The 56,585-nt window shown below is 72.8% G+C and carries 49 protein-coding genes and 2 pseudogenes (2 of these 51 cut by a window edge); 27 read left to right on the top strand and 24 right to left on the bottom strand.

All coding sequences use genetic code 11. The features are described 5' to 3' along the window. The 6 genes from ACFV88_RS22625 to ACFV88_RS22600 all read left to right on the top strand — a co-directional run. Positions 1–744 carry the final stretch of a protein kinase gene (locus ACFV88_RS22625; protein ID WP_385493557.1) on the top strand. The gene continues 1,764 nt to the left of window position 1, outside the view, so the window shows 744 of its 2,508 coding nt (coding positions 1,765–2,508); the start codon falls outside the window, past its left edge; it ends in the stop codon at positions 742–744. A gap of 234 nt (positions 745–978) precedes the next feature. Continuing rightward, entirely contained in the window at positions 979–3,759 is a 2,781-nt protein-coding gene (locus ACFV88_RS22620) for a protein kinase (protein ID WP_385493556.1), read from the top strand. Between the two features lie 5 nt (positions 3,760–3,764). Continuing rightward, positions 3,765–5,084, top strand: coding sequence for an amidase family protein (locus ACFV88_RS22615; protein WP_385493555.1), 1,320 nt, complete (start codon positions 3,765–3,767; stop codon positions 5,082–5,084). Positions 5,085–5,141: 57 nt separating this feature from the next. Continuing rightward, on the top strand, positions 5,142–7,037 hold the full coding sequence (locus ACFV88_RS22610) for a protein kinase (protein ID WP_385493661.1): 1,896 nt from the start codon (positions 5,142–5,144) through the stop codon (positions 7,035–7,037). 35 nt (positions 7,038–7,072) lie between these two features. Next, positions 7,073–9,088, top strand: a complete 2,016-nt coding sequence (locus ACFV88_RS22605; RefSeq protein ID WP_385493554.1) for a protein kinase — start codon at positions 7,073–7,075, stop codon at positions 9,086–9,088. 162 nt (positions 9,089–9,250) lie between these two features. Then, on the top strand, positions 9,251–10,873 hold the full coding sequence (locus ACFV88_RS22600) for a succinic semialdehyde dehydrogenase (RefSeq protein ID WP_385493553.1): 1,623 nt from the start codon (positions 9,251–9,253) through the stop codon (positions 10,871–10,873). Positions 10,874–11,003: 130 nt separating this feature from the next. Here ACFV88_RS22600 and ACFV88_RS22595 read toward each other — a convergent pair whose 3' ends face one another. After that, positions 11,004–12,224, bottom strand: coding sequence for an LAETG motif-containing sortase-dependent surface protein (locus ACFV88_RS22595; protein WP_385493552.1), 1,221 nt, complete (start codon positions 12,222–12,224; stop codon positions 11,004–11,006). A gap of 615 nt (positions 12,225–12,839) precedes the next feature. Next, positions 12,840–13,154, bottom strand: coding sequence for a chorismate mutase (locus ACFV88_RS22590; RefSeq protein ID WP_385493550.1), 315 nt, complete (start codon positions 13,152–13,154; stop codon positions 12,840–12,842). Positions 13,155–13,565: 411 nt separating this feature from the next. Between ACFV88_RS22590 and guaA the strand changes: the two genes are divergently transcribed. Then, positions 13,566–15,152, top strand: coding sequence for a glutamine-hydrolyzing GMP synthase (gene guaA / locus ACFV88_RS22585; RefSeq protein WP_385493549.1), 1,587 nt, complete (start codon positions 13,566–13,568; stop codon positions 15,150–15,152). A gap of 130 nt (positions 15,153–15,282) precedes the next feature. Here guaA and ACFV88_RS22580 read toward each other — a convergent pair whose 3' ends face one another. From ACFV88_RS22580 to ACFV88_RS22555, 6 genes and pseudogenes are all read right to left on the bottom strand, one after another. Further along, complete coding sequence (locus tag ACFV88_RS22580; protein ID WP_385493548.1) at positions 15,283–16,146, bottom strand: DUF3592 domain-containing protein; 864 nt, start codon at positions 16,144–16,146, stop codon at positions 15,283–15,285. 25 nt (positions 16,147–16,171) lie between these two features. Next, the gene (locus tag ACFV88_RS22575) at positions 16,172–17,290 is read right to left on the bottom strand and encodes a hypothetical protein (RefSeq protein ID WP_385493547.1); all 1,119 of its coding nucleotides are present in this window, start codon (positions 17,288–17,290) and stop codon (positions 16,172–16,174) included. Positions 17,291–17,376: 86 nt separating this feature from the next. Further along, positions 17,377–18,654 carry a glutaminase gene (locus ACFV88_RS22570; protein ID WP_385493546.1) on the bottom strand — a complete coding sequence of 426 codons (1,278 nt, stop codon included), beginning with the start codon at positions 18,652–18,654 and terminating at the stop codon, positions 17,377–17,379. A 157-nt stretch (positions 18,655–18,811) separates the two neighbouring features. Further along, on the bottom strand, positions 18,812–19,432 hold the full coding sequence (locus ACFV88_RS22565; protein ID WP_385493544.1) for a LysE family translocator: 621 nt from the start codon (positions 19,430–19,432) through the stop codon (positions 18,812–18,814). A gap of 68 nt (positions 19,433–19,500) precedes the next feature. Next, a pseudogene (locus tag ACFV88_RS22560) lies at positions 19,501–19,764 on the bottom strand (DoxX family protein); the annotation flags it as partial. 108 nt (positions 19,765–19,872) lie between these two features. Then, positions 19,873–20,610, bottom strand: coding sequence for a helix-turn-helix domain-containing protein (locus tag ACFV88_RS22555; RefSeq protein WP_385493543.1), 738 nt, complete (start codon positions 20,608–20,610; stop codon positions 19,873–19,875). 224 nt (positions 20,611–20,834) lie between these two features. On the opposite strand from ACFV88_RS22555, the gene ACFV88_RS22550 reads away from it, so the two are divergent. Continuing rightward, on the top strand, positions 20,835–21,506 hold the full coding sequence (locus ACFV88_RS22550; RefSeq protein WP_385493542.1) for a DUF4097 family beta strand repeat-containing protein: 672 nt from the start codon (positions 20,835–20,837) through the stop codon (positions 21,504–21,506). Between the two features lie 87 nt (positions 21,507–21,593). Beyond that, the gene (locus ACFV88_RS22545; RefSeq protein WP_385493540.1) at positions 21,594–22,709 is read left to right on the top strand and encodes a serine hydrolase domain-containing protein; all 1,116 of its coding nucleotides are present in this window, start codon (positions 21,594–21,596) and stop codon (positions 22,707–22,709) included. A 67-nt stretch (positions 22,710–22,776) separates the two neighbouring features. On the opposite strand, the gene ACFV88_RS22540 is transcribed toward ACFV88_RS22545, so the two are convergent. The 4 genes from ACFV88_RS22540 to ACFV88_RS22525 form a co-directional block, all read right to left on the bottom strand. Further along, positions 22,777–22,959: a DUF397 domain-containing protein gene (locus ACFV88_RS22540; RefSeq protein ID WP_385493539.1), complete on the bottom strand. Its 183-nt coding sequence runs from the start codon at positions 22,957–22,959 to the stop codon at positions 22,777–22,779. Positions 22,960–23,143: 184 nt separating this feature from the next. Continuing rightward, complete coding sequence (locus ACFV88_RS22535) at positions 23,144–23,329, bottom strand: DUF397 domain-containing protein (RefSeq protein WP_385493538.1); 186 nt, start codon at positions 23,327–23,329, stop codon at positions 23,144–23,146. Positions 23,330–23,516: 187 nt separating this feature from the next. Then, positions 23,517–23,714 carry a DUF397 domain-containing protein gene (locus tag ACFV88_RS22530; RefSeq protein WP_385493536.1) on the bottom strand — a complete coding sequence of 66 codons (198 nt, stop codon included), beginning with the start codon at positions 23,712–23,714 and terminating at the stop codon, positions 23,517–23,519. Then, a complete protein-coding gene (locus ACFV88_RS22525) occupies positions 23,711–24,571 on the bottom strand; it encodes a helix-turn-helix domain-containing protein (protein WP_385493660.1) in 861 nt (286 codons plus the stop codon). Before ACFV88_RS22525 ends, ACFV88_RS22530 begins: the two co-directional genes overlap by 4 nt. 196 nt (positions 24,572–24,767) lie before the next feature. On the opposite strand from ACFV88_RS22525, the gene ACFV88_RS22520 reads away from it, so the two are divergent. The 4 genes from ACFV88_RS22520 to tgmC all read left to right on the top strand — a co-directional run bounded on the left by ACFV88_RS22520 (position 24,768) and on the right by tgmC (position 26,755). Then, entirely contained in the window at positions 24,768–25,064 is a 297-nt protein-coding gene (locus ACFV88_RS22520; RefSeq protein ID WP_385493535.1) for a hypothetical protein, read from the top strand. Beyond that, entirely contained in the window at positions 25,061–25,192 is a 132-nt protein-coding gene (locus tag ACFV88_RS22515) for a hypothetical protein (RefSeq protein ID WP_385493534.1), read from the top strand. Before ACFV88_RS22520 ends, ACFV88_RS22515 begins: the two co-directional genes overlap by 4 nt. Beyond that, positions 25,189–25,425, top strand: a complete 237-nt coding sequence (locus tag ACFV88_RS22510) for a hypothetical protein (protein ID WP_385493533.1) — start codon at positions 25,189–25,191, stop codon at positions 25,423–25,425. The genes ACFV88_RS22515 and ACFV88_RS22510 overlap by 4 nt, the downstream gene beginning before the upstream one ends. A gap of 184 nt (positions 25,426–25,609) precedes the next feature. After that, positions 25,610–26,755 (top strand): ATP-grasp peptide maturase system methyltransferase, encoded by a 1,146-nt coding sequence (gene tgmC / locus ACFV88_RS22505; protein WP_385493532.1) that lies wholly within the window; start codon positions 25,610–25,612, stop codon positions 26,753–26,755. 56 nt (positions 26,756–26,811) lie between these two features. On the opposite strand, the gene thrS is transcribed toward tgmC, so the two are convergent. Together thrS and ACFV88_RS22495 are read right to left on the bottom strand one after the other, a co-directional pair. After that, positions 26,812–28,047, bottom strand: a complete 1,236-nt coding sequence (thrS, locus tag ACFV88_RS22500; RefSeq protein WP_385493531.1) for a threonine--tRNA ligase — start codon at positions 28,045–28,047, stop codon at positions 26,812–26,814. Positions 28,048–28,264: 217 nt separating this feature from the next. Then, positions 28,265–28,756, bottom strand: coding sequence for a pyridoxamine 5'-phosphate oxidase family protein (locus ACFV88_RS22495; RefSeq protein ID WP_385493530.1), 492 nt, complete (start codon positions 28,754–28,756; stop codon positions 28,265–28,267). Between the two features lie 468 nt (positions 28,757–29,224). Here ACFV88_RS22495 and ACFV88_RS22490 point away from each other — a divergent pair, with 468 nt between their 5' ends. The 5 genes and pseudogenes from ACFV88_RS22490 to ACFV88_RS22470 form a co-directional block, all read left to right on the top strand. Next, the gene (locus tag ACFV88_RS22490) at positions 29,225–30,493 is read left to right on the top strand and encodes a hypothetical protein (RefSeq protein ID WP_385493528.1); all 1,269 of its coding nucleotides are present in this window, start codon (positions 29,225–29,227) and stop codon (positions 30,491–30,493) included. Between the two features lie 273 nt (positions 30,494–30,766). After that, positions 30,767–31,624: a calcium-binding protein gene (locus ACFV88_RS22485; protein ID WP_385493527.1), complete on the top strand. Its 858-nt coding sequence runs from the start codon at positions 30,767–30,769 to the stop codon at positions 31,622–31,624. 255 nt (positions 31,625–31,879) lie between these two features. After that, positions 31,880–32,731: a calcium-binding protein gene (locus ACFV88_RS22480; protein WP_385493526.1), complete on the top strand. Its 852-nt coding sequence runs from the start codon at positions 31,880–31,882 to the stop codon at positions 32,729–32,731. A gap of 191 nt (positions 32,732–32,922) precedes the next feature. Next, on the top strand, positions 32,923–33,747 hold the full coding sequence (locus ACFV88_RS22475) for a calcium-binding protein (protein WP_385493525.1): 825 nt from the start codon (positions 32,923–32,925) through the stop codon (positions 33,745–33,747). A 336-nt stretch (positions 33,748–34,083) separates the two neighbouring features. Next, a pseudogene (locus ACFV88_RS22470) lies at positions 34,084–34,491 on the top strand (putative RNA methyltransferase); the annotation flags it as partial. Positions 34,492–34,571: 80 nt separating this feature from the next. On the opposite strand, the gene ACFV88_RS22465 reads toward ACFV88_RS22470, so the two are convergent. Both ACFV88_RS22465 and ACFV88_RS22460 read right to left on the bottom strand, forming a co-directional pair. Further along, positions 34,572–35,285, bottom strand: coding sequence for a hypothetical protein (locus ACFV88_RS22465; protein ID WP_385493524.1), 714 nt, complete (start codon positions 35,283–35,285; stop codon positions 34,572–34,574). A gap of 28 nt (positions 35,286–35,313) precedes the next feature. Then, positions 35,314–35,742 carry a MarR family winged helix-turn-helix transcriptional regulator gene (locus ACFV88_RS22460; RefSeq protein ID WP_385493523.1) on the bottom strand — a complete coding sequence of 143 codons (429 nt, stop codon included), beginning with the start codon at positions 35,740–35,742 and terminating at the stop codon, positions 35,314–35,316. A 134-nt stretch (positions 35,743–35,876) separates the two neighbouring features. Here ACFV88_RS22460 and ACFV88_RS22455 point away from each other — a divergent pair, with 134 nt between their 5' ends. The 4 genes from ACFV88_RS22455 (at position 35,877) to ACFV88_RS22440 (ending at position 39,997) form a co-directional block, all read left to right on the top strand. Next, complete coding sequence (locus ACFV88_RS22455; RefSeq protein ID WP_385493522.1) at positions 35,877–36,755, top strand: MBL fold metallo-hydrolase; 879 nt, start codon at positions 35,877–35,879, stop codon at positions 36,753–36,755. Between the two features lie 89 nt (positions 36,756–36,844). After that, the gene (locus ACFV88_RS22450; RefSeq protein WP_385493520.1) at positions 36,845–38,029 is read left to right on the top strand and encodes a helix-turn-helix domain-containing protein; all 1,185 of its coding nucleotides are present in this window, start codon (positions 36,845–36,847) and stop codon (positions 38,027–38,029) included. A gap of 192 nt (positions 38,030–38,221) precedes the next feature. Next, positions 38,222–39,448, top strand: a complete 1,227-nt coding sequence (locus ACFV88_RS22445) for a helix-turn-helix domain-containing protein (protein WP_385493519.1) — start codon at positions 38,222–38,224, stop codon at positions 39,446–39,448. A 105-nt stretch (positions 39,449–39,553) separates the two neighbouring features. Continuing rightward, positions 39,554–39,997: a hypothetical protein gene (locus tag ACFV88_RS22440; protein WP_385493518.1), complete on the top strand. Its 444-nt coding sequence runs from the start codon at positions 39,554–39,556 to the stop codon at positions 39,995–39,997. Between the two features lie 550 nt (positions 39,998–40,547). Here the strand turns inward: ACFV88_RS22440 and ACFV88_RS22435 are convergent. The 3 genes from ACFV88_RS22435 to ACFV88_RS22425 form a co-directional block, all read right to left on the bottom strand. Beyond that, the gene (locus ACFV88_RS22435; RefSeq protein WP_385493517.1) at positions 40,548–41,072 is read right to left on the bottom strand and encodes a DoxX family protein; all 525 of its coding nucleotides are present in this window, start codon (positions 41,070–41,072) and stop codon (positions 40,548–40,550) included. A gap of 136 nt (positions 41,073–41,208) precedes the next feature. Then, positions 41,209–41,433, bottom strand: coding sequence for a hypothetical protein (locus ACFV88_RS22430; protein WP_385493515.1), 225 nt, complete (start codon positions 41,431–41,433; stop codon positions 41,209–41,211). Next, positions 41,423–42,736 carry a PspC domain-containing protein gene (locus ACFV88_RS22425; RefSeq protein ID WP_385493514.1) on the bottom strand — a complete coding sequence of 438 codons (1,314 nt, stop codon included), beginning with the start codon at positions 42,734–42,736 and terminating at the stop codon, positions 41,423–41,425. The genes ACFV88_RS22430 and ACFV88_RS22425 overlap by 11 nt, the downstream gene beginning before the upstream one ends. A gap of 200 nt (positions 42,737–42,936) precedes the next feature. On the opposite strand from ACFV88_RS22425, the gene ACFV88_RS22420 reads away from it, so the two are divergent. Both ACFV88_RS22420 and ACFV88_RS22415 read left to right on the top strand, forming a co-directional pair. Continuing rightward, the gene (locus ACFV88_RS22420; protein ID WP_385493513.1) at positions 42,937–44,232 is read left to right on the top strand and encodes a PspC domain-containing protein; all 1,296 of its coding nucleotides are present in this window, start codon (positions 42,937–42,939) and stop codon (positions 44,230–44,232) included. Further along, entirely contained in the window at positions 44,229–44,933 is a 705-nt protein-coding gene (locus ACFV88_RS22415; RefSeq protein ID WP_385493512.1) for a LuxR C-terminal-related transcriptional regulator, read from the top strand. The genes ACFV88_RS22420 and ACFV88_RS22415 overlap by 4 nt, the downstream gene beginning before the upstream one ends. Before the next feature lie 22 nt (positions 44,934–44,955). Here the strand turns inward: ACFV88_RS22415 and ACFV88_RS22410 are convergent, their stop codons facing one another. Then, positions 44,956–45,993, bottom strand: coding sequence for an NlpC/P60 family protein (locus tag ACFV88_RS22410; RefSeq protein WP_385493511.1), 1,038 nt, complete (start codon positions 45,991–45,993; stop codon positions 44,956–44,958). 335 nt (positions 45,994–46,328) lie between these two features. Between ACFV88_RS22410 and ACFV88_RS22405 the strand changes: the two genes are divergently transcribed. Together ACFV88_RS22405 and pcrA are read left to right on the top strand one after the other, a co-directional pair. Further along, the gene (locus ACFV88_RS22405) at positions 46,329–46,682 is read left to right on the top strand and encodes a hypothetical protein (protein ID WP_385493510.1); all 354 of its coding nucleotides are present in this window, start codon (positions 46,329–46,331) and stop codon (positions 46,680–46,682) included. 972 nt (positions 46,683–47,654) lie between these two features. Then, positions 47,655–50,192, top strand: coding sequence for a DNA helicase PcrA (pcrA, locus tag ACFV88_RS22400; RefSeq protein WP_385493509.1), 2,538 nt, complete (start codon positions 47,655–47,657; stop codon positions 50,190–50,192). Positions 50,193–50,274: 82 nt separating this feature from the next. Here the strand turns inward: pcrA and ACFV88_RS22395 are convergent, their stop codons facing one another. Next, positions 50,275–51,831, bottom strand: a complete 1,557-nt coding sequence (locus ACFV88_RS22395) for a M23 family metallopeptidase (RefSeq protein ID WP_385493508.1) — start codon at positions 51,829–51,831, stop codon at positions 50,275–50,277. A 394-nt stretch (positions 51,832–52,225) separates the two neighbouring features. After that, positions 52,226–53,398 carry an esterase/lipase family protein gene (locus ACFV88_RS22390; protein WP_385493507.1) on the bottom strand — a complete coding sequence of 391 codons (1,173 nt, stop codon included), beginning with the start codon at positions 53,396–53,398 and terminating at the stop codon, positions 52,226–52,228. A 457-nt stretch (positions 53,399–53,855) separates the two neighbouring features. Here ACFV88_RS22390 and ACFV88_RS22385 point away from each other — a divergent pair, with 457 nt between their 5' ends. Continuing rightward, on the top strand, positions 53,856–54,272 hold the full coding sequence (locus tag ACFV88_RS22385) for a cobalamin B12-binding domain-containing protein (RefSeq protein ID WP_385493506.1): 417 nt from the start codon (positions 53,856–53,858) through the stop codon (positions 54,270–54,272). A gap of 327 nt (positions 54,273–54,599) precedes the next feature. Here the strand turns inward: ACFV88_RS22385 and ACFV88_RS22380 are convergent, their stop codons facing one another. After that, a complete protein-coding gene (locus ACFV88_RS22380; RefSeq protein ID WP_385493505.1) occupies positions 54,600–56,186 on the bottom strand; it encodes a DUF5691 domain-containing protein in 1,587 nt (528 codons plus the stop codon). A gap of 324 nt (positions 56,187–56,510) precedes the next feature. Then, positions 56,511–56,585, bottom strand: partial view of a hypothetical protein gene (locus ACFV88_RS22375; RefSeq protein WP_385493503.1) — the 3' portion only. 972 nt of this gene lie beyond the right edge of the window; 75 of the gene's 1,047 nt are visible here — the last part of the coding sequence; its start codon lies beyond the right edge, outside the window; its stop codon occupies positions 56,511–56,513.

Below are 56,585 nucleotides of genomic sequence, written 5' to 3'. Positions count from 1 at the left end.
CTCGCGATGCGCGAGGACGACACCGCCGGCGACGAGAGCAAGGGCAGCGACAAGGTCGCCTCCAGCGGCGCCAGCGGCGGTGACGGCTCCGCCGGTCAGGGCACCGAGGGCGACGCCAAGGACACCGGCGAGGACACCGGTACGGGCGCCGACGACCCCGCCGACAAGAAGGCCGGGGACGACGCCACGGACCCTGACCAGGACACCGGGGACAGCGGGGCCACGGGCGACACCGGGAAGGACACCCCGGACGACGCTGCGGACAAGAAGCCCGACTCCGACTCCGGCAAGGAACCCGGCAAGGAGTCCGGCACCGCCGCCTCCACGCACCGGCACGACCAGGGGTTCTCCATCGGGCTGCCCAAGGGCTGGAAGCTCCGCTCCACCGACCTCGCCGGCGCCCGCTACACCGGACCGAACGGTCAGCGCCTGCTCGTCGGCTGGACGACCACCCCCAAGGACGACGCGGTCGCCGACTGGAAGAACCAGGAACGGTCCATGCGGCGCGCGCAGTACGAGCGCGTGCACATCAAGGGCGTCGACTACCGGGGGTGGGAGGCCGCGGACTGGGAGTTCACCTACGCCGAGGACGGCACCACGTACCGGGTGACCAACCGCGGGTTCGTGGTCAACTCCCGTCAGGGGTACGCCCTCATGTACACCGCCCGGGCCGCCGACTGGAGCGGCGCCGACCGCAAGCAGACCTGGCGGACCTTCACCGAGACCTTCCAGCCCAAGTCCTGACGCACCGCCCGGAGTCGGGCGCGTCGCACCCGGCCCCCGCCACCGGGGGGTGGTCCGGAATCCGCGGCTCCGCCGGGTCACGGGCACCGAACGTCCCACGAGATCCGGCATCCGCGCTCGACGCCCCGCTCAGGACACGTATCGTGAAGGCTCGCGGACCGTGTGCAGCGGGACGCGGACGCGCAACCGACGGAACCGACCGACCGTACCGGACCACCGGACAGGGGGAGCGCCGTGGACGACTACGCGGGGCGCGTGCTCGCCGACCGCTATCGCCTGCCCCTCGCGCCGTCCGACGAGGACGCGGCGTACCTGCGGGCGTTCGACACCTACAGCGGACAGGAAGTCCTGGTCCGACAGGTGCCGTTGCCGGAGATCGTCGAAGCCGAGGTGCTCGACGCGGACGGGTTGCCCGAGGGCTTCGCGCTCAGCGAGTCGGGCCGGGCGGCCGTCGCCCGCGCCACCGACCCCGCCGTGCGCCGCGCCATCGAGGCCGCCCAGGCCGCCGCCCAAATACCCGATCACCCCCGCCTCGACCAGGTCTTCGACGTCTTCGCCGACGGCGGCTCGCTGTGGATCGTCAGCGAACTCGTCGCCGCCCGACCGCTGTCCGCGTACCTCGACGAGGAACTGCTGTCGCCCTACCGGGCGGCCGAGGTCGCCGCGGACGTCCTGACCGGGCTGCGCGCCCTGCACGCCCACGGCTGGGTGCACCGCAACATCACCGCCCGCACGGTGATGATCCTCGACGACGGCCGGGTCATGCTGACCGGGCTCGCCGCGGGGGCCGCCGAGGAGGCCCTGTGCGGGTACGACCCGCGCCCCGACCCCGCCGCCGGCGCGCCCTCCGGCACGCCCCGGGGACACGTGGGCGACGGCAGCGGCTTCGGTAGCTCCCCCGGCAGCGGGCGCGCCACCGTCGCCGGCCCCTGGAACGGCGCATCCCCGGACGCTCCCCCCGCCCCGGACACTCCCTCCGCCCCGGACGGCCTCCTGCCTCCGGACGGTTGGTCCCCCGCGGGTCGGTCCTTTGAGGGTCGGTCCCCGGACGGCCGCCCCACCACCGGCCGCACCTGGGCCGAGGCGACCGGCGCCGGCCGGCCCCCCGCACACCCCGACGCCCCCCGGCCCGAGGCCACGGCAGCGCCCGCGCACCCCGCCGCGCCCGCTGCCGCTCCGGGAACCCCGGGAACTACAGCGCTCCCCGCGCTGCCCGGTGCACCGGGCGCCGTCGCGGGCGGCCCCCGGCTGCCCGCCGAGGGCACCGACGCCCGGGCCGCCCGGGCCGGAGCGATAGCCGCCTACCGGGCCGGCGCCAAGGCCGCCGCCCGGGTCAGCGAGGAGCAGCGGGCCGCGGGCCTGCCCGAGGCGCTCGGCCCGGCCGGGACCCCCGCCCCGCACCCCGACGGCACCGGCACTGCGCACGAGGCGCCGCCCGGCCGGGACACCCCGCACGGTCGGATCACCGACCCGTACGGGGTCCGTCGCCCGTCCGCGTCGCCCGACCGTCCCGCGCTCCCCGGCGCCCCGGCCCCGTCCGGCAGCTGGCACGGCGCCCAGCCCCGGGCCGGTGCCGCGCCCGCCCCGGACCCGTCCCGGGTCCCCGCACAGCACTCGCCCGTCCCGACGGCGCCCCCTGCCCCGACGGCGCCCCCCGCACCGGGCGCGTCGTCCGAAGGCGGCTGGGGCAATGCGCCCAGCGCCCCCCGCCGCGGCCCGGCCACCGCGATCGCCGCCGAACGCGCGCGGCAGGCCCGGATGGCCGTCGTCGGGCCCGCCACCGAACGCTGGGCCCCCGAACAGGCCGGTCCGGTCCACGAGAACTGGCAACTCGCCGCGCCGATCGGGCCGTCCACCGACCTGTGGGCGCTGGGCGCCCTGCTCTTCCGGGCGGTCCAGGGGCACGCCCCGTACCCCGAGGACAGCACCGCGGAACTCGTGCAGCTGGTGTGCGCGGAGCCGCCGGCATTCGCCGAGGAGTGCGGTCCGCTGCGCCCGGTCGTCGAGTCGCTGCTGCGTCAGGACCCCACCGAACGGCCCGACTTCGAAGAGCTGCGCGGCTGGCTGCGGTCGCTGATCCGCTCGGCGCCCGAGCCGGACGCCGGGACGTTCGTGATCGCCGCGCCGCCGCCCGATCCGCGCCGGCTCCCGGTGATCCGCCGGCGCGGGGAGCTGCTGCGCCGGCGCAAGCCCCGCTCCCGGTCCCAGAGCGGCACCCACCGGCACCGCAAGGAGGCCGGCCCCGCGACCCCCGCCCGCCTGGGGCGCACCCTGCTGCTGCTGGTGCTCCTCGGGCTCTCCGGCGCGGTGGCCTACGCGATGTTCTTCATGCCCGAGTCCGGCACCGACGCGGGCGAGGGCCAACGGGCCAGCTCCGTGGGCGGCGCACCGGACGGTTCGTCACGGTCCCCCGCCGGCCGCTCCGAAGAGCCGGGCGGGAACGGCGAGGGCACCCGGCCGGGCAAGACGGACGAACCGAAGGAGCCCGCCAAGACCGAGAAGCCCGCTGCGCCGGGCAAGAGCGGTGAGGGGGAGCGGACCGGTGCCGCCGACCCCGCCGTGCCGGACGGCTTCACGGTCCGCAAGGACGCCGAGGGCTTCCACGTCGCCGTGCCCAACGGCTGGGAACGCCAGCCGAAGAACGCCAGCGGCCAGATCGTCTACACCGACGGACGGTTCCAGCTGCTGGTGGTGCCCGGCCGGGATGCGGTCAGCTCGCACGGCTCCGACCCGCTGGTCTACATGCGGGAGACCCAGCGCGAACTCGACCCCTTCCGGGACTCCACCTGGTCCACGTCCAGCGGCATGCGGACCATCGAGGTCGGCGGACAGATCAGCGGCGAGGGCCAGTTCACCTGGACGGACACCGGCGGCGGCGAACTCTTCGTACGCAACCGGGCGATCAACGTCGACGGCCGCTACCACATCGTCCAACTCCGCGGCCCGGAGTCCGAACGGGACCGGGTGACGGAACTGTACGAGCAGGCCGCCTCGACGTACCGGGCCAAGGGCTGACCCGCGTGTTCCCCGAAGGTCGCAGGCTCCTGCGGTTCGATCCCGAGCAGGGGGACGACGTGGACGCGCGCCGTCGGCGCACGGAGGGCGCCCGGGTCCCCGCCGAGCCGACGCCGGCGAAGGACGTCGACGGGCCGCACGGGCCGCTCAGCGGCTACGCCCGCATGACCGCCTGCGAGATCGCCGCCGCGGTCGGCTCGGGTGCCCTGTCGGCACGCGAGACCGCAGCGGCGGCGCTGGACCGCATCACCCGGCACGACACCGTACGGGCCTTCACCGAGCCCTGGCCCGAAGCCGCCGCCGCGCAGGCCGCCGAGGTCGATCGCCGGGTCCGCGCGGGCGAGCGGCTGCCGCTGGCCGGGGTGCCCCTCGGGGTCAAGGCCACCGGAGGGATCGGCGCCCGCCAGACCCGCCGCCTGATGCAGGCCGGCTGCGTACCCGTGGGCGCGACCTCCACCCCCGGCCGGGGAACCGGCTGGCAGACCTGGGGAGCCACCGACCGCGGCCCCACCCTCAATCCGCACGACGCCCGCTGGAGCCCGGGCGGTTCCTCGGCGGGCTCGGCAGCCGCCGTGGCCACGGGCATCGTTCCGCTGGCCACCGGCAGCGACGGCGCCGGGTCCGTCCGCATCCCGGCGGCCTGGTGCTCGGTGATCGGACTGAAACCCACCAACGGCCCGGTTCCCGCCCGGGACCGGGCGGGGCTCACCATCGCCGGCCCGCTCGCCCGTACCGCGGCCGACGCCGCCGCTTACCTGGATGCCCTCACCGACCCCACGGCACGGTCCCGACCGGTTCCCCCCGAGCGTCCCCTGCGCGTCACCTGGTCGGCGACGCTCGGCTTCGCCGACACCCTCGACCGGATCGGCAGCACCGCGCAAGCCTTCCTCACGGCCCTGACCGGTACGGGGGCCCTGATCCGGCAGGACGTCCCGGTCCGGCTGCCCGACCCGGCCCCGTGCTGGTCGGGGCTCCGTGGCGACAGCACCGTGAGCCCGGACGTCGTGAAACGCCGCATCGCGGACCTGGAGCGGGAACTCGCCCGGGTGTTCACCGAGGTCGATCTGATCGCCACCCCGACCACGCCGAACCCGCCCCACGGCCACCAGGGCCCCGGCGACGTCATGAGCGTCGCGTTGACCTGGGCCTTCAACGTCACCGGCCACCCGGCCATCACCCTTCCCGCCGGAACGACCGCGGCGGGGGAACCCGTCGGGCTGCAACTGATCGCCCGGCGGCACCGTGAAGCGGACCTGCTGGCCGTGGCTGCCGCCGTCGACGCGTACGCACCGGCGCCGGCCCGGACCGGGAGCCCTGGAGCCTAGACTTGAGGGCACGTCAACTTGGTGCCCGGCACCACACCACGGGGGAACGTGAACCAGATGAACGGCGTGCTGCTCGCCGGGCGTTACCGGCTTCAGGAGTGCATAGGGCGCGGCGGCATGGGCCGGGTGTGGCGGGCGCGCGACGAAGTGCTCCACCGGTTCGTGGCCGTCAAGGAGTTGACCGCGGCCCTGTACGCGGCCGAACGCGACCGGCCCGTCCTGCTCCAGCGCACCCGGGCCGAAGCCCGGGCCGCGGCGCGGATCTCGCACCCCGCCGTGGTCACCGTGCACGACGTGCTGGAACACGACGAACGCCCGTGGATCGTGATGGAGTTGATCGACGGCGGCTCCTTCGCCGACGCCGTGCAGGACCGCGGCAGGATCGAGGCGGAGGAGGCGGCCCGCACCGGACTGTGGGTGGTGCGCGCGCTGCGGGCCGCGCACGACGCCGGGGTGGTGCACCGGGACGTCAAGCCCGCGAACGTCCTGCTCGCCTCCGACGGACGGGTCCTGCTGACCGACTTCGGGATAGCGCAGGTCGACGGGGACAGCGGGATGACCAGGACCGGCGAGATCGTCGGTTCCGTCGACTACCTCGCCCCGGAGCGGGTGCGCGGCGGTGAACCGGGCCCCGCCTCCGACCTGTGGGCGCTCGGCGCCACCCTGTACACGGCCGTCGAGGGCGTCTCGCCGTTCCGTCGCCCCTCGGCGCTCGGCACCTTCCAGGCCGTGGTGGACGAGGAACCCGCGCCGCCCGCCCACGCCGGACCGCTCACCCCGGTGATCACCGCCCTGCTGCGCAAGGACCCCGAGGCCCGCCCCGCGGCCGAGGAGGTCGAGCGGATGCTGGAGGAGGCCGCCGAGGGCCGTTGGCCGGTCGAGACCGGTCCCGCCGCGGGCTACACCCCGACCCGCCCCGTCCCGCCGGAGGTGCTCGCCGGGCTCGCCGCGGCCCCGCCGCCGCCCGGGGAACCGCCGGCCCCCACCCCGCCGACGTCGACCCCGGTGCCGGGTGACCCGGCGGCGTCCAGCGCCCTGGCCGGCGCGCCGACGACGTCCACCCCCGCCCCGTCCACCCCTCTCCCGCAGGGCCCTCTCCCGCCGAGCCCGCTGCCGCCCGCCCCGTTCCCGTCCACCCCGGCGCACCCCGTCGTGCTGCCGACCACGACGGTGGCGCCCGCCCCGCCGGCCGGTCGGCCGCGCTGGTACGCGTACCTCGCCGGGGCGGTGGCCGTCGTCGTCCTCAGCGTGGGCGGTGCCGTGGTCCTGCGCTACGTCGACGGGGGCGGCCGGGACGACCGGACCGCGGCGTCGGACCGCAGCGTGGCTCCGGCCGCCACCGGCTCGACGGCCCCCGGCGCCAGCGCGTCCCCGTCGGGGGCGTCCTCGGGGACCCCGGCCGGAACCCTCAGCAAGGGCCCCGAAACCCCCGCGGCCGGCCCCACGGGCAGCACGCCCGACGCCGGTACGAGCGCCCCGCCCGCCGAAGGGGTGCCCGCCGGTTGGGTGCGCGTCAACGACCCGGGGGGTTTCAGTCTGGCCGTACCGCAGGGCTGGCAGCGGAAGACGACTCGGGGGCAGATCGACTACACGCCCGACGGCGGGGAGCACTTCCTGCGCATCGGCGTCGACCCGAGCCCCGACTTCGACAGTCCGTACGCCCATCTGCTCGACCTGGAGAAGCAGCTCACCCGGCTGACCGACTACAGCCGCCAGCAGTTGGTCCCCCAGACCTTCCGGGACCGGCCGGGAGCCCGCTGGGAGTTCAGCTGGGTCTCCGGCGGATCGGACACCGCGCCCGGCCCGCGCCGGGCCGTGGAACAGGCCTACTTCAGTCGTGACGGCGTCGAGTACGCGATCTACATGTCCGGTCCCGAGGCGGATTGGGCGACCACGCGCGCACAGTTCGAGACGGTGCTGGGCAGCTGGCGGGAGAACCCGGACGGAACCTGACCGCATCCCCCGAACTGTGGGGCATGATGGGCTACATGGGGACCAAGGGGGACCGTGCGGAGGTCGGAACGGGTGCCAAGTCCCGTCTCATCGGCGGGCGTTACCTGGTGCGGACCCGGCTCGGCCGGGGCGGCATGGGGGTCGTGTGGGGCGCCGAGGACCAACTGCTCGGGCGGCCGGTGGCGGTCAAACAACTCGACTCCGATCCCAGCCTGTCCGACGCCGAAGCCCGTAGGGTGCGGGCCCGCACCCTACGGGAGGCGCGGGCGGTGGCGGGCCTGCGGCACCCGAACGTGGTCGTCGTCCACGACGTCGTGGAACACGAGGACGACGCGTACATCGTGATGGAACTCGTCACCGGCGGTTCCCTCGCCGACCGGGTCGCCGCGCACGGTCCGTTACCCGTCGCGGAGGCCGCCCGGATCGGCATCGATCTGCTCGGTGCGCTGTCCGCCGCCCATGCGACGGGGGTGCTGCACCGGGACCTCAAGCCCGACAACGTCCTGGTGGAGGCCGGTTCCGGGCGGGTGGTCCTCACCGATTTCGGGGTGGCGCGGGTCCCCGGCTCCCGGACCCTCACCGAGGAGGGCATGTTCGTCGGCTCGCCCGAGTACAGCGCGCCCGAGCGGATGTCCGGCGGACCGAGCGGCCCGGAAGCCGACCTGTGGTCCCTCGGAGTGCTCCTGTGCGCGGCGCTGACCGGGCAGTCGCCCTTCCGGCGGGATTCGATCAGCGGCACGCTGCACGCCGTGGTGGCCGAGGAGATACGGCCGCCCGCGCAGGCGGGTCCCCTGTTGCCCGCGGTCCGCGGCTTGTTGGAGCGGGACCCCGCGCGGCGGCTCGGGGCGGCGGAGGCCGAGCGGCTGCTGCGGGCGGGGCTGGTCGGTGCGGGGTCCCCCGGGCACGGCCTCCCGCCGACCGGGCCCCGCGGCCTCCCGGTCGTCCCCTCCCAGCCGTCGGGCGGCTCGCGGCCGTCCGCCCCCTTACCGGGCGGGCCGTCACCGGGCCTCCCCTCGCCGGACGCCCCGGTGTCCGCATCCGTACCCGCATCCGTTCCCGTGCCGCGGGGGCTTCCGCACGCCGTGCCGTCCGGCGGGCCCGGGACCGGCGTCCCGTCCGGCGCCCGGCCCGCGCCGTCGATCGACGGCGAACCGCTGCTGACGGCCTCCGCAGTCTCGTCCGCCGCTTCTTCCGCCGCTTCTTCCACGGCCTCCTCCACGGTGCCCTCCGCCCCGGCCCGGATGCCCCGCGGAACGGTCCTGGTGGCGGTGTTGGTCGCCGCCGTGGCCGGGGCCGTCGTGGCCGGCTCGGTGATGCTGCTCGACCTGGGACGGCACGGGGACGACAGCCCGGTGATCGCGGGGCCGACCGTCACCGAGACGGCCACCGCCTCGACCGGACCGGTTCCCGCCGACGGAGCGGACCGGCCCCGTGCGGACGCCGTGCCCCGCGGCGACACCGGGACCGCCGCGTCGGGCACCGCCCCGACCAGCGCGAACCCGTCCCCGAAGCCGGCCGTCACGGTCACCCGAGGGACCGGCGCGGCCGGTGCGCCGAGCGGTGCCGCCTCGGGTGCCGCCAGCGCCCCCGCGGCCGTCGCCCCCGCGAGCACCCCCCGCACGCGGGTGCCCGCGGGATACCAACTGGTCGACGACCCGGCGGGGTTCTCCGTCGCCGTCCCCGACGGGTTCACCCGGTCGCGGCAGGGCGACTGGATCGACTACGCCTCGCCCGGCGGCGAGGTCCGCATCCAGGTACGGATCGGCGACCGCCACCCCGGCGGTCCGGTCGCGGCGCTGAGCGAGGACCACGGCCGGGGCAAGGAGCGCAGGGCCGAGGTCACCGCCGCCGTGCACCGGGGCCACCCCGCGGCGCGCTGGGAGCTGGTCACCCGGGCCAGGCCGAAGAAGGGCGGCGACCGGTTCACCGGCGACTTCGCCTGGCAGGACGCTACCCGCCTCACCACCGTCCGGGTGTCCGCCCCGGACAGCTGGTCGGGGCAGGCCAGGACCCACCTGGCGACGGCCGTGGACACCCTGACGCACCGCTGAGCCGCGGGCTGACGCACCGCTGAGCCGCGGGCTGACGCACCGGTGGGCCGTGGGCTGACCCACCGGTGACGCGGACCGGACGGGGCGCCGGGCGGCCCGAGGCGACCCCTCCGGTTACCGTCGGGTACCCAAAATCCGGGGCGGGGGCCTACGCTCACGTCCATGACGGACTCGCAGGCCACCGCACCTCACCAGAGCACGTACACGAACCCCCTCGCCCCCACGCCGCCCGGTTCCCGCACGGCACAGGACGTGGTGACGCCCGAGCTGGTGGCCCAGCTCACCAAGGGGATCGTGGGCACGGGTCGCACCGCGAACCACACCCCGTTCACCGGGCACCAGCTCGCGGACCTGCCCGAGTCCACCCCCGAGGACGTCGAGACCGCCTTCTCCCGGGCCCGCGCGGCCCAGTCCGTCTGGGCGGCCACCCCCGTCCGGGACCGGGCGGCGACCGTCCTGCGCTTCCACGACCTGCTGATCGCCCGCCAGGCCGAGGTGCTCGACCTGATCCAGCTGGAGACCGGCAAGGCCCGACTGCACGCGCACGAGGAGGTCCAGGCGGTGGCGGTGTCCGCCCGCCACTACGGCCACAAGGCGTCCGCGTACCTGCGGCCCCGCCGGCACACCGGGGCGCTCCCCGTGCTCACCAAGGTCACCGAACTGCGGCAGCCGCGCGGGGTCGTCGGCCAGATCGCCCCCTGGAACTACCCGCTGGAACTGTCCGTCGGCGACGCCCTGCCCGCGTTCGTCGCCGGGAACGCCGTGGTGATGAAGCCGGACACCGAGACCGCGTTGACGGCGCTGTGGGCCCGGGACCTGCTGGTCGAGGCGGGGCTACCGGCCGACGTCTTCCAGGTGGTCATCGGTGAGGGCCCGGTCATCGGCCCCGAGATCGTCCGGCACGCCGACTACGTCTCCTTCACCGGGTCCACCCGCACCGGCCGTGAGGTCGCCCGGGGCGCCGCGGACCGGCTGATCGGCGCGTCCCTCGAACTCGGCGGCAAGAACGCGATGCTCGTCCTGGCCGACGCGGACGTGGAGGCGGCGGCGGCCGGGGCGGTCCGCGCCTGCTTCTCGTCCGCGGGACAGCTGTGCATCTCCATCGAGCGGCTGTACGTCCACGAGTCCGTCGCGGACGTCTTCCTCGACCGGTTCGCCAGCCGCACCCGGGCGATGCGGCTCGGCACGGGCCTCGCGTACGGGGCCGACATGGGGTCCCTGGTCGGTGAGCGGCAACTCGCCACGGTCAGCCGGCACGTGGAGGAGGCGGTGGCCCGGGGGGCGCGGGTGGTGGCGGGCGGGGTCGCGCGCCCCGACATCGGCCCGTACTTCTACGAGCCGACCATCCTCGACGGGGTCGGGCCCACGATGGCCGTGTGCGCGGAGGAAACGTTTGGCCCGGTGGTGTCGGTGTACCGGTTCACGGACGAACGGGACGCCGTGGCCCGCGCCAACGCCACGGCCTACGGGCTCAACTCCTCGCTCTGGACGCGGGACGCCCGACGGGGGCGTACGCTCGCCGCCCGGCTGCGTTCCGGCACGGTGAACATCAACGAGGGGTACGCGCCCGCGTACGGCAGCGCGCAGTCCCCGATGGGCGGCATGAAGGACTCCGGGCTCGGCCGGCGGCACGGCTCCGAGGGCATCCTCAAGTACACCGAGGCGCAGACCGTCGCGGAGCAGCGGATCATGCCGATGGCGCCCTCGTTCGGGATGACCGATGCGCAGTACGCCACGCTGATGAGCCGCGGCCTGCGGGTGATGAAGGCGCTGCGGCTGCGCTGACCTCCGGGCGACGGCGCCGTCAAGAACGCGACGGCGCCATAAAAGCCATAAGCGCCGTAAGCGCCGTGAACGGGTGGAGGACCCGCACCCCCCTCCGAGTGCGGGTCCTCCACGTGTGGGGGCGAGCTGCTTACGCCGGGGTGTCGGACGCCTTGCGCTTGCGGACGTAGAAGACCGCGCCCGCGCCGGCCAGGACCGCGAGTCCGCCGACCAGGCCGATGACCGGCATGGCCGAGGAGGAACCGGTCGCGGCGAGGTTGCCGGTGACCGGCTGCTGGCTCACGCCGCCCTGGGGGGTGGTGCCGCCGCCCTTGCCGGACCCGGGGCCCGGGCCGGGCTTCGGCTTGTCCGTGCCGGAACCGGTGCCGGGCTTCGCCTCGCCCGGGTCCTCGTTGGAGCTGCCGGGCTTCAGCACGGAGAAGTAGGCGTCGGTGCCGTAGTTCTCGGCGATGCAGCGCTCGCCGTTCACCGTGTCGAGGTAGCCGCCGGAGCCGAAGGCGTACCCGTCACCGACGGGGGCGTCCTCCTTGATGGCGAGCCGCAGCTTGTTGGTGACGTAGTCGTCGGGCTTCATCGTCTCGACCCCGGTGAAGTAGGCGCCGGCCCAGTCGACGGTGGTGTCGGAGTCGATCTCGTAGGAGTCCCGGATCTCGGCCCAACGCTCGGTCGTCTCGTTGAAGTACTGGAGCGACAGGAAGGGCGAGAGCGCCCTGTCCTCCTCGATCTCGAAGTTCTCGACCTCGGCGTAGATCGCGACCTCGTTGAGGGTCACGTCGGAGGTGTTCGTCGTGGTCAGGGAGAACTCGTGCCAGCCTGAGCCGGCGACGATCCGGCCGGGGAGACCGGAGATCTCCGACTCCAGCGTGTCCGCCACGTACTCCTCGTCGACGTAGTCGCACGGCATGAGCTCGTCGGGGTCCTCGCTCGGGGCGGGGGACTCGGATTCGCCGGGGGCGGGCGCGGACGAGGACTCCTCCGGCTCGTCGGACTCCTCCGGGTCGGCCGAGCCGCTGGCCGAGGAACTGACCGAGTCGCTCGGCGCGGGCGAGGTGGAGTCGCCGTCCGAGGGCGTGGTGCTCGGCGAGGACGAGTCGCCGGCGCCCGGCGAGGAGGAGGAAGAGGAGGAAGAGGAGGGGGAAGTGGAGGAGGGCGAGGACGGGTGAGCGGACTCGGACTCGGACTCGCTCGGGGACTGCCCGGGGACCTCGCTGGGCGACACCGACTCGGTCGGGGTGGCGCTCGTCGTGTTGCTGGGCTCCGTCGTGGCGAGGGCGGCCGGCGCGGACAGCAGCGCGACCGGGCCGATGACGGCGGTGACCGCCGCGATGGCCACGGCACGGCGAAGCTTCATGGAGACCTCGTGTATCTGGTCGTACCGCACCGCGGCACAGCGGGCGGGCCCGCCCGCGCGCAGCGCACGGATGTGGCCCTTGTGTCAGGTGATGTGACCCGCGGTGTCCGGTAATGGTTGTCCCGACTCTCATGAAATTCTTATGTGGCGTAGATCACTTCGACTCGGGGTCGTTTGTGTCCGGGCACGACGAAGGCCCCGCGGTGCGGGGCCGCGGGGCCTTCGGGCGGCAGCGACGTCAGGGCAGCGTCAGCGCCGCTCGGAGCGGCGCCACAGGGGGGAGGGCGGCGCCGTCTGAGGAACGGGGGGCCAAGGAGGCCGGAGGGACCAGGGGGTGAAGGGGGCTGGAGACGGTCGGCCCCGGGCGTCCCCGGAGCCGACCGTTCACTGGGGTGACCGGGCTGCTGTCCCCTGCCGACCGGTCACGGAAACCGGAGCGAGGTCCCACGACGCACGGCACGATCCGTACGTCTCATCGCTCAGGTCAAGCCACGCGTGGTACTCGCCCGCCCCTGGCTGACACGGACACCGGGACAACGACCCCCGTCGCTCGCCGGTCACGCTCCGTACGGGTGAGAGCGCCCGAACGCGGGTGCGAGCCCTCGGACGGGTACGTCAGATGCGGCCCCGGCACAGCTCCAGCAGGGTCATCGCCAGTGCGGTGCCCGGCTTGCCGAGCGCCTCCCGGAAGTGCTCCAGGACCTCCATCTCGCGGGACAGGTTCACCCGCCGGCCACCGGAGGCGATCCGGGTCTGCTGGATCACGGTGGACACCGCGACGCGCTCCTGGACCAGGCCGATGATCCGGTCGTCCAGCGCGTCGATGCGCATCCGCGCGCCGGCGATCGTCCCGGCCGCCTCCTCGGTGCGGGCGCCGGTGCGCTCGGTGACGCTCGGCGCGTGGACGCGGTCGGTGGTGGTGTGCTGCATCGGTGGCTCCTCGGGTGTCGGGCTCGGGGCGGGCGACGCCACCGGCCGACACGGTCCGGAACAGCAACAGGCGCCCCGGGCCTTGTCGGCCCGGGGCGCCTGTGGAAGTGCTCGTCAGAAGATCAAGCAGCACGACCGTGGCAACCGGCGGGCCGGATGCCATAGGTAAAGACGGAGGTCATGTGCGTGGTCACCCGGCCAGTATGCCCGGCCGCCGCCCGGGTCGGTCAAACCGGTTCCCGGACCGCCCGGATCGTGAGACGCGGGAGGTTCGCGGGAGCCCCGTTAGAATTGGAGGCAGGAGTCGTGTCGCCGGTGCCCGGCGCGCCCTCCGCCCCCGCCAGACCGGGCCCCCGGTGGCCGCGACGGCCCCCGCGCCCGTAGACCCGCTAGACAGCCGGAAGGCTCCCCGTGCCCTCAGCGACTCCCGCTGCCGCCGCCCCCGACACCGTCCTGGTCGTCGACTTCGGTGCGCAGTACGCCCAGCTCATCGCCCGCCGTGTCCGCGAGGCGCGGGTCTACAGCGAGATCGTGCCGAGCACCATGCCGGTCGCGGAGATGCTCGCCAAGAACCCGGCGGCCATCATCCTCTCCGGCGGCCCCTCCTCGGTCTACGCCGAGGCCGCCCCCAGGCTCGACCGCGCCCTGTTCGAGGCCGGCGTGCCGATCTTCGGCATGTGCTACGGCTTCCAGCTCATGGCGACCACCCTCGGCGGCACCGTGGACAACACGGGCGCCCGCGAGTACGGCCGCACCCCGCTGCACGTCAGCCGCACCGGCTCCACCCTCTTCGAGGGCACCCCCGCCGAGCAGCCCGTGTGGATGTCCCACGGCGACGCCTGCTCCGCCGCGCCCGAGGGCTTCACGGTCACCGCGTCCACCGACGTGGTCCCCGTCGCCGCCTTCGAGAACGACGAGAAGAAGCTGTACGGGGTCCAGTACCACCCCGAGGTCATGCACTCCACGCACGGCCAGCAGGTGCTGGAGCACTTCCTGTACCGGGGCGCGGGCATCGAGCCCAACTGGACCACGGGCAACGTCATCGAGGAACAGGTCGCCGCGATCCGCGAGCAGGTCGGCGACCGCCGCGCGATCTGCGGGCTGTCCGGCGGGGTCGACTCCGCGGTGGCCGCCGCCCTGGTGCAGAAGGCCATCGGCTCCCAGCTGACCTGCGTGTACGTCGACCACGGCCTGATGCGCAAGGACGAGACCGAGCAGGTCGAGAAGGACTTCGTCGCCGCGACCGGCGTCCAGCTGAAGGTCGTGGACGCGGCCGACCGCTTCCTCGACGCGCTGGGGGGCGTCTCCGACCCGGAGCAGAAGCGGAAGATCATCGGCCGGGAGTTCATCCGGGTCTTCGAGCAGGCCCAGGCGGAGATCGTCGCCGAGGCCCCGGGGGACCAGCCCGTGGAGTTTCTGGTCCAGGGCACCCTGTACCCGGACGTCGTGGAGTCCGGCGGCGGCACCGGCACCGCCAACATCAAGTCCCACCACAACGTCGGCGGACTGCCCGAAGACCTCGAATTCCAGCTGATCGAGCCGCTGCGCCAGCTGTTCAAGGACGAGGTCCGGATGGTCGGCGCCGAGCTGGGGCTGCCGGACGAGATCGTCCAGCGCCAGCCCTTCCCCGGGCCCGGCCTCGGCATCCGCATCGTCGGCGAGGTCACCCGCGACCGCCTCGACCTGCTGCGCGAGGCCGACGCCATCGCCCGCGAGGAACTGACGGCCGCCGGACTCGACCGCGAGATCTGGCAGTGCCCGGTGGTCCTCCTCGCGGACGTCCGCAGCGTCGGCGTCCAGGGCGACGGCCGCACCTACGGTCACCCGATCGTGTTGCGCCCGGTCTCCTCCGAGGACGCGATGACCGCGGACTGGACCCGGATGCCGTACGAGGTCCTCGCCCGGATCTCCACCCGCATCACCAACGAGGTCGCGGACGTCAACCGGGTCGTCCTCGACGTCACCAGCAAGCCCCCGGGCACCATCGAGTGGGAGTGACCCCCCCCACGAACCCCATGAACGCGTGAACGCCACGAACGCGTGAACGCGAACGGCGCGGTGACGGACTCCGGTCCGCCGCCGCGCCGTTCGCGTACCGGGGCGCCGCGTGCACCTCGCGTACCGGTCCTCAGAGCAGCAGCACCGCTCCCGCCGCGGCCGTCGCCGCGAGCACGACGACCGCCGCGACGTGCCACCTCACCTCCCACCCCGCCGAGCGCTGTTCGGCCCCGGGGTCCAGCGTGAACCCGGCCGGGTCGGCGGGCGGGTAGTGGACCGTGACCTCGCGACCGAACGCGCGGGCCGGGTCCGGGAGGTGCGACGTGCAGTGGGCCGTGACGGCGGTGCCCGCCCGGGTGGTGAACGACACGACCGGGGTGAGGGTGGTCATGGTGCAACTGCTGTCGTCGACGGTGACGTCCTTCAGCACCGCGACGACCCGACCCGGCACGCTCTCCATCACGGCCAGCCCCTCGCCGCGGCGCTTCTTGGCGCGTACCGCCCCGGGCAGTTGCACCGCACCGGCGACCGCCCACGGCGCACCGCCACCGATCAACGCCCACGGCCACCCCCAGCTGACCGCAGCGAGCACCACCAGCCCCACGTACACCAGGAACAGCGCGAAACTCGGCCAGCACAGTCCACGACCGGGCTCCTGCGAGGTGGAGGAGAACCGGTACGCGTGCGGTCTGCCCCGAGGATGGCTCACCCCGACCTCCCGCCCCTCCCAGGCCGCGGTGACCATCTCGCCCCGCTCACCGTCGTTCGTCACGACCACCTCCCGACCCGAGGCCGGGTCACGGTACGAGACCACCACCCAGATCCCGCCCCGCCGGGGCCCGCCGTGCCGGGGCTGCCGCACCTGATCGATCCGCCCCGTGAGCCGGACCGTCCGCTGCTCCCGGGTCACCCCGGCCAACGACATGCCGAACCCGACCAGCGCCACGCCGCCCCACACCGCGCACCACAGCACCGCGATCGCGTCCCACCCCATGGCCCCTCCTCCTACGACGATCCGCTCAACTGCCGCTGCTGCGCCCGAGCACGGTGCCCCGACCGTCCGCCTCCAGCGTTCCGCTGCCCCCGCTGCCGGTCACCACGACCCTGAGCCTCAGCGAGCCGGTGACCCCGTCGGCGATGAGCTGCCAACTCCGCGCGGTCCCCACGCCCGGCGTGGTCCCGGCCTCCTCGACCAGGTCGGGCACCCGGTCGTACGGCAGGGACCTCGGGTCGAAGCCGGCGGCCCGCACGCCGGTGGGGGAGAAGACCACCGTCAGCATCCGCTCCTGCACGACGACGGTGAGCGCCCGACGCCGGTCCGCGCCCCGCGTCAACGACTCGACGGCCTCGCGCAGTTGGTTCCCGTCGAGCATCGACTGCCCGGAACCGAGGGTGACCGTGCCCGTCGCCGAGGTCACGGTGCTCGTGGACCACGAGGAGGAGACGGATACGGAGACGGAGGGGGTGGGGGCGGGGGCGGACGGCGCGCGGCCGTCGTTCGTGCCCCCGTCGGAGTCGAACAGGTCCGCCCGGAACAGCAGCAGCACGGCGGCCACGCCGAGCAGCAGCCCGAGGAGCGTGAGCAGACCACCGGCACAGCCGCTCGGGGTCTCGCCCTTCACCACCGGACCGGGCACCGCATCCATCTCGGCCCCGGCCGCCCGCTCCTCCCACTGCGGCGTCGGCCGTTCCACGATCCGCGTCTTCCACGGTCGGTCCGGCGGGTACTCCACCACCACGACGCCGCGCGGCCGGTAGTCGGGCAGCTCGACCTGGTTGACGTCCTGCCACATCTCGACCCGGAACGCGGGTGCGTCGTCCGGGACCACGGACAGTTCGAACCGCACCGGCACGTCGCTGGTCTCCGCCTTGGTGGCCTCCCGGGCCTCGATCCTGGCGAGCGCCGTGCACGGCACGACGGCCGCTCGCCGGGCGCGGCGCGGCAGGGTGCCGAGGAAGTAGGCCAGTCCGTAGACCGCGGGCAGGGCCAGCCCCGTGACGACCAGCGGCGCCCGTTCGACCACGCAGCCGCCGATGAAGGCGGTCAGCGACGCCCCGATCACCCCGCCCGTCAGGAACCCCAGGGCGAGCCCGGCGGGCCTGCGGTGCGGGGACGGCGCGCTCGCGGGGTTCGTCATGCGGCCGATTGTCCCCGTCACGACTGCCGCCCGACAGCCCTGTGCCGAAGGGCTCTTCACCGTTCGCGGGGCCGGTGGGCGATGCGTTACGCCATCACGGCGTGCTCCACGTCCCTGACCACGGTGACCCGGCCGCCGTCGCCGGGATCGGGGTCGGGCAGGATCGACTCCGGGTCGACGAGGTACATCTCGTGACCGTCGAGCGTGAGTCGACGCACGACCTCCAGCACCATGCGCCGCGCCACGTCATCGATCGCATAGACCCTGCTGAGGTCCAGCACCACCCGGACCTCTTCGGGAGCGGCGTTCACGGTTTCCCGGACGACCCTCTCGGCCCCGGCGAAGCCGATCCCCCCTTGCAGTTCGAAGACCCGGACCGCGTTCGGTCCGTCGCCGACGACGTGGTTGGACCGCACGATGGCACGCGCAGCGGGGGGAACGTCCATCACGTGCAGACCCATGTCGGAGGAGAACCGCTCGAACAGCGACACTCCGCGCACGCTGTTCCCGTGGGCGTCCAGCCGTGGTGAGAACGTGGCGATGCCGATCTGGCCGGGGAGCGCACCGATCAGGCCCCCGGCCACCCCGCTCTTCGCCGGAATGCCGACCTGGGTCGCCCAGTCACCGGCCGCGTCGTACATTCCGCAGGTGGACATGACGCTCAGCACCTGACGCACCACCGGTTCGCCCACCACTCGTTCACCCGACAGGGGGTTCACGCCGCGGTTGGCCAACGTCGCGGCCATCATGGCCAGATCGCGCGCGGTGACGAGCACGGAGCACTGGCGGGTGTAGCCGTCGACGACGGCCCTGGGGTCCTCGGTGAGGATGCCGTAGCCGCGGAGCATGTACGCGATGGCGAGGTTGCGGTTCGCGTGCTCCATCTCCGACACGCACACCGCCTCGTCGAGCCTCAGCTCGCGACCGGCGAACGCCGAAAGACCGCGGACCACCCGCTCCACGCGCTCCGTCGGGGTCAGGCCCTCCGCACCGGCCAACGAGTGGGTGGTGATCGCACCGGCGTTGATCATGGGGTTGAAGGGGCGGCCGGTATCGCTTTCGAGGGAGATGTGGTTGAACGCCTCGCCCGACGGCTCGACACCGACTTTGGCGAGCACGGGGTCGAAGCCGCGGTCCGCCAGTGCCAGCGCGTACGCGAACGGCTTGGAGATCGATTGGATCGTGAACTCGGTGTCGATGTCACCGGCACCGTAGACCTCGCCGTCCACGGTGGCGAAGACCGCGCCGAGGCGCTCGGGGTCCGCTGCCGCAAGCTCGGGGATGTAGTCCGCCAGCTGACCAGAAGTGTCCGACTCGACCTTTCCGAGGGCCTCGGCCAGATAGTCGGGAATGACCGACCGCATGCGTTCTCCTCCGTGCCTTTCGTTCGTCGGCGCCTCACCTGATCACCGCGCCGATGCGTGCACCGTAGCCGCAGCCCTCGTACGCGGCGCTCCTCCGCCCGGTCGCGCGGCGTGGCTGCTTCGCGCTTCCACGGACGGTGTCGTGGGCCGGGAACCGTCAGCCGTCCACGGCCATCCGGACGCCGAGCACGAGCAGCACGCCGCCGGAGACCTGCTCCAGACGCGCACGCACCTTGGCCCGCGAGATGAACCCCTTCAGTCGGCCGACGAACCACACGTACAGCCCGTAGTAGCCGATCTCGAAGACCGCCCAGATGGCCGCCAGCCCGATCATGGTGGCCAGGTGCGGCGCCCCCGCGGGCACGAACTGCGGGAGGAAGGACATCGCGAAGACCGCGGCCTTGGGGTTGGCGAGGTTGAGCAGCAGACCCGAGCGGTACGCACGCCACCCCGAGCGGGCCGGCGCAGCGCCCTGGTCGGCCTCCTCGTCCTGCCCGCGGCGGGCGTTCATCAGTGCCTTGATGCCGAAGACGATCAGGACCACGGCACCGCCGATCCGCATGACGTCGTACGCCAACTGGGAGGCCGCGAGTAGTGCGGTGAGCCCGAGTGCGGCGGCGACACCCCACACGAAGACGCCGGTCTCGTTGCCCAGCACGGTGAGGAAACCGGCACGCTTGCTGCGCAGGGACTGTTGGATGATCAGCATGGTGCTCGGGCCTGGCGAGGCCGCGATCAGGGCGCAGGCGCCGAGGAAGGCGAGCAGGGTGCTTAACATCCGTCCATCGTGCGCTTCGTGGTCGGAACGTGTCCACCGGCCGGAGTGCGGGCCGGTGGGCGGTGCGATCAGCCGAACCGGCCCCAGGCGATGACGACGGCGATGGCGAACAGGACTGCGTTCACAGCGATGCTGGGCAGTTCGCGGGCCCGCAGGTGGGTGATCGCGGCGCCGATCATGAGCAGGGCCACCCCGACGGCGGCGATCGGGGTCCAGACCGGTGCGATGTCGGTGGCTGCCGGGGCCACGAGCCCGATGGCGGCCAGCACCTCCAGTACGCCGATGCCCTTGATCTGGGCCGGGGTGAAGGAGTTCACCCAGTTCATCGACGCGGCGAGCTTCTCGCGGGACTGGGCGGCACCAGTTGTCGGCGCGGGCGCGCGAGGCGGTCCCCGCCCGCTGTCACTACCAGCGGCGGATGCACTCGTTCGAGGGGCGGCCTAGGGGGCGCCGTCGGAGGTCCCGCCGGGCGTCGTGTGGGGGATCTCGCGGGCCTGGTCGGCGGCGCGGGCGATGCTCTCGGAGACGAAGTCCACGTAGCGGGCGATGTTCTCCAGGCGCGTGGCGGCCGGGGTGTCGGGGCGGAGGACGCCGACGCCCTGCCGGGCGATGTCGCCCAGGTGGGCGGTGGCCCGGGCGCTGGCCATCGTGGACTGGTACATGACGTCGTCGTCGACGACGTAGCGCTCACGGCGGTGGTCGTCGCGTTCGCGGCGGATCAGGCCCTGGCTGCCGAGGAACGTGACCGCTTTGGAGGCGGACGCGGGGCTGATCCGGAGGCGTCCGGCGAGTTCGGAGGCGGTGAGGCTGCCCGCGTCGGTGGTGTAGAGGCTGGCCAGGACCCGGGCCGTCATCCTAGGCAGGCCCGACTGCATGAAGACGGTGGCGAACGTCTCCTCGTACGCGCGCACCGCTTCGGCGTCGCGCCCGTGGCTCTGCGGGGGCGTGCCGGGGTCCGGGGCCGTCGTGGTCTTCTTGCTGCGGCGGGCGCGGCGTTCGGTGGCGCGGTGGGCGAGGTCCGCGCGGTAGGCGGCGAGGCCGCCGTTGCGCATGACCTCGCGGGTGACGGTCGAGGTCGGGCGGTCCAGCCTTCTGGCGATCTCCGCGTAGGAGAGGTCGTCGGCCAGTCCCAGCGCGATCCGCTGGCGTTCCTGCTGGGTGAGTCGGCCTCCTGGCATCGCATTCTCCTCCGTGATCGTCCGCGGGCTCCCCACGGTAGCGTTCACTTTCGATCCATTGCAACGTGCCGCAGCTTGATCGTTGCGTTAAAAATTCCCCCATTGCAATGAATGCACTGCTCTGAGCTGCGATTATATCTATCCATCGCAACGGCGTGATTGCCAAATCTGGAAATGCAACGTAGCTTTTCCCTCATCGGAAACAGCAACGGAAGGGCAGTACGATGCAGAAGTTCGACACCCCCACCCCGGTCACCGTCATCCTGGACGTCCCCGCCGGCGACATCCGTCTCATCGCCGCCGACCGGGCCGACACCACCGTCGAGGTCCTCCCCAAGAACCCGTCCACGGGCCGCGACGCGAAGGCCGCGGAGCGCACGGAGGTCGTCTACGGCGACAACGTCCTGCGGATCACTGCCCCGCAGGCGGACAACCAGGTCTTCGGCCCCTCCGGATCCGTCGAGGTCACGGTCCAGCTGCCCGCGGGATCCCACGTCGAGGCGAACGCGGCCCTCGCCGGGCTGCGGGGCGTCGGACGGCTCGGCGACGTCACCTTCGAGACCGCTCAGGGCACGGTCAAGCTCGACGAGGCCGCGAGCGTCCGGCTGACCCTCCAGTCGGGCGACGTCACGGTCGGCCGTCTGGGCGGCGACGCGGACATCAGCACCCAGAAGGGCGACCTCCGCGTCGACGAGGCCGTGCGCGGCACGGTCACGCTGCGCACCGAGCACGGCGAGATCTCCGTCGCCGCCGCCCGTGGGGTCTCCGCCTCCCTGGACGCCGGCACCTCCTACGGCCGGATCCACAACACGCTCCGGAACGCCGACGGCGCCGACGCCGCCCTCACCGTCCACGCCACCACCGCCTACGGCGACATCAGCGCGCGCAGCCTCTGACGCGGACACACACCCCGCGCCGATCCGGCCCGTTCACCCGCACTCTCCCCACCGCACTCCCCCCTCAGACCTGAAGGAGCACCCACCATGTCCCTCACCCTTGGCAACCAGGACCGTCCCGAGCTGCGGAAGCTCATCGAGGGGATGATCGAGTCCGGCTTCACCGGTGTGACGATGCGCCTGCACGACGAACAGGGCGAATGGGTCGGCAGCGCCGGGGCGCGCGAGCTGGGCGGGACCGAGAAGCCCCCGGTGGACGGGTACGTCCGGATAGGCAGCAACACCAAGACCTTCACCGCGGCCCTGGTGCTGCGGCTGGTGGCCGAAGGCGCGATCGAGCTGGACGCCCCGGCCGCCGACCACCTGCCCGGGTTCGGGCTGGACCCGCGGATCACGGTGCGGATGCTGCTGCGGCACACCAGCGGGGTGTTCAACTTCACTGGCGAGTACCACGCCGACGGGACCTTCACCCCGGGGATCCCCGCCACGAACACGGGCCAGGAGTGGGTGGACAAGCGGTTCACGGCCTACCAGCCGGAGGAACTGGTGCGACTGGCCCTGTCCCGACCCGCGCGGTTCGAGCCGGGAACGGGCTGGAGCTACTCCAACACCAACTACGTCCTGCTCAGGCTGCTGGTCGAGAAGGCCACCGGCCGCTCCTTCGCCGGGGAGATGCGGCGACTGGTCCTGGAGCCGCTCGGACTGTCGGACACCCTGGTGCCGGACGGCGACCCGGAGCTGCCCGAGCCGCACGCCCGCGCCTACTACCGGTACGAGGACGCCGGGCGGACGGAGACCGTCGACGTCACCCGGCACGACCCCTCCTGGATCTCGACCGGCGGAGACATGATCTCCACCACCCGGGACCTCCACACGTTCATCTCCTCGCTGCTGAGCGGCAAGCTGCTGCCCGCCCCGCTGCTGGCCGAGATGTGCGAGCCGCACCCCGAGACCGGTTACGGCCTGGGCCTGTTCGTCCAGCAGGCGAGCGGGAACGGCGGCACCATCATCACCCACAACGGCGGCGTGGCGGGCCACGGAGCGCTGATGTACAGCACGGCCGACGGCAGCAAGACCCTGATCGCCGCGCTGAACTATGTGGACGACGCCGCGCTGTCCCTCGCCGAGGCGTTCCAGAAGGCCGTGGCACAGCTCGTCGAGGAGGTGTTCGGCGGCCAGGACACCCCGGCGGCCGAGCGGTGATCCTCCCCGCTACACTCCCGCCACCCAGCGAAAACCACAGGTCAGACAGCGAAATCCTGCTGGAGTACTAGGCGTGGTCGTGCTGGAGCCCGGCGATGAACGCGGACCAGCCGCGGGCCGAGATGGATGCGGTCGGCCCTTCTTCGCCGCGCTTGCTGTCCCGGAACGCGACCCCGTCGTTCTGTGTACGTACCTCCACGCAGTTGGCCTGGTCGGTGCTGTACGACGACTTGACCCAGTGGTTATCCACCCGGGCATCTCCCTGCCACGTCGGGGAGGGCCCGGGGATGCGGGTCCTCGTCCAGCTGTTGTGGACCAGATGCCCCGGAACCCCTCGGTTCACTAGTCCACTGCGGCAACTGGTCATCAGCTTGCAGCACTGCGCCCCCGCCCGGGGTTCGACCGTACGGGGGCGCTCCCGTGTTCTTGGCCCGCTACGACAGCGAGTCCGTGCTCTGGAGTCCTGCGACGAAGTGGCGCCACCCGTCGAGGGTCACCGTCACGTGGGGGCCTGCCCCCAGCCACTTGCTGTCGCGCATGGCTACGTCGCCGAAGCTGCGCCGCACCTCAACGCAGTTGGGGCTTCCAGAGCTGTATGTCGACTTCACCCACTCGGTCATGACTCTCCCGTGGTTTGCCACATCGGTGAGGAGAGGGCGTGTTGACTCCTCGTCCAGCTGTTGTGGACCAGATACCCAGGAAGGTCGCGGTGTACTGCTTCACTTCGGCAGTTGCCATCGGCTGACAGGGCTGCGCCCCCCGTCTGCCACCTGGCTGGGTGGGGGGCGCTCCTCGTATCCGGGGCCGTTATGTCTGGTTGGCGTCTGAGAGGTCCGCTACGAACGCACTCCAGCTGCGTGCGGCGACCGCCACGATGGGTCCCGATTCGCCGCGCTTGCTGTCCCGGAACTGAACCGCGTTGCCGTGTCCGCGGACCTCCACGCAGTTGTGCGTGTTCCCGTTGCTGTACGACGACTTCACCCAGTCTTGACCTATGGTGCTCATGTCTCTTGATAACTCCTCGCCGCCTCGGCGAGGACGCGACTACTCGCATCCTCGCCAAGTGCCATGGACCAGATACTCGCGAAGGCGGCGCCGTACTGCTCAACCTCCGCGTCCTTGTCAAGGTAGTACCCGCTGGTCAGCGTATCGCCATACACAGTGGTGGGCTCTCCCCCAACTACGGTCGGGAATCTCATCATCACGAACGACCCTGAGAGAACTCCGGGGTGGGCTCCCACCGACAGCGGAACTACCCTGATCGATGCCCGTCTGACCCCCGCCACGTACACCAAGTGCCCGAGCTGCGCGGCCATTACCGCCGCGCCGCCGATCGGTCGGCGCAGTGCGGTTTCATCCAGGGCTACGCGGACCTTGGGTGCTCCCTCCGTACGGGTCAGGATTCTCTGCCGCGCCATTCTGATGTCGACGCGAGTCTCCACTTCTTCGTCAGCCATGGTGGGGTAATGACTGCGCACGATGGCGCGAACGTAGTCAGGTGTCTGGAGCAGGCCCGGTACGAGGTCACCTTCGTAGGTGTCGATCTGCCAGGCGGTCTCCTCCAGGCTGGCGTACATGTTGAAGCCGGGCGCGTTGTAGCTATGCCACCAGGCGCGCGTCTTGGACTCCTGCGCTAGCCCCATCAGGGCCGCCGCTGCTTCGTCCGCGCCGTACACGGTGCACATGTTCTGCACGTCCATGGACCGGAGCGGGGTTCTACCCCCCTCGATCCGCCAGATTTTCGACTCTGACCACTCCAGTCGGTCGGCAGCTTCCCGCTTCGTCATCCCTGCGGCTTGACGGAGCTGGCGGAGGTTCCGGCCGAGTTGCCGCCGAGCGACTGTGGTTTGTCCCCTGACCATTCGGTCCTCTCGAAAGTCGTGCACGGTGCGTGAACTGTCACGCACCGTGCGCCGGTGAAGGGCTACTCGCACCTCGTTCGGTGCCAAACCCACCGTGCACTGTTGCACGGTGCCTCATCGCCCGGGCAGCGTTGAGGTTAGACAACCCCCGCCCAAGTGCGGGGCGTTGACCGAGATCACCCTCACGAGGAGACACATGGAACCCCCTCACCCTCAACCCCAACCGCCCCGCCCGACGCTCGCGGAAATCCGCGCGGGCGAACACGGAACCCCGCCCCCGCCCGGCGGCGACTACGCCGCGGACCTCGCCGTCGAGCGGCTGACCGCCGCCGCGCGGCAGAGCGGGATCGAGCTGCCCGGGCTGTCCGTGCTGGAGGACGGCCCCCGGCCCCCGCTGGTCTACCTGGGGTGGTGCAACGCCCGGGCCGGCGAGGTCATCGCGGAGGCCTTGATCATGCGTCGACTCGTGGGCACCCCGGGGACGGACGCGTGAGCCGCACGCGTCGTCGACCGCGCTACCGGGTGACCCCGGACGGGACCCTGTGGGGCGGCATCGTCCTGCTGCTGGCATGGGGGTCCCTTATGGTCGTCGTCGTGCTCGTCGCGACGGAGGGCATGTGAACCCGGGGACGCCGGAGGCCCCCGCGGTCGGTGCGGTCGTGTTCGACCCCACCAAGGGCGCGGTGGGGCGGGTCATCGGACTCCACGACGACCTGGCGATGCTCCAGCGGCCCGGGGGCCGGCCGTGGGCATCCTTCGCGGCCACCCTGCGCCCGGCGGACACCCTCCAGCGGGCCCGTCACGAGTCCATCGCGTACCGCTACGGGAGGCGCGTCCCCGGCCGGGGGTACTGACAGGATCGAGCCCGCTCGGAAGCGACCTCCGGGCGGGCGCCACCGCCCGGGCCCCCAGTGCCCTGGAGAGCGACCCGAACGGCCAACGGCCAACGGCCAACGGCCAATGGGCGTGGCAGCCCGCGGAGGCCACCTCGGTGATCGCCCGCGCCCTGGCCGACCAGTTGGAGAAGGGCCCCGACACGTGAGTACATCGGCACGGCTCCGCGACACCCTGACGGACAGACTCACCGAGGACGGAACCCTGACGGAACCCGAGTGGAGCAGCGCCGCCCGGTCGGTGCCCCGGGAACTCTTCACGGGGTCCTACTTCGCGCCGGTGGCGGGCAGCGCCCCCACCCGTTACCGGCCGGTGCGGGAGGGCACGCCCGGATGGCTGGAAGGGGTCTACTCCGACCGGACGCTGATCACCCAGCTGGACGGCCGGACCAGGCCCGACGACGTAACGGAAGGGGCGGCCGTGTCCGGTTCCCCGTCCTCGTCGTCCACCCTGCCCTCGCTGGTGTTGCGCATGTGGCAGCAACTCGGCGTCGAAGCGGGGCACCGGGTACTGGAGATCGGCACCGGAACCGGGTACTCGACCGCCCTCGGCGCGCACCGTCTCGGGTCCACCCGGCTCACCAGCATCGAGTACGACCCGGTGGTCGGTGCAGCTGCCGCTGCGGCGCTCGAAGCAGCCGGGTTCGCCCCGCGACTGATCATCGGTGACGGGCTGCGCGGCGACCCGGACGGGGACCCGTACGACCGGCTCATCGCCACGTGCGCGGTCCGGTACGTTCCGCTGCCGTGGCTGCATCAGGTGAGGCCGGGCGGAAAGATCCTGGTCACCCTGTCCGGGTGGGGTTACGCCAGCGCCCTCGCCCTGCTGGAGGTGACCGGTCCGGGGGAGGCCACGGGCCGGTTCCTGCCCGGATGCACCAGCTTCATGATCGCCCGGCCGCACGACCGGCCGCCCCGCCCGACGCTGGCCCTGTTGCCCGGCGACGAGCGCCCGAGCCGGATCGACCCCGGGAAGCTCGACGAGTGGACGGGTGCCTGGGTCGCGCAGCTCGCGGCGCCCGCGGCCGAGCGTTTGGGGGCGGGGGCGGAGCAGATCCTGTGGGACGTGTCCACCGGTTCGCAGGCCCGGACGGCTGCCCACCCCGACGGCGGGTGGACCGTCGTGCAGCGCGGGCCCGTGCGGCTGTGGGACCGGGTCGAACGGGCCGTGCAGTGCTGGCAGTCCGCCGACGAACCCGGGCAGGAGGCGTTCGGCCTCACGGTCTCGGCCGCCGGCCAGCGGGTGTGGCTCGGCAGCGAGGACGGGCCCGGCTGGGACCTGCCGATCTGACGCGTCCCGTCCGGCCCCGCCTCCGCAGCCCGGCCTGGTTGAGGCGAGGACGCCCGCTACGAGGTGGCGTCGGCCCACAAGTCGGTGCTGTGGGACCCGACGAGAGCGCTGATGCGGGTCAGTGCGTCAGCGACCGGCTGCGGGTCGAGTCGGCGTCCGTCGCGCAGGCGCAGGGCGACGGATTCGTCAGCGGCCTCCTTGGCGCCGATGACGGCCTGGTAGGGAACCAGGCGGGCCTCGCGGACCCGGGCGCCCAGACTGCCGCGGTCCGGTCCCGCGACCCGGGCGCGCAGCCCGAGAGCAGTGCAGCGCCGGGCGAGGGCTTCGGCGTTCGGCCGTTCGGCGTCCGAGATCGGGAGGACCACCAGTTGGGTGGGGGCGAGCCAGGCGGGGAAGGCGCCGCCGTGCTGTTCGACGAGGTGGGCGACGGCTCGCTCCACGCTGCCGATGATGCTGCGGTGGACCATGACCGGGCGGTGCTTGGCGCCGTCCGCGCCGATGTAGTGCAGGTCGAACTGCTCGGGCTGGTGGAAGTCGACCTGGACGGTGGACAGGGTGGACTCCCGGCCGGCGCCGTCGGTGACCTGGACGTCGATCTTGGGACCGTAGAACGCGGCCTCTCCCTCGGCCGCCTCGTAGGGCAGGCCGGAGCCGTCGAGGACGTCGGTCAGCAGGGCGGTGGACCGTTGCCACTTCTCGGGCGCGGCGACGTACTTGCCGCCGGGGCCCGGGAGGGAGAGCCGGTAGCGGGTCGCGGTGATGCCGAGCGCCTCGTACGCCCGGCGGATCATCTCCAGCGCCGCCCGCGCCTCCTCGGCGACCTGGTCCAGGGTGCAGAAGATATGCGCGTCGTTGAGTTGGATGGCCCGCACCCGGGTCAGCCCGCCGAGCACGCCGGACAGCTCGGAGCGGTACATGCCGCCCAGTTCCGCCATGCGCAGGGGCAGTTCGCGGTAGCTGTGGGAGCGGGACCGGTAGATCACCGCGTGGTGGGGGCACAGGCTCGGGCGCAGGACGACCTGCTCCCCGCCGAGGTCCATCGGCGGGAACATGTCGTCGCTGTAGTGGGCCCAGTGCCCCGAGGTCTCGTACAGCTCCCGCTTGCCGAGAACCGGTGAGTACACGTGCTGGTAGCCCGCCCGCCGCTCGGCGTCACGGACGTACTCCTCCAGGGTGTGCCGTACGGTCGCGCCGTCGGGCAGCCAGTACGGCAGGCCGGCGCCGATCAGCGGGTCGGTGTCGAACAGGTTCAGCTCACGGCCCAGTTTGCGGTGGTCGTGCCGGGTGGTCATCGCGGTCTCCTCGCTGGGTGCGGGGCAAGTGACCGGGCCTACGACGAAGCCCCGGGGCACTTGCCCCGGGGCTTCGGATCAGATCGTCTGTCAGCGCGCCGGGACACTCTCCGGCGTCGTCGTCATCGCAGCGCGCTTCATGTCGCAGACGTTAGCAGGACGTCGCGCTGCCCACACGGTCATTCCTCGCCGGGGGCGCGCGGGTCGCGCGCCGGCGTCACGTCCGGCGCCGCTTGCGCACCCCGGCCGCCGGCGTCCAGAACTCGACCACCAAGTACTGCTCGTCGTCGACGGTGGTCCGCACGACCTCCGTGACCTCCGTACGGAACAGGTGGAACGGCCCGGGCGGCGGCCCCACCTCCGCTCGGAACCGGGCCAGCTCGTCGGCGTCGACGACCTCCACCGCCCGCCCGGCGACCCGTACGTCCCCCTGGACGAGTTCCCTGCCGGACCCGTGGTTGGCCTGGAGCGCGAAGCGGGGGTCGCGCAGCAGGTCCCGCGCCTTCACGGAGTCCGGCATCATGCCCACCGTCAGCTCCCCGTGCCAGAACTGGACCTCGACCCCGGAGGTCCGGGGCGACCCGTCCCGGCGGAGGGTCGCGATCGTGTGGTGGGTGTGGGCGGTGAACCGTGCTTCGGCCGCAGCCGCGAGCTCGGGTGCGGCTGCGGCGAACGCCGCCCAGCGGCTCGGTGGGGATGTCTCTCGCATGCCCACCACTGTTCCCCCAATACCCGACAGCTTCTGTCCGGTATTCCTGGACGTCCACCGATCGGCTCCGCGGCCCGTCGACCCCCGGAAACGGTTGCGTTCCGTTTCGAACACAGCGCGGTGCGTCGCGTACGCCGCCCGCACGCGGACCCGGCGCAACGGCCTCACCAGCGACGATGAACGCCCACGGGCCGCGGGGCGGCGCAATCCCGCGTACCGGACGAACCCGTACGGACCTCGATCGCGGCGGAAAACGCGCGCTCCGGTCAAGCCGGACACCCGGTCCGCTCCCGTTCGGGGGGTGCCCGGGGCCCTCGGAGCCCGCCCGGGTAGGGCACAATTCTCGTTCATCACAAGGAACTTGCGTCCGCGTACGGGTCAACTCCCGTGCGTGCACAGACGCGAGCGCGGAGCACGATCAAAGCCGGCGGCGACGCGGGGACGTACGGGGAAAGCGGAGTGGGCGCGGTGGCACTGACGGACGCGGGGCGGGACACGCACGAGGGCGGCTGTGCGTGCGGGGACTGCCCGCACGGCGCGCGCCAGGGGCACCGGCGCGCGGTCGCCGCGTTCCTCGCCAAACGCGACGAACTGGCCGCCGGGCGGGGGCTGCCCGCGGCCGTCGCCCGTTCCGCCGGGGCCACCCGGCAGTGGGTGTCCGACGAACTCACCCAGTCCGCCGAGGTGGTGGCCGCTCGCGGCCGGGCCGCCGGCACGTCCTGGCGGGCGTCCCTGTGGCCGCGCACCCTCGCCGTGGTGTGGGGCGCCACCGGGGCCCTGCTCGTCGTCCAGACCTTCACGGCCTTCGGCACCGGCTGGAACACCGTCCGCACCGCGGGGCTCGTCGCCACGGTCCTGGTCGCCGGTCTGCTCACCCTGGCGGCCCGGGTCCACCGGGCCAGCGGCGGGGTACTCGCCCCGCTGATCGGCGAGGACAACCGCCTCTCCACCTCCCGTGCGGTCGCCGGGGCGTGGGTGCTGTTCATCGGGTACGCGGTGCTGGTGCTGGCCGGCCAACTCGCCGGCGCCTCCGGGCACGCCGAACGGGACGCCCTGATCGACGGCCTGGCGCTCGCCCGCGGCGCCGGCACGCTCACGGTCGTCGCGGTGCTGTGCGCGGTCGCCGTACTGGTGCGCCGGGTGGTGTCGGTCAGGGTGCTGGGGCAGCGGCTCCAGAAGGTACGGGCGCTGCGGCCCCGCGCCGCGGACCTCCTCACCGACGACTCCGGGCGGGGCAGCTTCACCGACGTCCAGTACGTCCTGGTGACGGGCGTGGCCCTGGTCTTCACGGCCGTCCGACTGGGCCGCCGCCCGGAGCGCTTCCCCGACCTGCCCTGGGGCCTGGCCGTCCTCGTCCTCGTCTCGGCGGTGACGTACCTCGCCGGGAAGTACGCGGAGGGCGGGCGCCCGATCATCCACTCCGTGGTGCGCTCCCGGGAGGCCGGCGACCTCGACTCGCCGATCCGCGCGGGGGACGACATCGAGATCCGCGGCGCCGGCTTCGTACCGCCCGGCGGGCAGGACGCCGAGTCGCTGACCCGGCTGGTGGTCCGCATCGGCCCGGTGAACGTCCACGTGCCCTTGATCCCGATCCCGGGTGGCTTCACCAACCCGTCCGACGGGGTCCTGACCGTCCCGGTCCCCGCCGAGGTCGAACCGGGCCGGGTGGACGTCCAAGTCATCACCGCGGCCGGCATCGAGACCAACCGCACGACCATCGAGGTCGCGGCGGACTAGGCGGTCTCGTTCGGATCACCGCCATCTCCCGGTGATCACGCCACCGACCCCCTGTCCGGTTGGCAGGTGCGGGAATAGAGTGCCGATCCCCCCTGGTTGCACGTCAGTTGACGACACGACCTGACGGGGGATCAGATGGTGCGGACGAAACTGCCCAGGGGCCGTGGAGTTCCGTATCCCGGCTGCTCCGCCCCACGCCTCGGCCCCGCCGACGCGCGCCGGAAGCATCAGGCGGCGTGCGCGACGGTCGGCCCACACGGACAGGAACAACGCATGAAGACCCGAGACTTCGTCGCGCTCGCGACCGGTGCCCTGACCCTGACCGCCCTCGCGGTTCCCGCCGCGCACGCGGACGACCGACCCGCCGGTACCTCCGCGGGGTCCAACGCGGCGGCGCAGGAGCCGGGCCCCTTGGACGACGACATCGACCGCTTCGTGGTGAACGACGGCAAGGACCTGGTCGTCGGCGTCTCCCCGAAGGAGTTCACGGTCACGTTCACCGCGAAGCACCACAGCGGGATCAAGAAGGGCCTCGCGGTCCTGTGGCGGGGCGGCGCGGACGTCGAGTCGGCGGAGCGCGTCCTGGCGCCGCGGATCAACGACGACGGGACCGTGCCGCGCTTCTGCGACAACATCGTCCTGCGCTTCTCCTCCTGCGTGATCCCGATCGTCGCCGACCCGAAGGGCGAGGACGTACCCGACGTCGACCTCAACAACGAGTACGCGGGCCGCTGGAACGTGGCGGCGTCGCTGACCTTCAACAACACGGGCGTCGAAATCGACGACAGGTTCACCACCCACTACGTGAAGCGGGCGGCGAAGCTCACGGCGGACGCGTCGCCGGAGTCGGTGCGGCGGGGTGCGGACGTGACGGTGAAGGGCGTCTTGACCCGGGCGAACTGGGACACGCACCGGTACGACGGTTTCGGGGGTGGGGCGGGGAAGGTGAAGCTCCAGTTCAAGAAGGCGGGTGGGGCGTGGCAGACCGTGAAGACGGTTTCCGCTGACCGTCGCGGCAAGGTCAAGGCCACCGTCAAGGCGTCCGTGGACGGCAGCTACCGCCTCGCCTACGGCGGTTCCACGACGACCGGTACGGCGACCTCGCCCGCCGACACCATCGACGTCCGCTGACGTCCGTCACCGTGTACGCGCGGTGACCGGGTGCCCGACCCCGGCGCTCCCAGGAGGGTGGTGGTGGAAACAGCCAACTCCACACGCCCGTACAACCGTTGGGAAGGTCGGACGGTCCATTTCGGTGGAGTCGATGGACTCCGCGACCAGCCGGACGGGCGTCCGACCGACAACGCACCAGGACCACGGGCGGGCGGTGCGTCGACCCGACCCGACCCGACCGAACGGTTCCGACTACGTGGGGAAGAGTTCTTGATGCGCATGCGTGCCCCGATCGCCGTCGTGAGCGGCGCTCTGGCCCTTTCGACCCTGACCGTTCCGTCCGCCCAGGCCGACGGCGGAGGACCGAGCCCGTCCGGGGCCCCCTCGGCGTTCGCGGCTGACCCGACGACCGGCAAGCTCACCGGCATCATCGTGAACGGCGGTGCGGACGTGGTGGTCGGCACCGCGGTGAAGAAGTTCTCCGTCGAGGTGAGCGCCTCCGACGAGGGCGGTGTCGAGCGGACCGCCGCCGCCCTGTACCAGGGCCTCTACCTCACCTCGAAAGCGCTGATCACCTCGTACGAGGCGCACCCCGCCCCGTGCGAGCGCACCGCGACCTCGGCCACCTGCCGGTTCGTCTTCGAGGCCCACCCGAAGTCCCACTCCGGCAGCTCCTACCTGGACCTCCAGAACAAGCACGCCGGTGTCTGGAAGACCGCCGGGGGCGGCTTCCGGGGACTCGACGCCCCCGGCCGGACCGTCGTCGTCGCGGAGGACATCCATTACGGCGACGTCAGCCTGAAACGGGCGGCGAAGCTCACGGCGGACGCGTCGCCGGAGTCGGTGCGGCGGGGCGCGGACGTGACGGTGAAGGGCACCTTGTCCCGGGCGAACTGGGACACGCACCGGTACGACGGTTTCGGGGGTGGGGCGGGGAAGGTGAAGCTCCAGTTCAAGAAGGCGGGTGGGGCGTGGCAGACCGTGAAGACGGTGTCCGCCGACAGCCGGGGCAAGGTCAAGGCCACCGTCAAGGCGTCCGTGGACGGTAGCTACCGCCTCGCCTACGGCGGTTCCACCACGACCGGTACGGCGACCTCGCCCGCCGACACCATCGACGTCCGCTGAGGCTCGCCGACGTCCGCTGACGTCTTGAGCACCGCCCCCGGTCCACGCGGTCCGGGGGCGGGGCGGAGCACCGGACGACCCGGCGGCTCCGCCCGTCCGACCACGACCATCGGTCCCGTGGCCGTACGCCCTGGAAACGGCAAGCACGGGGTGGCGTACGGCGGCGGGGCCCGTATCGACAGGACAACCGTATGAAGAGCCGTGCCGCAATAGCACTGGTGACCGGCGCTATGGCGCTGGGTGCCCTCGTCGTGCCCGTCGCCCACGCGGAGGACCGGTCCGTCCGACCGGTGGCCGCCGACCCGGTGGGCGACCTGAAGATCACCGACTTCACCGTGCGCGGTGGCAAGGAAACGGTGGTCGGCCTCCAGGGCAAGGGCGTCGAGGCCACGTTCACCGCGGAGCACCCCGGGGGGCTCTGGTTCGTCACGGGGGGCCTGTGGCGGGGGGCGAGTTACGCCGAGGCTGACCGCGAGCAGTGGATGTACGTCCCCGAGGAGAGCGACCCCCTCAACTGCGAACGCGTCACCTCGACCAAGGTGAAGTGCGTGGTGAAGATTTTCGCCAACCCGAACGCGAGGGAGGCCCGTTACGACCTCGACGATGCGAACGCGGGCAAGTGGAATTTCGCACTGGAGGCCACCGACCACGGTGAGATGTCCGCCGGGACCCTCACCAACTACGCCACCCACTACCTGAAGCGGGCGGCGCGGCTGTCGGTGGACGCGACGCCGGAGCCGGTGCGCCGGGGCGCGAACCTCACGGTGAAGGGCGCGCTGTCCCGGGTGAGCTGGGACAAGCAGTGGTACGCCGGGTTCGCGGCCGACCAGGTGAAGCTCCAGTTCAAGAAGCGGGGCGGCACCTGGCAGACGGTGAAGACGGTGGCGGCGGACAGCCGGGGCCGGGTGAAGGCGACGGTGAAGGCGTCGTCCGACGGTCACTACCGCTTCACCTACGGCGGCTCCACCACGACGGGTGGGGTGAACTCGTCCGCCGACTTCGTCGACGTGCGCTGACGTGAACGGCGGGCGGGCCCGTACGACGACCTGGCCGACCTGGCCGACCAGTCGTACTGGCGTCAACCCGGCCTCGTAGGATGACCGCATGGCACTCCTGAGCAACCTGCACCACTGCTTCCTGTGACGGGGAAGCGCTGAGGGCGACGCCGGACGGCGTCGCCCTCCTCGGCGTGCCTGTCGCGTGAACCACGCTCCCCGGCGCCCCCTCTGCGGACGGCCGGGTCCCGGCGACGGTCCGACACCGGGGTGACGTCCCGTCACCGACCAGGTGCCGGCGGCCTCCGAGCGCGCGGGCAGGCACGGTCCCTCCCCACCGTTGCCAGGAGTGCCGTCGTGCCCGTGCCGTTCCCCCCTGCCCTGACCCCGCTGCTCGACCTGCTGCGCTGCCCGATGTGCCGCGCCCACCTGAGTCCCGACCGCGGCGCCCTGCGCTGTCCGGCGGGCCACGCCTTCGACATCGCCCGCCACGGATACGTCGGCCTCCTGACGGGTGCCCGCGCCACCAGCGGCGACGACGCCGACATGGTCCGCGCCCGGGACCGCTTCCTCGCCACCGGCCGCTACCGGCCGATCCGCGAGGCGGTGGCCCGTCTGGCGGCCGGCGCGGCGCCCGAACGGGGCACCGTCCTGGACGTCGGCTGCGGCACCGGCCGCTACCTGGCCGGCGTACTGAACCGGTGGCCCGCCGCCCGCGGTCTGGACCTGGTGGGGATGACGCCGAGCGCACGCCGCCCGAGCCGCACGGACCCGGACGGTGACGGCCCCCCGCCCGGTCGGGTCACCGTCTCCGTACTGGCCACGGCCTACCGCCCCCGCTGCACCTAGAGCTGCCACCACCAGGCTTCGAGGTCGTGGTCCTCGGCGAACTCCACGGGCACCGCGAGGGGTGACCGCCGTGCGAGGGGGAGCGTGTCGGTGCGGTGCACCACGGCGCGCAGCTCCCGTACGGCGGGCAGCTCCGCGAGTTCGGCGACGTCGTAGGGGCAGCCGGCGGGGCCCCCGAGGAGGGTGGCGCAGCCGAACGCGTACCAGGTGGCGATGAGTTCGTGGTGCCGCGTCTCCTCGGCGGCGACGGCGACCTCCCGGACCACCTCGATCAGCGGGGTGCGGTACGGCGGGACGGCGTCGGCGCCGAGGAGCGCGCCGGTGGCGACCATGCGCCGCCACAGTGCGGTGCCCGCGTCGCAGTAGAGGAACGGCGGGTCGACGTACCCGTCTTCGAGCCAGGAGTCGTAGCCCGCGAAGTCGGGGGCGTCCTCGTCGAAGGTGCGCAGCCCGGTGAACTCGGTCAGCGCGTCGAAGCGTTCCGGCCGTGCGGCGTGGTCGGGGTGCCGCTCGACCGGGAACCGGTACGCGTACCCGCGGCGCAGCAGAACGTCCATCACCCGGAAGTGCGTGAACGAGCAGTCGTACCCGCTCTGGAACCCGTACAGCGCCGCGAACCAGCCCCGCACGCGCGGGTCGCCCGGCTCGGCGTGCCGGTCCAGTACCTGGACCGATTCCGCGACCAGGTCCTCGATCTCGTGCGCGGACATCGCGTCGTCCTCCCTCTGCCGGCGTCGGCTAGGAACGCGTGGTGGCCTGCTCCAGCAGGCTGCGCAGGGACCTTTGCTGTTCCGGGTCGAGGCCGGCCAACGGCGAGTTCTGGACGAGGAGTTCGAGGAGCCGTTCGCGAGCCGCGCTGCCCGCCGCGGTGAGGACGAGGCACTTGGCGCGGCGGTCGGTGGGGTGCGCGCGGCGTTCGACCAGGCCCTGCTTCTCCAACTTGTCGATGACGAAGGTGGCGTTGGAGGGTTCGCAGCTCATGCGTTCGGCCAGCTCCCGCATGGTCATCGGCCCGGCCAGCTCCCGCAACGCGGTCGCCTGGGCCCCGGTGAGGCCCAACGCGACGGCGCAGTCGCGCGTGTGCTCAGCGATCTGCTGGGCCAGCCCGTTCACCAGGCAACACAGGTCCCGCTCGGCGATGGCGTGCGGCTCCGAGGGCGTCGTCATGGACCCCACTCTAACAAGTTCATCAAGCAAGAACATTTCTAGCTTGCATGATTCTATCTTGATGCTTATGGTCGTCACCGTCGCCGCCGAGAGGCACCGTGACGACCCGTCAGAACGCAGCAGGGGAGACGTAGATGACGCATTCCACGAGGGACCGGGACGGCGAGCGGCTGCGGAGGCCGGCCGGCCCCCGTTCGTTACGGCTGGGCGACACGAAGGTGTCCTACGTACCGGACGGAGCGGTGCAGCTCAGGCCGCGCGACCTGATCCCCGACGCCAACGACGAGGTGTGGGCCGCCCACCCCGAGTACCTGGACGAGACCGGCAGCCTGGTGGCGGGCATCGGCGGCCTCCTGGTGGAGCACGGCGACCGCGCGCTGCTGATCGACGCGGGCTTCGGGCCGCAGTCCTGGCCGCCCGCGCCGGACGGCCCGCGCGGCGCGATCCACGGGGGCGCGCTCCTGGACGGCCTGGCCCGGCTCGGCCGCAGCCCCGAGCGGATCGAGGCGGTGGCCTTCACCCACCTGCACCCCGACCACACCGGTTGGGCCTGGCACCCCGCACCCGGCGCCGACCGGCCCGCCTTCGCCGGTGCCGACTACCTGGTGTCCGAACCGGAATGGGCCCGGCGCGACATCCTCCAGGAGCCGGAGGCCTCGGGCCTGACCCCGTACGTCCGCACGGTGGCCGACGGGCAGGAGGTCTTCCCGGGCGTACGGATACGGGTCACCGGTGGCCACTCGCCCGGACACGCCGAGTACGTCATCGCCTCGGGCGGCCAGCGGCTGATCGCCTTCGGCGACGCGCTGCACTCCCCGATCCAGGTCGCCCACCCCGCGTGGTCCACCGTCTTCGACCACGATCCCGTCCGCGCGGCCGAGCGCCGTCGTCGGCTCCTCGCGGAACTGGCCGAACCCGACACGATCGGCTTCGGCATCCACTTCGCGGACGTGGTCTTCGGCCACGTGGATCGCCACGGCGACGCCTTCGCTTGGCGGCCCCTCGACACCTGACCGTCCGTCAATCGGGCGCGGCATCGGGTATGGGGCCGAGTCGCACGGCACCGGTACCGTTTTGGCATCTAGTCGGAACGGAGCCCAGTATGTCCGCACGTCCGCAGGATCACACCGGAGCCCGCATCAAGCGTCACCGCCTGGAGCGACAGCTGACCCAGAAGGCGCTGTCCGATATCTCGGGGGTCGCCTACTCCACGCTGACCAAGACCGAGCAGGGAGTCATCCCCGCGACCCCGTACGTCCTCAGCTGTCTAGCCCGAGCCCTTCGGATCGACGTCAGCGCGCTCAACGGACAGCCGTACGCCACCGAACTCCGGGCCGATGAACTGGACATACTGATCCTGCCGATCCGTGAGGCCCTGGATCTGTACGACCTCGGAGTGGACCCCGACGTCGCGCCCCGCTCGCGTGAGCGGCTCGCTGCGGAGGCGGAGGGCTTGTGCGTGTCCGTCCGGGCCGGACAGTTAAAGCGGGCGGCTTCGCGCGTGGCCGCTCTGATCGAGGAGGCGACGACCTCCGCTCACGCGGGTGCCGCGTCCGAGGATTGGCTGACCCTGGCCAGTGCCTATCGCACCGCTTACGACGTGGCGACGAAGCTGGGGTACCCCGATCTGGCCGCGCTGGCGCTGACCCGGATGGACTGGGCGGCAGGCCGGGCGTCCAGCGCCGTGGTGTGCGGCATCAGCCGGTATATGCGTGCTCTGTCGTACCTGAGGGCAGGGCAGTACAAGACCGGTCGGCGCCTGGTGACCCTCGGCTTGGAGACGGTCGGACAGGCGGACGTCGGACGGGAACGCGAGGTGGTCACGGGGCAGTTGCACTTGGGTGCCGCGGTCATCGCGGGACGGTCGCAGAACCTCACCGGTGCGAAGGAACACCTGGCGGAGGCGGAACGCATCGCCACCGGAACGGGTGAGGCGGTGAAGGTGTGGTGGCTCGCGTTCGGCCCTGCGAACGTGGCGGTGCACCGGGTCAGCGTGCTGGCCGAGGCCAACGAGTACGAGGCCGCGGTCCGGGCCGGGGCGGACCTGTCGCTGCCCGGTGACTGGCCCTCCTCGCGGACGAGTCACCACTTCGCCGAACTGTCCCAGTCACAGCTGTGGACCGGCGACGTCGACGGGGCGTTCCGGAGCTTGGTTCGGGCGCGGAAGGCCGCCCCGCAGCAGGCCCGGTACTCGCCCACGGTGCGACAGACCTACCAGGGCTTGGAGTCGGCCAAGCGGCGTCTGCCCGGCGACTTCCTCTCGTTCGGCTCCTGGCTCGGCTACTAGGCGAACACGGCCGTAAATCCTGGTAGACCCAGTTCGCACGAAGAATCGGGCGTGCCCTTGGCGTACGAGGCCGGGGTGGGCGTTCTACTCGATCCGGTCGTGCCGGGAACGGGGGTGAGAGTTCACGTTCGGGCGGCGGTCGAGCAACCGGGTCGGCTTAGGCTGGCCTCCGGTTCACCTACAGGGGGTCCCATGGGCACCATCCATGTCGGTCAGCGTGTACGTCAGCTGCGGAAGATGCGGCACCTCACCGTTCGCCAGCTGGCGACGAGAGTCGCGATCAGTACCAGTCTGTTGGAGAAGATCGAATCGGGGGACCGGTCTCCGTCACCCGCTCTTCTCACCCGGATCGCCGGTGAGCTGCGGGTGGGGCCCGATCGGCTCACGGGGCAGCCCTACATGAACGGCGCCGAGTCCGAACACGCCGTCCAGGCCGTGATCCCGGAGCTGCGCAGGATCTGCCTGACCTACGACCATCCGGATGACGAGGTCCTGGCGCCCCGATCGCTGTCGGCCCTTGCCGTCGAGACGGAGCGGCTGTCCCGGTTGCGTCAGGACGGCCAGTACGTCGCCATGGGTCCGCCCTTGCCGGCGCTCCTCTCCGAGCTGACCCACGTGGCGCTGACGTCCACCGGCGATGAGCAGCGGCGGGCGTTCGGATGGCTGGCCCGCGGCTACCGGGCGACGAACTCGCTGGCTCACAAGCTGGGCTACCACGACCTGTCGTTGACCGCGGTGGAGCGGGTCCACTGGGCAGCGGACCGGGCCGGAGACTCCTTGATGCAGGTCACGGCCGCCTACTTGAAGGCTGGTGCGATGCTGCGGCTCGGCGCCCTCGGCTCCGCGCGCAAGCTGCTGGAGGCGCTGGTCGAGGAGATCGAGCGGTTGGCGCCGGAACGCGCGCTGACGACTGCGCAACTCGCGGTCCAGGGGGCGGTGCTCCTGAAACTGGCGGTCGTCGAAGCACGTGACGGGAAGCCGGAACGCGCGTGGGAACGGCTGGCCGACGCACGAGCGGCGGCGGGGATGCTCGGTGACGACAGTACGCACTACGAGATGTCGTTCGGCCCCACGAACGTCCGTATCCATGAGATCGCCACGTTGATCGACGTCGGTGGCACGGGCGAGGCACTGGCGCGTCTGCGTGAGTGGGGCGCCGAGCAGGGGCAGGACATGTGGGAGCTGCCGGTCGATCTCGCCGCCGAGCGGGCGTCGCACCATCACATCGACGTAGCCGCCGCCCGACTTGCCGAGGGTGACCGGGGCGGTGCGTTCGTGGATCTGACGGCGGCCCGTCGGATCTCGCCCGCGCACACCCGGTTCCACCCCACGGCACGGCACACCGCCGGAACGCTGATGAGGCTCACCCGGGGCAACGACGAGGCGGTTTCCGCGTTTGCCCAGTGGGCAGGGGCCTGACCGCCCGTCAAGCAGAACGTAGAAGAATCATCCCCACAAACTGTGGGTGATGTCCGTACTGCGGAGCGCGAGGATCCCATCCGTATCCAAACGGAGGGATCCTTCATGCCTGACCTCACCGCTGATGCCGCCTGCTCCCAGTTCATCAAGCCCGTCCACGTCGCCGACCCGGAGGAGAGGCCGCCGACGTTGGGTGAGTTGTTGGTGGAGTGGGCGCGGGGGCGGAGGCTTGCGGACCGCGTCGCGGTGGGGGCGCTGGTCGCGGAGGGGGAGTTGCTGACGCGAGACCAGGTGCGGCTGGCACTCGTCGTCAAGGAGGACGGACGGCTCGCGTGTGACTGGGAGCGGCTGGCGCGCCGGCACTGCCTGATCGGTGAGCTGTCGGACGCGGAATCGGTGTTCCTGCTGTTCGTGCTGGGGGTGGCGCAGCGCTCGCCGATCTCGCTGGCGCGGGTGGGGGAGCTGGGGGAGCGGCGGTTGGTGCTCGTGCTGCGGGCGCTGGCCGCGTTGGCCGGTTCGGAGACGGTCGCGGTGGGGGTCCGCACGTGAACCGGGTCCGCCGCTACTGCGCACGGTGCGAGGGCCCCATTCGCTGGTGGCACCCCCGTACGCAACGGTTGCGGTTCTCGCCGTCCGGGCCGGGTTCCACGCTGGACCTCCACCGGCGTTGCGTGCCGGAGGGGGTGCCCTGCGCTCCCTGTTTGAAGGCGAGGATCTTCGGCCTTCGGGAGCACCACTGTCACGGGACGAGTTGGTACCGCCTCGACAGCGCGGTGCAGGGGCCGTCGCTGCGGCTCCGTGTGTGGGAGGGCCCCGCGGCCTGCCCCTGCGACTGCCCCTGAGCGGTCCGCTGTCCCGTGCGGGTGCGCGGTGGTTTCGCGCAGTTCCCCGCGCCCCTGGATCTCGGGCGCTGCCCTTCGCCGTCGTCCGCCCACCCCGGACAGAGCCAGCGCACCCCCACCGGGACGCCCCGAAAGGGGCGCGGGGAACTGCGCAACAGCTCAGCGCACCGCGCAGGACAGCGCACCCCGACCGGAACGCACCCGATAGGGGGCGCGGGCGCACCGCACCGTCAGGCGAACGGACCCGCCAGGAACCCTCACCGATACCGCGCCGCCGCAACCCGCGCATCGAGCGACGCCACCGCCGCCCCCGCAAGGACCAACGGAGTCCACGCCACCAGATAGACGAGGTCGTTGCCGTAATAGTACGGCGTGGTGTTCCAGCTGACGGTCAGCCAAAGGCTGAGGGAAATCAGCGCACCCCCCACCGCGGCCACCCGCGTCAGCAGCCCCACCAGCGCCCCAACGCCCACCGCGACCTCGCCGAGCGCGATGGCGTACCCGAAGGACACCGGGTCGCCCAGCGCGAAGTCCACCAGGGACGGCACCGCCGAGCCGTCCCGGACGTTGCGCATCAGGTCCCCGATCGACCCCACCCCCGTCTCACGGAGGAACGCGTCGTCGGTCAGCTTGTCGATCCCGGCGTACACGAAGGTCGCCCCGAGGAACAGCCGCAGCGGGAGCAGCGAGTACCGGGAGACGACGGCCCGCCAGCCGCCGTACCCCCCGTCGTCGTGGGGATCACCCGTGCTGTCGTAGCCCGTCATCGTCGAATGCGCCATCGTGCCGCCGCCTTTCGCGCTCCTGGTCCGGGAGACGTGCGCGAGGGCCGTAGCGGGCCCTCCACCGGACCATACGTACGGGAACGTGGCGTGACTCACTCGCCGGGCGACCGTTTCCGAACCGGAGTGCCCGGGTTCAGCCGTCCGAGCCGGTGCGGTCGCCGTTCTCGCGACGGCGTCGGCGCAGCAGCATCGTCGCGACCCCGGTCGCCGCGGCGAGGGCCAGACCGCCCCCGACGATCGGCGGCAGCGCGTACCAGGGCAAGTCGGCCTCCCCGGTGGCGTCCGCGAGGAACAGCGCACCGGCCAGCATCAGGACGAGCCCCGCGATCAGCCGGCCCGGCTGGAACTCATGCCGCACGGTCCACCTCCGCCTGTCCGAGGGCGACGTCGAGCGTCAACGCGAAGGTGCCGGGGTCCTCGGTGGCCCGGACCGGTTCCAGTGTCGCGGTGCTCGACCTGCTGGGGGAGACGTCCACGTCCTGCTGTCCCTCGCCGGGCAGTTGGATGTCCCCGAGGGCGACGGTGATCTTCAGGGAGACCCGTACGTCGTCCGGGACGATGATCCTGAGGCGGCCGGCGCCGACGGTGACGTTCGAGGTCACCGTCTGCCCCGCGGCGGGCGACGCCTTGCGCAGGTCCAGGGTGCCGACCCCGGTGCCCAGGTCGTAGCGGGGGGCCACCGCGGCGGCGCTCACCGGAGCCCAGGTGGTGCGCAGCCAGTGGGTGGTGATCGAGTCGGGCAGGGCGGTCGCCAGGCCCAGGAGGACCGCGGTGACCACGGCGAGGACGACCGTCCCCGGGCCCGTGCGTCCGAGGAACGCACTGATCGCGATGCCGAGACCGAAGATCGCGAGGGCCACCGCGAGACCCGTCTGGAGACTCACCGTCAGCGCCGAGTCCTCCCAGGTCGCCACGGTGGCGAGGGCCCCCGCGGCGGTGGCGGCGGACGTCACCCAACCGCTGATCAGCCGGCCGCCCGCCGGCCCCGGACGGCGCCCCGCGGAGCCGGGAGCCCCGGCGCCGGGCCCCTTGCCGGCAGCGCTGGTCCCGGGCACGGAGTCCGGCGGCGCCCACAGATAGCCGGTGCCGCTGCCCGGCGAACCGTCCTTGTCGAGCCGGTCCCGCCACCAGGGCCCGGACCCCGGGACGGGCGGCGCCGTCGTCTCCGGCGGGGCGTCGGCCACCGCCTGCGCGGCCAGCGGATCGGGGTCCGGGGTGTCGCGCTGCCGCGACCAGTACCCGGCGCCCGCCAGCAGCAGGGCGAGCGTGGCGCCGGACGTGATCAACGTGCCGTTGTTCAGCATGGACAGGAACAGTCCGCAGCCGACCAACGCGAAGACGACCGCGGTGAGGGCGGGGCCGTCGACCCGACCGGTGAGCATCCGACGGGCCTCGTTCTCGTCCTCGCCGTCCAGCGGGACGAACAGCCAGACGAACCCGTAGAAGATGAGGCCCAGACCGCTCGCCACGCTCAGCACCGCCAGGACGACCCGGAAGATCACCGGGTCCATGTCGCAGTGCCGGCCGAGCCCCGCGCAGACGCCGCCGATCGTCTTGTGCTCGCGGTCGCGCCGGAACCTGGCCGGTGCTCGGTCCGGGGCGTCCGTCGCCCCGCCCGGCGCCGGGCCCGGGGGCTGGGTGGCGTCCTGCTGCTCGGTCATGGGTCCATGGTGACGGTCGCCGCGCCCCGGCGGGAGCCGCGGCGACCCTGGTCCGACCCTGATATCCCCCCGGCCGCGGCCTCCGGGACGGACCGGCGCGGCCCAGTGAGGTCCAACGGGGTCCAGCGCGCGGGGCGTCAGGGGCGTCTTAGGGTCGGACCCTGATGTTCGGCCGTCGCGGGCCGTGTGACGATCGGTGCATGCCCGAAGCAGCGACGGCGACCGTCGACGAACCACGCTCCCCGCGCAAGCTGTACCGGAGCGGCGACGCCCGCCTGCTCGGCGGAGTGGCCCGGGGGCTCGCCGGACACCTGGGGCTGCCGGTCGTCTGGGTGCGCCTCGTCTTCGCGGGCCTGCTGACCGCCGACGGGCTCGGCGCGCTGCTGTACGCCGCTTTCTGGTTCTTCGTCCCCCTCGGGGTCGGCGGCGTCGACGCCGAGCGGCCCCCGCCGCTGACCACCGAGGTCTCCGCGGACGGACGGCGCCGCCTGGTGGCCCGCAAGCCCGACAAGGGGCAGATCGTCGCGCTGCTCGCCCTGGTCCTGGTGGCGATGATGTTCGTCAGCAGCGTCGACCTGAGCACCACCGCCAAGGCGTACCTGTGGCCGATGCTGCTGGTCGGCGCGGGCGTCGCCCTGGTCTGGCGGCAGGCCGACAACGCCCGCCGGGCCCGCTGGGCGGAGGCCACCCGCCGCGGCCGCAACCTCGCCGTCGCCCGGTCCGCCGCCGGTGTCCTCCTGGTCGGTACGGGCGTCACCGGCATCTTCGTGCTCCAGGGCTCCGCGGCCCACCTCGGTTCGATACTCCAGGCGTCCCTCGCCGTCCTCGTCGGCATCGCCCTGCTCGCCGGCCCCTACCTCGTCCGCATGACCCAGGACCTGTCCGAGGAACGCACCATGCGCATCCGCGCACAGGAACGCGCCGAGGTCGCCGCGCACGTCCACGACTCGGTGCTGCACACCCTGACCCTGATCCAGCGCAACGCGGAGAACGCCGGCGAGGTCCGCCGGCTCGCCCGCGCCCAGGAACGCGACCTGCGGGCCTGGCTGTACAAGCCGGAGGGCAGCGGACGTGCCGACGAGGAGAGCGAGGGCCCCGGCAACGTCGCCGACACGGTCCGCCGGCACGCCGCCGAGGTCGAGGACAAACACGGCGTCCCCATCGAGGTCGTCGTCGTCGGCGACTGCGCCCTGGACGACCGGCTGACCGCACAGATGCAGGCCGCGAGGGAGGCAATGGTGAACGCGGCCAAGTACGGTGGCGAGGGCGGCGCCGTCCAGGTGTTCGCCGAGGTCGAGGGGGACAGCGTGTTCGTCTCGGTCCGCGACCGCGGACCGGGCTTCGACCTGGACGCGGTGCCCGCCGACCGGATGGGCGTGCGGGAGTCGATCATCGGCCGGATGCAGCGCAACGGCGGCACCGCGCGACTGCGTGCGGTGCCCGACGGCGGCACCGAGGTCGAGTTGACGATGGAGAGGGCGGAGAGGACGTCATGAGCGACGTGACCGGGGCGAACGAGGGCACGGCGGCGGACGGGCGCCGGGTACGGGTCGTGCTCGTGGACGACCACCGGATGTTCCGCACGGGCGTGCAGGCCGAGATCGGCCGCACCGAGACGACCGGCGTCGAGGTCATCGGCGAGGCCGCCGACGTCGACCAGGCGGTCACCGTGATCACGGCGACCCGACCCGAGGTCGTCCTGCTCGACGTGCACCTGCCCGGCGGTGGCGGCGTCGAGGTGCTGCGCCGCTGCTCCTCCCTGATGTCCGACCCGCAGGCCCCGGTGCGCTTCCTCGCGCTGTCGGTGTCGGACGCGGCGGAGGACGTGATCGGGGTGATCCGGGGCGGCGCCCGCGGCTACGTCACCAAGACGATCACGGGGGCGGACCTGATCAACTCGGTGTTCCGGGTCCAGGAGGGCGATGCGGTGTTCTCCCCGCGGCTCGCCGGGTTCGTGCTCGACGCCTTCGCCTCCACCGACGCCCCGCCGGTCGACGAGGACTTGGACCGGCTGACCCAGCGGGAGCGCGAGGTGCTGCGGCTGATCGCCCGCGGCTACGCGTACAAGGAGATCGCCAAGCAGCTGTTCATCTCCGTCAAGACGGTCGAGTCGCACGTCTCGGCGGTGCTGCGCAAGCTCCAGCTGTCCAACCGCCACGAGCTGACCCGCTGGGCCACCGCCCGCCGCCTGGTCTGACCCCCACGGCCGGACGGGGCGGTCAGACGACCCGGGTCGCCCCGGCGAAGGGCATCTCGTCCACGGAGGCGATCCGCACCGTGGAGCCCGGCCGGGGCGCGTGGATCATCCGGCCGTCACCGACGTACAGCCCGACATGGGTGACCCCGGGGTAGAAGAACACCAGGTCGCCCGGGCGCAGTTCGTCGCGCCCCACCCGCCTCCCGGCGTTGACCTGCGTGTACGTGGTCCGTGGGAGGGAAACTCCGGCCGCCCGGTACGCGGCCTGGGTCAGCCCCGAACAGTCGAACGCGCGCGGCCCGGTGGCCCCCCAGACGTACGGGCTGCCGATCGCCCGCTGTGCGAACCCGATCGCCGCACGGGCCCGGGCCGAGCCGCCGGCCGCGGGTGCGACGGGACCGGTGGCCGGCGCGGTGCCGGCCGTGGCCACCCGTTCCCGTTCCGCGGCGGTGAGCCGGGACAGGACCCGCCGCGCCGCACCCAGCTTGTCGGTGACGGCCTTCTTGTGCCGCCGCAGCTCCGCCCGTTGCCGGGTGACGCGGTCCCGCTGGTCCCCGGCCTCCTTCCGCAACCGCTCCAGCCCCGCCGCCTCCCGCCGCACTTCCTCGACGGCCCGCGCCTGACGGTCGCCCACCCGGTCGGCGAGGGCGGTACCCGCGAGGTACCGGTCCGGGTCGGCGGACAACGCGAGCTTCACGCCCGGGTCGATGCCGCTCTCCCGGTACTGGGCCGCGGCGTACGAACCGAGGGTGCGGCGGGCGGAGTTCAGCTGGTCGGTGCGGCGCGCGGCCTCGTCCTGGAGCCGTTCGTACGCGCCCTGCGCCGTCCGCGTCCGCTCCTTCACCCCGAGGTACTTCTCGGTCGCGACCTCGGCCTCCTGGTAGAGCCGGTCGACCTCGTCCTTGACCTGCTCCGCCGGGGACCCGGGGTCGGCGCCGGCGGTGCCGTCGAGGACGCCGGTGGTCGCCGTGGCGGCCCCGGCGAGCGCCAGGGTCACGGCACGGCGCAGTGCCGTGCCGTACGAGGGGCGCTTCCTCGGTTTCTTGCGGTGCGCTGCCACGGGGTGCCGGGTCCTCTCCTCGGGCCGCCCGGGGCGGCGGCCGGCCGGCGGGCGGGTTCGCCGGTGGTGCCCGGCGAGTGCTGGTCAAGGAAGGTATGACGCAAGGTGACGGCCCCATCGCGCATTGTCCTTAGCTGTTCGTGTCGCGCCCGACCGCCGACCGGAGGCGACCGATGGGGGTGGTGGGTTGACCCCTTTCGGGCAGGTGTGACCGAAGTGGCGGAAGGAGGGTCCGAGGGGAGTGCCCGGTGGTATGGCGGGCGTCGGGAACGTCCTGGTCCGCTTAGGGTCACCTGGCCGGAAGCGAGCGGAACGCCCCGGTTAGAGTCCGCCCCATGGACGTACTCATCCATCTGGTCGTCGGCCTCCACATCATCGGCATCGCCGCGCTGCTGGGCGGGTTCCTCACCCAGCTGAAGGCGATGGGCGAGGGCACGGCCCGCTACACCCCCGCGATGCTGCACGGTGCGCTCACCATGCTGGTCACCGGTGTCGCGCTGGTCGGCCTCAACCAGGCCGACGGCAACACCGTCGACAACGTCAAGATCGGCGTCAAGCTGGCGTTGCTCGTGGTGATCCTCGGGCTCGTGTACGTGAAGCGGGACGACGAGGGCGTCGACAAGGGGTTGTTCGCTTTGGTCGGTGGGCTCACCGCGGCGAACGTGTTCATCGCAGTGCTCTGGACTTAGCCCCGCGCAGTTTCCCCGCGACCCCTTCTGGTACGCACACCTGGCGGTGCGCTGTTCGGCGCGGGTGCGCTGAGGTTCCCCGCGCAGTTCCCCGCGCCCCCTATCGGTACGTACACCTGGCGGTGCGCTGTTCGGCTCGGTGCGCTGCCGTTTCGCGCAGTTCCCCGCGCCCCCTATCGGGTGCGTCCCGGTCGGGGTGCGCTGTCCGGCGGGCGTGCGCTGAGCTGTTGCGCAGTTCCCCGCGCCCCCTGATCGGGTGGCTTGGCCGGGGGCTTGCCTGCGGGTTCGTCTGGGTTGCTCGCGCAGTTCCCCGCGCCCCTATCGGGGCCCGCCTGGCTGCGGGAGCCTGCCGGGCCCGTATCGGAGAAGCGCCCCAATTCAGGGGCGCGGGGAACTGCGCAACAGCGGGACGCACCCCAACCGACCAGCGCACCCCCAGGTGAACGCACCCAATAGGGGGCGCGGGGAACTGCGCGAAACACCCAGCGCACCCCCGCCGGACAGCGCACGCCCAGCGCAGCGCACCCGCGCCGAACAGCGCACCGCCAGGTGAACGCACCCGATCAGGGGCGCGGGGAACTGCGCAGAACCGCAGCGCACCCGCACGGGCCAACGCATACGCACCCGGGGCGCGAGGATCAGCCCTGGTCGCCCAGGTCCCGACGGGTCAGCCGACGCGACTTGCCGAGGAGCCGCCGCACAGCCACCGGATCCTTCTCCGAGCGCCCGACCCCGCGCACCGCATGCGGTGCGCACCACGCACAGCAACCCTTCCACCGCCGGTGAGGCGAATGTGCCATCGTTCGAGCCCTTCTCCAGACGCCCCGCCTTGGGGCCGGTCTGGCTCGAACACCTGCAAAGGGAGGGTCACTACGGGCATGGAGGCCATCCTCGCCCATGCACAGGGCTGTGACCAGCAGGTTCCCGGGACCGGTCCCGGTTGTCGGTGGTGCCGCCTAGACTCGGGAGGCGATGAGCAGCCTTTTCGACGACAACTTCCTCGCGGGACTCCAGCCCCCGCGCCCCGCAGGGGACGAGCAGCCCCCGCCGCCCGAGGACCACGGCCCGGAGGAGATCCCCGACGACCTGTTCGGCGGACGCTTCGACGCCCCGGTGCACCGGGACGCGCACTACCGCGACGGCGCCCCGCGCCCCCCGGTGGACCCGGCGTCCCTGCTGGAGGGCCTGAACGGCGAACAGCGCGCCGCCGTGGTGCACGCGGGCTCCCCGCTGCTCATCGTCGCGGGCGCCGGCTCCGGCAAGACCCGCGTACTCACCCACCGCATCGCCCACCTCCTCGCCGCCCGCGGGGCGCACCCCGGTGAGATCCTCGCGATCACCTTCACCAACAAGGCCGCGGGCGAGATGAAGGAGCGCGTCGAGCACCTGGTGGGCCCCCGGGCCGCCGCGATGTGGGTGATGACCTTCCACAGCGCGTGCGTGCGCATCCTGCGCCGCGAGTCGAAGAAGCTCGGCTTCACCTCCTCGTTCTCGATCTACGACGCGGCCGACTCCAAGCGCCTGATGGCCCTGGTCTGCCGTGATCTGGACCTCGACCCCAAGCGGTACCCGCCGAAGTCCTTCAGCGCGAAGATCTCCAACCTCAAGAACGAGCTGATCGACGAGGAGGACTTCGCCGCGCAGGCCGCCGGCACCGACGGCGGAGGAGGCTTCGAGCGGACCCTCGCCCAGGCGTACGCGCTCTACCAGTCGCGGCTGCGCGAGGCCAACGCCCTGGACTTCGACGACCTGATCATGACGACGGTCAACCTGCTGCGCGCCTTCCCGGACGTCGCCGAGCACTACCGCCGCCGCTTCCGGCACGTCCTCGTCGACGAGTACCAGGACACCAACCACGCCCAGTACGCCCTCGTCCGCGAGCTGGTCGGCCCCGCCGGCGGCACCCGCGCCGAGGACGAGCCGCCCCGCGCGGACGAGCTGCCGCCCGCCGAACTGTGCGTCGTGGGCGACGCCGACCAGTCGATCTACGCCTTCCGCGGGGCCACCATCCGCAACATCCTCCAGTTCGAGGAGGACTACCCGAACGCGAAGACGATCCTGCTGGAGCAGAACTACCGCTCCACGCAGACCATCCTGAGCGCCGCCAACGCCGTCATCGAGCGCAACGAGAGCCGCCGCCCCAAGAACCTGTGGACCAACGCGGGCGCGGGCGCGACGATCACCGGCTACGTCGCCGACACCGAGCACGACGAGGCGCAGTTCGTCGCCGACGAGATCGACCGGCTCACCGACGCGGGCGAGGCGAAGGCGGGCGACGTCGCCCTCTTCTACCGCACCAACGCCCAGTCCCGCGTCTTCGAAGAGGTCTTCATCCGCGTCGGCCTCCCGTACAAGGTCGTCGGCGGAGTCCGGTTCTACGAGCGCAAGGAGGTCCGTGACGTCCTCGCGTACCTGCGGGTGCTCGCCAACCCGGAGGACTCCGTACCGCTGCGCCGCATCCTGAACGTGCCCAAGCGCGGCATCGGGGACCGGGCCGAGGCGATGATCGACGCCCTCTCACAGCGCGAGCGGATCAGCTTCCCGCAGGCCCTGCGCCGGGTCGACGAGGCGTACGGGATGGCCGCCCGGTCCACCAACGCGGTGCGGCGGTTCAACACGCTGATGGAGGAGCTGCGGACCATCGTGGAGTCCGGGGCGGGTCCGGCCACCGTGCTGGAGGCCGTCCTCGAACGCACCGGATACCTCGCCGAACTCCAGTCCTCGACCGACCCGCAGGACGAGACCCGGATCGAGAACCTCCAGGAACTCGCCGCGGTCGCCCTGGAGTTCGAGCAGGAGCGGGGTGCCGCGGCGGAAGCCGCCGCAGCGGAGGGCGAGGCGGCCGGTCCGACCGGGGGCACCCTCGCCGAGTTCCTGGAGAAGGTCGCCCTCGTCGCCGACTCGGACCAGATCCCCGACGAGGACGACGGCTCCGGCGTCATCACCCTGATGACCCTGCACACCGCCAAGGGCCTGGAGTTCCCGGTGGTGTTCCTCACCGGCATGGAGGACGGCGTCTTCCCGCACATGCGGGCCCTCGGCCAGACGAAGGAGCTGGAGGAGGAGCGCCGCCTGGCGTACGTGGGCATCACCCGGGCGCGCGAGCGGCTGTACCTGACCCGGTCCACCCTGCGCAGTGCCTGGGGCCAGCCCTCCTACAACCCGCCGTCGCGGTTCCTGGAGGAGATCCCCGAGACCCATCTGCGGTGGAAGCGGACGGGCGGGGCGGCGCCGTCCGTCTCCGGTCCGGCGGCGGGCATCGCGGGTTCGTTGTCCAGTACGAGGTCACGGACCTCCGCGTCCGGTGCCTCCGGGTTCGCGACCCGACGGGTGTCGGAGAAGCCGGTGATCGCCCTCGCGGTGGGGGACCGGGTCACCCACGACCAGTTCGGGTTGGGCACGGTGGTCTCGTTGGACGGCGTCAACGACAAGGCCACGGCCACGATCGACTTCGGGGACGCCAGGCCGAAGCGGCTGGTGCTGCGGTACGCCCCCGTCGAGAAGCTGTGAAGCGGTGAAGCTGTGAAGCCCTAGTCGTTGCGGGTGGGGCGGTCCTTCGGGGCCGCCCCGACGGCGAACCGGGGGTGGGGGATCAGGTGGGGTCGAGGCCGTGGCTGCGGAACCAGGCCAGCGGGTCGACGGGTGACCCGCCGCCCGGGCGGACCTCGAAGTGGAGGTGCGGGCCGGTGGAGTTGCCGGAGTCGCCGGCGTAACCGATGACGTCGCCCGCCTTCACGGGACCGTTCACGATCCCGTACCGCGACAGGTGGCAGTACCAGGTCTCGGTGCCGTCCTTGGCGGTGACGATGACCATGTTCCCGTACGCGGAGTGGACCTGCGTCCGCACGGTGCCGTCGGTCGCGGCCATCACCGGCGTGCCGTACCCGACGGGGAAGTCGATGCCCGAGTGCAGGGACATCCAGTTGATGCCGGCCTGGCCGTAGTAGGCGCTGAGCCCGTTCTGCTTCACCGGCAGCATGAACTTGGGCCGCAGCCGCTCCTTGAGGGCGGCGGCCTCGGCGGCCTTCTTGCGGTCCGCCTCCTGCTTGGCCTTGAGGTCGATCCGCTCCTGGGTCCGGCTGGCGCGGTCCGCGAAGTCGCCCGCGTCGGCGGAGAGGCCGGCGATCTGGGAATCGAGCTTGTTGTTCGCGACGGACGGCTTGACCGCGGTCGGGTCCGGCGCGGCGACCGTCTTCTCCTTGCTGTCGCCGTCGCTGGCCATGGTCACCGATGCGGCGGCGATCCCGGCCACGCCCATCACACAGGCGGAGGGCACGGCGACGGTCAGCAGGGCGGAGCGCTTGGCCGGGGGCCGGCGGCGGGACCGGGAGGCGGGGGCGGCGCGGCGCGACAGCACGACGGGCGCGGCGTCGGGGTGGTGGTGGTCCGCCCCGCCTTCGGCGGGAAGCCCGCCGGGCCTACCGGGCGCGGGGGGTCCGTCGGCGGGGACGACCTCGGGCAGGACGGTCGTCGCGTCCGCTCCGGAGTCCCCGTAGAGGTCGAGCGGACCGCAGATGGTCTCCTGCTGGGCGAAGGCCACCCGTTCGGGTTCCGCGTACGACTCCTGCGGGGCGACGGGCTGTTCGTATTCCCCATGTTCCCCGTGTTCCCCGTACTCCCCATAGGAAGGGGCCGGGCCGCCGGAGTTCCAGGCGGTGGCGTCGTACGTGCCGGAGTCGTACTCCTGCGCGGCGAAGGTGCGGGTGTCGTACGTGGCACCCGTGAACTGCTGGGTCTGCCACTGCCCGGTGTCGGCGGCCTCGGGGAGCTGCTGCTCGGGGATGCCGCCGAGCGGGTACGCGGGAACGTCCCAGGTGCCGGTGGTCGTGTAGGAACCGGTGGCCCCGGTGTCGTACGTGTGGTGCTGCGCGGCGTACGCGTCGTAGTTCAGGGAGGCGTGGGTGCCGGCGTCGGCGACCGTGCCCCAGGAACCGGTGTCGTACGCGCCGGTCGTGTCGGCCGGGGCGGCCATGTCCCCGAAGAGGGGGTCGGCGGCGAAGGTGGTGGTGAACGAGGAGCTGGAGTGGCCGTCGTACCCCCCGTACCCGCCGTGCTGCGTGCCCTGGTCGTACGACCCGAAGGGAGACGGAGCCGCTTCCTGGGGTGCTGCCGGGGGAGTTGCGGTCCCCGCCGGGTGACGGTCGTTCACCAACTTCTCTTTCGCTCGGAAGCAGGAGCTGGGCTGGGACCTGACGGCGGTGCCGCTGAGAGAGCGGGCCCAGGGGGCGGAACAGTGCGGCGACTGTACCCGGCGGTATGCGGGCGCGACAATCTTCGTCGGGCTTCCTGGGGTGGGGAAACGGGCATTCAGCCGCCTTTTGACGGGGCCTCGACGGAGCCTTGGCCGTGCGTTCGAACGGCGTTCGATTCGCAGAAGCCAAGGGGGTTACGCGGTCCTGGGGGTCGGGGATGGGAGCGCGTTGGGGTGTTGGGGGGTGGTGTGGAGCGCGCCGGGGGCGCTTGTGGTGCGGTGACACCGGTGTCGGCCGGGGTGTCGGCGGGTCGCCGGAGTCTCGGTCGGCGTTTCCGTCGGGTGGTGGGGATCAGGCCGCGGTGCGACCGTCGGCGCCACGGTTGCCGGAACGGGGTGTGACGTCGGTCACATTTCCGTGGGGCTGTCGCCGGAGTGCGCGGGCGTGCCGCGTGCCGTCGGTGGCTTCGCCGCCGGGGCCGTCACCGTCGAGAGCCGCCCGGACGCCCGCCGTGACCGTCGGGTGAACGGGGAGTGCGAGGTGGCCGACCCCGCTGACGCGCACCGCGCGGGCGAGCAGGTCGGGATGGTCCAGGCGGGCCGTCTCCAGGGGGTCCATCACCTGGTCCAGATCGCTCCAGAAGCTCACGAACCGGGTCCGGCAGCCCGGTGCCGGAAGGGCCAGTTCCGCGATCACCTCGGAGTCCGGCCGCATCTGTCGCACCACCGGATGCAGGTCCATCAACGGCACGGCCCGGGTCCCGGCGTGCGGGGTCCCCAGCGTCACCACGGTCCGCACCCGGGCGTCACCGCCGAGGCGCTGGACGTAGTAACGGGCGATCAGTCCGCCGAGGCTGTGTCCGACGAGGTCCACCTCGTCCCGACCCGTGCGGGCGCACAGTTCCTCGACGTACCGGCCGAGGTTTCCGGCGGCGGTCCGGATGTCGCAGGTCAGCGGGGAGTGGTTCAGCGCCTCGACCCGCCGCCCGTGCCGTCCGAGCACCCGTCGCAACAGGACGAACACGGAGCGGTTGTCCACGAAGCCGTGCAGCAGCACCACCGGGGGGCCCGGGTCCGTCCGGTCGGGCGTGTCGGACCGTCCGTCACGGGACTCACGGGACTCACGGGACTCACGGGGGAGCGGCGGTGCGGGGAGGGAGAGCGGTCGGCCGTCGGGCGGGACCTCGGGCGGGCCGTCGGGGACATGGGGCCCGTCCGAGGAGTGGGTGAGGGTGCCGCGCCGTTCCTGGACCAGCCCCGAGGGGTAGAGCAGGAGGTGCCCGGCGAGGACCGCGGCCTCCAGCGCGGTGGCCTTGAGCAGGCCGGCGCGGGTGAGCTCGGCGCGCTCCGCACCGGCCGGGGGGAGCGGGAACGGCAGCCGCAGCAGGGAGAGCGAGACCGGAAGGAACGGCAGCGGCGGCAGGCCCCGGCCGGGGGGCACCGGCTCGCCCAGTGCCAGGGCGCGGGCCAGCGGTAGGCACCGGAGCAACGGCGGGGACAACGGCCCCACGCGGGTCACCTTCATCGGCGGACCTCCCGTCGGCACCCCGGGGACGGCTCTGTCCTCGGATGCCCTCAGGGGAACCAGGCGACCGTCCCGTCCGTCCCGCGCCCGGCTCGGCGCGGACGGCCGTACGGCTTGCGGCCCGTTCCCCGCCGCCGGTCCGCGTGGCTCGCGGTCCCGTGGGAGCGGGGGGAGCGGTGCGTGCCGTGGCTCCCGCGCGCCCGCTGCCGGGGCGGCCCTCGCGGGTTGCCGCGGTGACGGACGCGGTGAACGTGTCCCACGGTGTGATTTCCCCCTCGGTCGGCATCACGAAACTGCCGGCCCTCGGGCGCCCGGGATAACGTTCGTTCACTGACCGGGCCCGTGGGGCCGGGGGCACCGGCCCCGCACGGCGGGAACCACCGCCGTGCACACGGCGGGTGACCGTGGGTACATGCCCGTCGGGCGGGTTCGTTCTCGTACGTACTGGGAGGCAGTGATGGGTGTGGCAGCCGGGCCGATCCGTGTGGTCGTCGCCAAGCCGGGGCTCGACGGTCATGACCGAGGGGCGAAGGTCATCGCACGGGCGCTGCGGGACGCCGGTATGGAGGTCATCTACACCGGGCTCCACCAGACGCCGGAGCAGGTCGTCGCCACGGCGATCCAGGAGGACGCCGACGCGATCGGCATGTCCATCCTGTCCGGCGCCCACAACACCCTCTTCGCCCGGGTCATCGAACTGCTCAGGGAGCGCGACGCGGAGGACATCCTGGTCTTCGGCGGCGGCATCATCCCCGAGGCCGACATCGCCCCGCTCAAGGCACTCGGCGTCGCCGAGATCTTCACCCCCGGTGCCACCACCACCTCCATCGTGGACTGGGTGCGGGCGAATGTCCGCCAGTCCGCCGGGGCGTGACCGCGCTCTCCGGGCGCCCCCCGGCCCGTGCGATCCGCGCCCGCCCGGCGCGGGCCCGCGCCAGTCTTCCCTGCGGGTGCGTCGTGCTTGCTCGCGCCGTTCCCCGCGCCCCTGACGGGGCGCCTCATCGCCATCCGCCCCCAACACGCCCCCCGGGTATGGCCCCCCGCACGGGCCCCGATAGGGGCGCGGGGAACGGCGCGAGCAACCCCGACGCACCCGCACGGGACAACGCACCCGCAGGGGGACGCACCCAAGGGGCGCGGGGAACGGCGCGAGCAACCACCGCGCACCCGCACGGGGACACTGGCGCGGGCCCGCGCCGGGTCACGGGGCGTCCGGAGCCAACTCGGCCCGCATCACCGCACGCAACTCCAAGGTGCCCAGCAGGCGTTGGAAGGACTCCGCCCAGTAGCCGCCCGCACCGGGCGCCGCGTCCTCCGACTCGTCCGGAGTCGCCGTCAACCCGGTCAGCCGCTCCCCTTCGGCGGGGTCGAGGCATCGCTCCGCCAACCCCATCACCCCGCTGAAGCTCCACGGGTAACTCCCCGCGTCCCGAGCGATGTTCAGTGCGTCGACCACCGCCCCACCGAGCGCCGGGGACCACGGGACCGCACAACCGCCGAGCAACTGGAACGCCTCCGAGAGGCCGTGCGTCGCGATGAATCCGGCGACCCAGTCGGCCCGCTCCCCGGCGCCGAGCACGGCCAGCAGCTTCGCCCGCTCCGCCAGGGACACCGCGCCGGGGCCGCCCGCGCCCGGTGCGGCGGGGGCGCCGAGCAGCACCCGGGCCCAGCCGGCGTCCCCCTGCCGGATCGCCGCCCGGCACCACGCGGCGTGCAGGTCGTCGCGCCAGCCCTCGGCCACCGGGAGCGCGAGCACCGCCCGGGCGTCCGGCACGCCCAGGCGCCCCGGCCAGGTGGCGAGCGGGGCGGCCTCCACCAGCTGGCCCAGCCACCAGGACCGTTCGCCCCGGCCCGCCGGGGGTCTCGCCAGCACGCCGTCGCGTTCCATGTCCGGGTCGCACGTCCGCGGCGCCGTCACCACGATCCCGGCGGCCCCTCCCGCGGGGTCGGGGGCCACGCACGCCGCGGCCCGCTCCGCCATCCGTGCGGCGAGCGCCGAGCCGGGCAGCGCCGCGAGGAGGTCGGCCGCGGTCGCCCGGACATTGCGGCTGCGGTCGGCGAGGGCCACCTCCAGGAACGGTTCGTCGGCCGGACCGAGCCCCGCGCGGAACGCATCGAGGAACATCAGCCGGTCCTCCGCGCGTTCGGCGTCCCAGGTGCTGCGGAGCAGGGCCCGGGCGGCGGCCGGGTCATGGCCGCGCACCGTGTCGAACAGGGCGGCCCGTTCGGCGAACAGGCCCTCCCGCCAGAGGCGGGCCACCGCCTGCGGGTCGTCGACGGACGGCAGGGACGACCCGGGGCCCGGGGCCGCCCGCAGCACGAAGCGCCACCGCGGGTTGAGCCGGGCCAGCCACCGGGCACGGGGACCCGCGTACGCGAGGACCGCGGGGCGCAGGTCCGTACGGGAGCGGGCCGCGTCCAGCAGGTCGGGCAGCAGCTCCGGCGGAGGTGCGTAGCCGTGCGTGTTCGCGGCGGTGAGCCACTGGGGAAGCAGCTCCGTCAGATCCGGTGCGGCGGCCCGGCGCGCTGCGCCGGCCGTCCGCGGACGGTCCGCGAGCAGCGTCGCCAATCGGTGCGCCGCCTCGCGCGGGGTCGGCGGTCGGGAGTCCTCGGGCGCGGGCCCGGGCAACGGGGCTCCCGTCGCGGGGGTCAGGCCCGCGCGGCGTCGTAGGACCTCCCCGGCGGCTGCGTCCAGCAGGCCCCGTGGACCCGGCTCCGTGCTTGGGGCCTCGCGGCGTGCGGTGCCGAGCAGTGCGGCCACCACCCAGTCGTCCCACTTGCCGCTCACCGGACCACCTCCCGTTCGTGTCTTCCTGCGGGTGCGTCGTGCTTGCTCGCGCCGTTCCCCGCGCCCCTTCGGTGCGCTTCCCTGCGGGTGCGTTGTTTCTGTGCGGTGCGCTGGTGATTCGCGCAGTTCCCCGCGCCCCTGACGGGCCGCACCTCACCGTCGCCAGCCCCCGACACGTCCCCCGGCGCACGGCCCCGACGCATGGCCCCGGCACGGGCCCCGATAGGGGCGCGGGGAACTGCGCGAGCAACCACCGCGCACCCGCACGGGACAACGCACCCGCAGGGGACAACGCACCCGCAGGGAAGGTCGCGCCGCCCGGGGTCAGGTGAGCGATACCACCGGCCCGTCACGGGCCCACGCGCTGAGCGGTCGCAGACCCACGTGCCCCAGCTCCCC

The organism is Streptomyces sp. NPDC059816 (assembly GCF_042732055.1).
Lineage (GTDB): Bacteria > Actinomycetota > Actinomycetes > Streptomycetales > Streptomycetaceae > Streptomyces.
This window is presented reverse-complemented; position numbering and strand designations above follow the sequence as displayed.

What these genes read in the sequence shown, in the direction of transcription:
- ACFV88_RS22610 (WP_385493661.1), top strand. Translation starts at nt 5,142, where the DNA reads ATGAACGGCGTGCTGCTCGCCGGGCGTTACCGGCTTCAGGAGTGCATA.
- ACFV88_RS22605 (WP_385493554.1), top strand. Translation starts at nt 7,073, where the DNA reads ATGGGGACCAAGGGGGACCGTGCGGAGGTCGGAACGGGTGCCAAGTCC.
- ACFV88_RS22600 (WP_385493553.1), top strand. Translation starts at nt 9,251, where the DNA reads ATGACGGACTCGCAGGCCACCGCACCTCACCAGAGCACGTACACGAAC.
- ACFV88_RS22595 (WP_385493552.1), bottom strand. Translation starts at nt 12,224, where the DNA reads ATGAAGCTTCGCCGTGCCGTGGCCATCGCGGCGGTCACCGCCGTCATC.
- ACFV88_RS22590 (WP_385493550.1), bottom strand. Translation starts at nt 13,154, where the DNA reads ATGCAGCACACCACCACCGACCGCGTCCACGCGCCGAGCGTCACCGAG.
- ACFV88_RS22580 (WP_385493548.1), bottom strand. Translation starts at nt 16,146, where the DNA reads ATGGGGTGGGACGCGATCGCGGTGCTGTGGTGCGCGGTGTGGGGCGGC.
- ACFV88_RS22575 (WP_385493547.1), bottom strand. Translation starts at nt 17,290, where the DNA reads ATGACGAACCCCGCGAGCGCGCCGTCCCCGCACCGCAGGCCCGCCGGG.
- ACFV88_RS22570 (WP_385493546.1), bottom strand. Translation starts at nt 18,654, where the DNA reads ATGCGGTCGGTCATTCCCGACTATCTGGCCGAGGCCCTCGGAAAGGTC.
- ACFV88_RS22565 (WP_385493544.1), bottom strand. Translation starts at nt 19,432, where the DNA reads ATGTTAAGCACCCTGCTCGCCTTCCTCGGCGCCTGCGCCCTGATCGCG.
- ACFV88_RS22555 (WP_385493543.1), bottom strand. Translation starts at nt 20,610, where the DNA reads ATGCCAGGAGGCCGACTCACCCAGCAGGAACGCCAGCGGATCGCGCTG.
- ACFV88_RS22550 (WP_385493542.1), top strand. Translation starts at nt 20,835, where the DNA reads ATGCAGAAGTTCGACACCCCCACCCCGGTCACCGTCATCCTGGACGTC.
- ACFV88_RS22545 (WP_385493540.1), top strand. Translation starts at nt 21,594, where the DNA reads ATGTCCCTCACCCTTGGCAACCAGGACCGTCCCGAGCTGCGGAAGCTC.
- ACFV88_RS22535 (WP_385493538.1), bottom strand. Translation starts at nt 23,329, where the DNA reads ATGACCGAGTGGGTGAAGTCGACATACAGCTCTGGAAGCCCCAACTGC.
- ACFV88_RS22530 (WP_385493536.1), bottom strand. Translation starts at nt 23,714, where the DNA reads ATGAGCACCATAGGTCAAGACTGGGTGAAGTCGTCGTACAGCAACGGG.
- ACFV88_RS22525 (WP_385493660.1), bottom strand. Translation starts at nt 24,571, where the DNA reads ATGGTCAGGGGACAAACCACAGTCGCTCGGCGGCAACTCGGCCGGAAC.
- ACFV88_RS22520 (WP_385493535.1), top strand. Translation starts at nt 24,768, where the DNA reads ATGGAACCCCCTCACCCTCAACCCCAACCGCCCCGCCCGACGCTCGCG.
- thrS (WP_385493531.1), bottom strand. Translation starts at nt 28,047, where the DNA reads ATGACCACCCGGCACGACCACCGCAAACTGGGCCGTGAGCTGAACCTG.
- ACFV88_RS22495 (WP_385493530.1), bottom strand. Translation starts at nt 28,756, where the DNA reads ATGCGAGAGACATCCCCACCGAGCCGCTGGGCGGCGTTCGCCGCAGCC.
- ACFV88_RS22485 (WP_385493527.1), top strand. Translation starts at nt 30,767, where the DNA reads ATGAAGACCCGAGACTTCGTCGCGCTCGCGACCGGTGCCCTGACCCTG.
- ACFV88_RS22480 (WP_385493526.1), top strand. Translation starts at nt 31,880, where the DNA reads ATGCGCATGCGTGCCCCGATCGCCGTCGTGAGCGGCGCTCTGGCCCTT.
- ACFV88_RS22475 (WP_385493525.1), top strand. Translation starts at nt 32,923, where the DNA reads ATGAAGAGCCGTGCCGCAATAGCACTGGTGACCGGCGCTATGGCGCTG.
- ACFV88_RS22465 (WP_385493524.1), bottom strand. Translation starts at nt 35,285, where the DNA reads ATGTCCGCGCACGAGATCGAGGACCTGGTCGCGGAATCGGTCCAGGTA.
- ACFV88_RS22460 (WP_385493523.1), bottom strand. Translation starts at nt 35,742, where the DNA reads ATGACGACGCCCTCGGAGCCGCACGCCATCGCCGAGCGGGACCTGTGT.
- ACFV88_RS22455 (WP_385493522.1), top strand. Translation starts at nt 35,877, where the DNA reads ATGACGCATTCCACGAGGGACCGGGACGGCGAGCGGCTGCGGAGGCCG.
- ACFV88_RS22450 (WP_385493520.1), top strand. Translation starts at nt 36,845, where the DNA reads ATGTCCGCACGTCCGCAGGATCACACCGGAGCCCGCATCAAGCGTCAC.
- ACFV88_RS22445 (WP_385493519.1), top strand. Translation starts at nt 38,222, where the DNA reads ATGGGCACCATCCATGTCGGTCAGCGTGTACGTCAGCTGCGGAAGATG.
- ACFV88_RS22440 (WP_385493518.1), top strand. Translation starts at nt 39,554, where the DNA reads ATGCCTGACCTCACCGCTGATGCCGCCTGCTCCCAGTTCATCAAGCCC.
- ACFV88_RS22435 (WP_385493517.1), bottom strand. Translation starts at nt 41,072, where the DNA reads ATGGCGCATTCGACGATGACGGGCTACGACAGCACGGGTGATCCCCAC.
- ACFV88_RS22425 (WP_385493514.1), bottom strand. Translation starts at nt 42,736, where the DNA reads ATGACCGAGCAGCAGGACGCCACCCAGCCCCCGGGCCCGGCGCCGGGC.
- ACFV88_RS22420 (WP_385493513.1), top strand. Translation starts at nt 42,937, where the DNA reads ATGCCCGAAGCAGCGACGGCGACCGTCGACGAACCACGCTCCCCGCGC.
- ACFV88_RS22415 (WP_385493512.1), top strand. Translation starts at nt 44,229, where the DNA reads ATGAGCGACGTGACCGGGGCGAACGAGGGCACGGCGGCGGACGGGCGC.
- ACFV88_RS22405 (WP_385493510.1), top strand. Translation starts at nt 46,329, where the DNA reads ATGGACGTACTCATCCATCTGGTCGTCGGCCTCCACATCATCGGCATC.
- pcrA (WP_385493509.1), top strand. Translation starts at nt 47,655, where the DNA reads ATGAGCAGCCTTTTCGACGACAACTTCCTCGCGGGACTCCAGCCCCCG.
- ACFV88_RS22390 (WP_385493507.1), bottom strand. Translation starts at nt 53,398, where the DNA reads ATGAAGGTGACCCGCGTGGGGCCGTTGTCCCCGCCGTTGCTCCGGTGC.
- ACFV88_RS22385 (WP_385493506.1), top strand. Translation starts at nt 53,856, where the DNA reads ATGGGTGTGGCAGCCGGGCCGATCCGTGTGGTCGTCGCCAAGCCGGGG.